Raw genomic sequence first — 57005 nt, 5'->3', positions numbered from 1 at the left:
AATACCTGTAAACAAAAGCATTGATGTTCATGCCTGCGCCAACAGAAGCAAATAAAAGAATGTCGCCTTTGTTGATTTTTTGATCTTTTATTTGGTTATTAACTAATAAATCAAAAAGAGTAGGAACTGTCGCTACACTGCTATTTCCTAAATCATGGATGCTCATAGGCATGATGTCTTTGGGAACAGCTTTGTCATAGAGTTTGTAAAAACGTTGTATAATGGCTTCATCCATTTTTTCATTGGCCTGATGAATAAGAATTTTTTTGACATCATCAATGGCTAAACCACTTTTTTCCAGACAGCTTTTCATGGCTGTGGGAACATTACTTAATGCAAATTCATAGATTTTGCGCCCGTGCATTTTTATATAACGAGTGTCAGGATCTAAATCCGGATTGTATGATTTTCCAAAAAACAAATAATTTGCTTCGTCCATAGCATAAGTTGCACTTTCATAAGAAAGTAAACCAGATTCATCATCAGAGGCTTCTATTATGGAAGCGCCAGCTCCGTCAGAATAGATCATCGAATCTCTATCATGATCATCAACAACCCTTGATAAGGTTTCAGAACCAATGACCAAACAGCGCTTAGCCATTCCTGATTTGATAAAAGCATTTGCTTGTAAAACGCCTTCAATCCATCCAGGACATCCAAAAAGAATATCATAAGCAACGCATTTTGGGTTTTTTATTTGCAATTTGTTTTTGACACGTGTCGCTAAACTAGGAAGCATATCAGATTGTATGGTTCCACATTTGACATCACCAAAATTGTGTGCAAAAATAATGTAGTCTATGGTTTCAGGATCAATAGCGGCGTTTTCTATTGCTTTTTGTGAAGCAAAAAAAGCCAAATCTGACGAATTGTATTGATCTTCGGCATAACGTCTGTGTTCAATTCCGGTAATTCCTTTGAATTTTTTGATAACTACTTCATTTGCGTAGCCAAAAGGTGTTCCGTCTTCATTTAAAAAAGTATGATTACTAAAGTCGGTATTACTTATTCTCTTCTCAGGAATATAACTTCCTATTCCAGTTATTTTTATTTTCATCGGTTTGTTTTCCAAAAAATTTAGGGCTAATTTAAAGATAAAAAACTTAGAATAGCCATCTTATTTACTATGCATGCATATAATTGTAGAATAATGCATTTTTAGCTAAATTACTGATAATTTTTCAATGAAGTTTTCAATTTGATTAAAATTATTTGAAAATTTAAAGAAGCAAGAAATTGATTTAAGAGCTGAAATAAAATCTATATTTGAAGTAGAATTGCCTGATTTTTTGTTTTAACCAACGCAATAGAACTGATTTTAATTGAGTTGAATAGAAAAAGCCTCGAATTATTTATAATAATGACGAGGCTTTTGATTTATTTTGAGAATGATTTAACTCTCCATGTAGGCTTCAATAGGAGCACAGCTACAGATTAAGTTTCTGTCACCATAAGCGTCATCTGCTCTACGAACGGTAGGCCAGAATTTATTTTCGGCAATATAATCTAATGGGAAAGCAGCTTGTTCTCTGGTGTATGGGAACTCCCAAGTTTCCGTAGTCAACATGGCTAAGGTATGAGGGGAATTTTTCAATACATTGTTGCTGTTTTCAATAGTTGAAGCTTCGATTTCTTTTCTGATGGAAATCATTGCATCACAAAAACGATCTAATTCTTCTAAGTTTTCACTTTCGGTAGGTTCAATCATCAAGGTTCCGGCAACTGGGAAAGAAACTGTTGGTGCGTGGAAACCGTAATCCATTAAACGTTTTGCGATATCAGTAACCTCGATTCCTTTTGCTTTGAAAGGACGGCATTCTAATATCATTTCGTGAGCAGCACGACCCATTTCACCTGTGTATAAAGTGTCATAATGACCGCTCAATTTTTCTTTGATGTAATTGGCATTCAAGATCGCGTGCTCAGTTGCGCTTTTTAAACCTTCGGCTCCTAACATCGAAATATAGCCATAAGAAATTAAGCAAACTAAAGCTGAACCCCAAGGTGCTGCAGAAATTGCGGTAATTGCATTTTCTCCACCTGTAGCAATTACAGGATTACTTGGTAAAAATGGAACTAATTGTGGTGCAACACATATTGGCCCAACGCCCGGTCCTCCGCCTCCGTGAGGAATTGCAAAAGTTTTGTGTAAGTTCAGGTGACATACGTCAGCTCCAATAGTTGCTGGATTTGTCAATCCTACTTGAGCATTCATGTTGGCACCATCCATGTAAACTTGACCGCCATTATCGTGGATCAATTGGGTGATTTCTTTAATGGCACTTTCGTAAACACCGTGAGTTGATGGGTAAGTTACCATTAAACAAGATAAATTATCTTTGTGTAAGATTGCTTTTTCACGTAAATCTTCGACATCAATGTTTCCGTTCTCCAAAGTTTTGGTAACAATAACTTTCATTCCGGCCATGGCTGCTGATGCTGGATTTGTTCCGTGAGCAGATGATGGAATTAGAGCAATGTTTCTGTGGTGATCTCCTCTTGATTGGTGATAGGCGCGGATAACCATCAGTCCTGCATATTCTCCTTGCGCTCCTGAATTAGGCTGCAAAGTAGTTCCAGCGAAACCTGTGATTACGTTTAATTGCTGTTCTAGTTTAGTAAGCATTTCTTGGTATCCTTGTGCTTGATCTAAAGGAGCAAAAGGGTGAATGTTATTCCATTGCGCATTACTTAATGGCAACATTTCGGCTGCAGCATTCAGTTTCATTGTACAAGAACCTAGCGAAATCATAGAATGATTTAAGGCTAAATCTTTACGTTCTAGCATTTTGATATAACGCATCAATGCTGTTTCTGAATGGTATTTGTTAAATACTTCATGTTGTAAAAACAAAGAAGTACGATTTAGATTTTCAGGGAAATGATTCGTCTCTGATAAACTTTCAATTGGCGTAGCCTGAGTTCCTTTTGCAGTAGCGAAAATACCGATGATTTTGTTCAAATCGGCAATGCTTGTCGTCTCGTTCAAAGAAATAGAAATAGTATTGGCGTCAACATAATAGAAGTTAACTTCGTTTTGTTCTGCTATTTCTTTAACCTTTTTGGCATCAGCCTTTATAACGATGGTATCAAAGAAAGCGGTATTGCTTTGTTCGAAACCTAATTTTTCTAATTCATTTGCTAAGGAAACAGCAGAGGCATGTACTTTGTCAGCGATGTATTGCAATCCTTTTGGACCATGATAAACCGCATACATTCCGGCCATTACTGATAATAAAACTTGTGCAGTACAAATGTTTGAGGTGGCTTTATCACGTTTGATGTGTTGTTCACGTGTTTGTAAAGCCATACGCAAAGCACGATTCCCATTAGTGTCAATGGTAACCCCAATGATTCTTCCTGGCATGCTACGTTTGTATTCTTCTTTAGTCGCAAAATAAGCAGCGTGTGGACCACCGTATCCTAACGGGATTCCAAAACGTTGCGTTGTACCTACTACAACAGCGGCTCCCATTTCTCCCGGAGGAGTCAGTTTGGCCAAACTTAAAATATCGGCAGCAACGGCTACTTTGATTTCGTTTGCGGCAGCTTTAGCGATAAAATCGGCGTAGTCGTATACTTGACCGTATTTCCCAGGATATTGAAGCATAGCTCCAAAAAACTCAGTAGAAAAATCGAAAGTTTCGTGATTTCCTATTACTAATTCTACTCCGATAGGTGTAGAACGGGTTTGCAAAACAGATAAAGTTTGAGGTAAAATTTCTTCAGAAACGAAGAATTTACAAACGTTGGCTTTCTTTTGATCGCGTGTTCTTACATCAAATAACAATGCCATTGCTTCAGCTGCTGCAGTTGCTTCGTCAAGTAGCGAGGCATTGGCGATTTCCATTCCGGTTAATTCAATAACCATAGTTTGGAAATTCAAAATTGCTTCAAGACGACCTTGGGCAATTTCGGCTTGATAAGGTGTGTAAGCCGTATACCAACCTGGGTTTTCAAAAACATTTCTTTGGATTACCGCAGGAACGATTGCTTGATTGTATCCCAGACCAATGTAGGATTGAAACATTTTATTTTTATTTCCCAGTTGCGTAATATGATTGATATATTCATATTCGGTCATTGCCGGGTCTAAATTTAGGGGTGCTTTTAAACGAATGTCATCCGGAAGTGTTTCGTAGATGAGTTGTTCAATAGATTCAACTCCAATAGTTTGTAACATATTTTGAAGGTCGTTTTCTCTTGGACCAATATGTCTTAAAGCAAAAGCATCTGTTTTCATGTAAGTGTAGTAATGTTGTGTTTTTTAGTGCTGCAAAATTAAGTATTATTAATAATTTAAAAGGCTTTTTAAGCTTGATTTTTCATCTATTTTTAAACTTAATGAGGAAAATCTTCACAATTGATTAATTTTGTTTGATGATTAGTTTTAAGCAAGTGTTTGATTTTTATATCAAGAGCAGCATTCATGTCGCTTTATCGGTTTACGCATTGGTTCGAATGACTCATTTTATGTTTCATATCAATGCCGATGTGCCTATGGCTAATTTTGCTTTTTGGGGAACTATCGTGGGTTACAATTTTGTGAAGTACGATGCTTTGGCCAGAACCCCAAAAAAGAAAATGCGCAATGAGTTGAAATTAATAGCATTGTTGAGTTTGCTTTCGTTGGCGGGAGTAGGTTATTATTTTTTTCAATTGCAGTTAATAACCCAATTAGTATCATTGGCAGTTTTAGCCTTAACCTTATTGTACACCTTACCTTTCTTTCCCAATAGGAAGAATGCTAGAAACTGGGCTGGTGTAAAAATCTATATAGTGTCCTTGTGTTGGGTAGGGGTGACTTTGGTTTTGCCTTTGCTGAATGCGTATGTCGACATGGGATTCGATTTTTATCTCAAATGTATACAACGTTTTATACTGGTTTTTGTCTTAATTCTTATTTTTGAAATTCTGGATCTGGCCAATGACGATCCTCATTTAAAAACTGTTCCGCAACAAATAGGAGTTAAAAGGACAAAAATAGTAGGATTGTTATTGCTGCTTCCTTTTTATTTTTTGGAGTTTTTGAAAACAAATTTTATAGAGAAACAGCTGATTGTTAATTTGGTTTTAGTGGTGTTGCTCTCTTTGTTTTTGGTTTTTGCCAATGAAAAAAGATCCAGATACTACACATCTTTTTGGGTTGAAAGTATCCCTGCTTTTTGGTGGCTGATGGTGGTTTTGTTTTAAAATATTGCTTTTGGTGAAGCGTATATAATTGTATCGCAAAAAAAAACGCAAATTTTGACCAGTCTTTTAAAAAACTCCTTCCATAAGTATAAAAAGAGGTTCTTTTAAAAAATCAAGTGGAAAGTAAATCAGCAACGAATTGCAATTTTGGTTCCGTTCATGTTTTTAGGGTAGATTTTTAACGGGGTTGCAGACATATTTTAAGATGAGATAACTATAGTTTTGAAATTACCCTAATTCGCTCTTAATTCGTTTTTCAACCGCATTTTTAATCATTGAAATAGCCGCATATTTCGTCGGTTTGAATTTCTTTAACACGTTTAAAACTTGACTATGTGACGTTTTTTGTTTTGCGGAATTGTACTTTTAATTTGCTTGTTTTCAACTTTTCTAGCTTTATTCTTTCCAGGGCCTTTCTCTTTATAAAGTCGGACCCCAAAGCTCATTTATCGTTTTAAAGTAAAATGGCCATTGCTTTTCCTCCCATTTGCTAATTTTACGGTAAACCAGTAGTCGTCAGAAGGTAAAGGAACTCCATTAAATATCCCGTTCCATCCTAGTGGGTCTGATGGTGATAATTGTTTAAGTAGTTTACCATATCGATCAAAGATATAAATTGTGGTGCTCAGATCGAGATTTGCATTTATCCCTTTAATATTCCAATAATCGTTATAACCATCGCCATTAGGGGTGAAGTAATTTGGAGCTTGTAAAACTATTATTTCTTTTATTATTTGACCACAGCCATTAGTGTTTTCTATTACCAATTCATGAATGCCGCCGGGAACATTTTCAAAAAAAGGTGAATTTTGGAAAGTTGTTGAAGTTCCATTTTGGAACTGAATCATGTATTTATAATCATCTGGATTTACCACATCAATTGTTACTTGATTTTCTGGTTTTAAATCGTGGATTATTATATCATTTATTCTTGCTAAACGGGATACATCCACGTTAAAATTTATTGTTGTAGAACAATCGGATTTGTTTTTTACGACAACAGTATAATCTCCTTCTTTATTAATTGATATTGAGGGAGTGTTTTCGCCTGTTGACCATGTATAGGTGAAATCATTTATTGAGAAAGGAGAAATGATTTCGGGTTGTAGTGTAACGATTGGATTGATATCTCCTTCACATATAATTCTGTTTTCTAAAACATTAATCTGTGGTGTGGTCTCTACAAGGAGCTCTAATTTTCCTGTTCCGTAACAGCCCTCGTCGTTTTCTGCACGGATATATATTGTTTTGGCAACTGATATAAATTCATCGCTTAATTCATTTTTACCAAGTGCGCTATCATTTTCAGTAGGATAAAAATACAGCCGCACGTCTGTAGGTAAATTTAAATCTGTTTTAATTAGTTGGGTTTTAGTTGCCAAATTAAAAGCGGCAGTTCCGTCTCCAAGATCACATGCATGCATTGGTTCTGGAATTATTGAAATGTTTTTATTGGCATGAAGGATGACACTTCCTAAACTATAACAAGAGGAATTAGGCTGAGTAATTTTTGCATGTAATAGTTCGTCAGGAGTATTGTTTTTATAGATGTTGGGAATTGATTGTGTATTGTAGATGTCATTCTCTGCATCACTGATACTGTGGTAATAATAAACCTCAAAGTTTTTTTCACCTAAACAAATTCCTTCGTTTGCGAGTGCCAAATTAAAAGTACTTATCCCGTCTGTTGGATTGGCGTCTTGAGTATCACATTGTGTTAATTTGTATGGCGTTGACAAAACTTTTGGAGCATCATAGATTGTAATTACTTTTTCCAGAGGATCTCTTGTTTCTCCATTAACAGTTTTTGTTAGAATAACTTTATAGTCACCTGCTCTTGCATAGGTGTGGTACGCTTCACGATCGGTAGAACTGGTGCCATCTCCAAATTCCCAGAGAACACTATCAATAGTTTCAACCGAATTAATATAAAAATGAGTTGTTTGGCCTAAACAATTGAATTCATAGTTAAAGGAGTAAAGAAACAATGATGTAATGAAGGGAGGCAAACCTAGTTTTGTAATTTTTGCTTTTAAATCAATAGAATTTTGCATGTAATTACAATTAGTGCCATCTGACTCAGGATTGTTTATAACAGATAATTTAGTTGTTCCTTCGGACAAAATAGGGTAGGTGGCACGGTATATTTTTTCATCTATTCCCAGTTGTAAACCACCTGCCACATATAAAGACGTATTGATTGTTTTATTTGAAGTAGCAATATTGGAACTTTTTAAATCATATTGAAGTAGTGAGCTTCCAGTTATTACAGACTCGCTGTTAAAATTATTCGTGGTTATATAGAGTTTTTTAGACTTAGCAGAAAACTCTAGGCCATATGGATTTGAATTTCCTAAAAGTTTCATTTCGTTCGCTAACGATCCAGTAGTCGAATTGAAATCGTAAAGCAAAACTGTTCCTGTATTCCTTATAATGTTATTTTTTGGGCCAAGTTCATTCGAAGATCTTGTCGAGGCATTAGCCATAGCTATTTTTTTGCCATTTGGGGATGCTTTCAAGTATCCAATTGCATTGCTATTATATCCTCCTGTGGAAATATTAGATGAAAAAGTTGTTTTAACTGGTTTTTGTTCAACTCCCGTACTACTTATTTTAAAGGCATAAAAATTATTTTTAAAATGAGTAATAACCCAAAAAGAAACACCATCACCATGTTGTATAGCTGTGATTTTTTCAGAACATTTAAATTTTACTTCCTCTTCATTATCCTTATTATAGGTTATAAGGTGGACGTTTTTTTCTTCACTGGAAATAGCGCCTAACCCATTATTTAATCTCAAATCTACTAGGGAGTAGTTTAACCCATTATTAGGGGGATCTATATTATTTAAGGGGTTATCATCTGCATTATTTGGATGGGGTTCGTCTACAGTAAATATATAATATAGATTGGGATTGTTGGGTTTTGGAACAATTATGGCAGATTGTGTACTTGAATTATGCCCTAATAATCCAAAACCATTTTGCATAAGCTGATGAGATTTATCATATACTACAGAACCATCTGTATAAAAAAGTAGATTTCCGTTTTTGTCGGAAATACTGGCACAACCTTCCGCAGTACTTAATTTACCATTTGTAAGTGCTACTGGACTGCCAGAATTAAAATCGAGACCTGCATTAATGCCAAAATACCAAATTGCAGCTTCTTTTTGTGCAAAAGAAGGAGCTGCAAAGAGGAGAGAAAGGCAGAATAAAAAGGCGCTAAATTTCATGGATTTTGGAAAGTGACAAATGTAGGTATAATTCGTTTAAAAATAAAATATTAACAGATTGAATGAGTATTACTCAATATTTTGCCTTTTGTTGTAGGTCTATTTAAAATTTCAGTCAATATTGAAAAAATATTCCATACCTCTTATCAGTATAATGTGATTATAAAATTAGGCTAAAAATAAGTCAGAATTAAATTTTAATTATAGTTCTGATCTTTTTTTTTTGGTTCTATCTTCAATAGGATTTGGTCATAATCTAAATTTAGATATGTGTCTTGAGATTTGCTATAGGTTTTTTTTATGATGCTCCAAAAAGTGGTAGTCCAAGGGCTCAAATACTTTCCAATCATGTTTTTTAATATCATCGCTAATTTTGAGTTTCAGCGGATTTTAATCAGAGAAATGTATCTAATTAATGTCTCACTAGTCCCCAATTTCAATTGAAATATCATTTAAGATGAGGGCTTAAGTAGCTGTCTCCATTAGTTTGTGTTGCAAATTGTTCATGCATTTTGGACTAAAAATAAAAAAACCGAAGCGCTCACTTCGGTTTCAATCTCAATTTATAATAATCCGGCTCTTTTTAATAAAGCATCTGGACTAGGTTCGTGACCTCTAAAACGTTTGTATAGAATTATCGGATGTTCGGTTCCTCCTTTTGAAAGGATATTATCTTTGAATTTATCAGCGACTTCCCTGTTGAAAATTCCTTTTTCTTTAAAGAATTCAAAAGCATCTGCGTCAAGAACTTCAGCCCATTTGTAACTGTAATAACCGGAAGAATAGCCGCCTTGAAAGATGTGGGAGAACGAAGTGCTCATCGCATTTTCGGCTACCTCAGGATACAATTGCGTTTGGGCAAATTGCTCTGTTTCAAAAGCTTTTATGTCTTTTATGTTCGAAGGATCTTGTGCGTGCCATCCCATGTCCAATAATCCAAAACTCAACTGGCGCATCGTGGCTATTCCTTCCTGGAAATTAGCGCTTTCCTTGATTTTTTGTACTAATTCAATCGGAATCATTTCATCCGTTTGATAATGGTAGGCAAATAATGCCAAAGCCTCGGGTTCATAACACCAGTTTTCCATAATTTGACTTGGTAATTCTACGAAATCCCAATATACAGAGGTACCGGATAAACTTGGATAAGTGGTATCGGCCAACATGCCGTGTAAAGCATGACCAAATTCATGAAACAAAGTAGTCACTTCATTAAATGTTAAAAGTGATGGTTTGGTTTCTGTAGGTTTGGTGAAATTGCAAACAATAGAAATATGAGGCCTTTCATTGCTACCATCTTTTACAAATTGAGATTTGTACGAAGTCATCCAAGCGCCGTTGCGTTTTCCTTTTCTTGGAAAAAAATCAGCGTAGAAAATGGCAACCAGATTATTGTCGATGTCTTTTACTTCGTAGGTGGTAACCTCGTCATGGTATTTGTCGATTTCGAAAGTTTCTTCAAAGCTAAGTCCGTACAGTTTTTGAGCAGTTGTAAAAGCTCCGTCCAACACTTTTTCCAGTTGGAAATAAGGTTTTAGTTTTTCATCGTCCAAATTGAATAATTCCTGTTTCAGCTTTTCAGAATAATAAGCGCCGTCCCACTTTTCCAATTGTTCGATTCCGTCCAATTTTTTGGCGAAAGCGGTTAGCTCGGCAAATTCTTTAAGAGCTGCGGGTTTTGCTTTGGCCAATAAATCATTTTCGAAAGTCAGAACTTTTTCAGGGCTTTCAGCCATGCGTTCTTCGAGAACAAAATGGGCGTGGGTAGCATAGCCTAAAAGTTGTGCGCGCTCAAAACGAAGTTTGGCAATTTTAAGTACATTTTCCTGGTTGTTAAACTCATTGTCTTGAAAGCCTTTGGCGCCAAAAGCGATGGACATTTTTTTTCTAAGTTCACGATTGTTAGCATAAGTGACAAAAGGAACATAACTTGGGTAGTCCAGGGTAAAAATCCAGCCGTCTTTTTCTTGGCTTTTTGCCAAAGAACGGGCAGCTTCTATGGTGCCTTCCGGCAAGCCGGATAAGTCTTTTTCATCGGTAAGATGCAACTGGAAAGCTTGGGTTTCTGCCAGAACATTTTCGCCAAATTTCAGGCTTGTCTTTGAGAGTTCCTTGTCTATTTCACGAAGTTTTATCTTTTTGTCTTCCGGAAGATTGGCTCCGTTTCTGGAAAAACTTTTGTATTTTTCATCCAGTAAAGTAGTCTGTTCCGGGTTGAGGTTTAAGCTTGATTTTTGCTCGTAAACGGTTTTTACTTTTGCAAATAAATCGGCGTTAAGTCGGATATCGTTTCCAAATTCTGACAGTAAAGGAGAAACTTCCTGCGCGATTTTTTGAATTTCGTCATTGGTTTCTGCCGAATTCAGATTGAAGAAAATGCTGGAAATCCGGTCTAAAGTATAGCCGCTGAAATCCAAAGCTTCGATGGTATTCTTGAAAGTTGGCGCCTCTTGATTTTGAACAATCGCATCAATTTCGGCTTTGGCTAATGCGATTCCTTCTTGAAAAGCGGGAAGATAATCTTCGTTTTTTATTTTCGAAAAAGGAGCGGTATCGAACTTGGTGTCGAATTTTGTAGTCAGTATGCTCATTGTTATGTTTTTTAGTTCTGATAACGGCGGTATCTTTTTCCGGCTTTTAGGTAAGAAAAAAATAAAGCGGATATCGGGAAATAGCTCCTGAGAAAACAGGAGCGATTATTTTTTTAGGAGACTTTCAGAGGCGATAATTACCGCATCTTTCAGGCCTGTTTTGTATAATATAACTTTGTCGAGTACCTTTTTATCGTGACTTCCGATGATTTGAGCGGCTAATATTCCGGCATTTTTGGCTCCGTTTAAGGCTACAGTGGCTACAGGAACGCCGCCCGGCATTTGCAAAATAGACAAAATGCTGTCCCAGCCATCGATTGAGTTGCTTGATTTTACAGGAACTCCAATTACAGGAAGTGGCGACATCGAGGCAACCATTCCCGGTAAATGTGCGGCTCCGCCGGCTCCGGCAATAATTACCGAAATCCCGCGGGCATGTGCGTTTTGGCTGAAATCGAACAGCTTTTCGGGCGTTCTATGTGCCGAAACAATGTCGACTTCTATTTCTATTTCAAATCCTTTTAGGATGTCTATGGCTTCTTGCATTACCGGCATATCAGATATGCTTCCCATGATTATGGCTACTTTGCTCATGTTTTTTTTATTTAAAGATTTAAAGATTTAAGTATTTAAAAATTGACTGTTTCAATCTTTCAATGTTTCAATCTTTTAATTAACGGCTGATTACTCGAATCGTATTTTTTACGTCCTGAGCAATTCGTCGGGCTTCATTGATGTTTTGATTTACAATGGTTACATGTCCCATTTTTCTGAAAGGGCGTGTTTGTTTTTTGCCGTAAATGTGTGGTGTGACACCGTTCCATCCTAGTATTTTTTCGATGTTTTCGTAAACAACATCACCAGAAAATCCTTCTTCTCCAACTAAGTTTACCATAATTCCGGCTACTTTGCTTTCGGTATTTCCTAATGGCAAATCAAGAATAGCACGCAAATGGTTTTCGAACTGTGATGTGTAACTGGCTTCGATGGAATAATGTCCTGAATTATGCGGTCGCGGTGCAACTTCATTTATCAGGATTTCATCGTCTTCTGTTTGGAACATTTCGACAGCCAATAAGCCTACATGGTTGAATTTTTCCGAAACTTCTAAGGCAATTGCTCTTGCTTTTTCGGCTACTTTGTCATCAATTCGGGCAGGACAAATCACATATTCCACCTGATTGGCTTCCGGGTGAAATTCCATTTCTACTACAGGATAGGTTTTCATGTCGCCTGATGGATTGCGGCAAACGATAACAGCCAATTCATTTTTGAACGGCACCATTTCTTCGGCAATGCATTCCACATTAGCTAAGTTGTCCAAATCAGAGACGTGTCTAATGACTTTTACGCCGTTTCCATCGTATCCAAATTCAGTGCATTTCCAAACAAAAGGCAGTTTTACTTTGGCTTCAAGAATGTCTATTACTAGACTTTTAATGTCTTTGAACTTTTTATAGCTTGCTGTGGGAATATTATGTTGGGTATAAAAATCCTTTTGGGTTCCTTTATTTTGGATTAATTTGAGCGTTTTAGGCGAAGGATAGACTTTTAATCCTTCGTTTTCTAATTTTTCTAAAGCCTCAAGGTTGACCAGTTCGATTTCGAAAGTCAAAACATCCACTTGTTTTCCAAAGTTGTAAACGGTATCAAAATCCATCAAATCTCCTTTGAAGAACTGATCGCAAGCAATCTTGCAAGGTGCTTCATCGCTGGGATCCAAAACATAGGTTTGTATATCAAATTTTCTGGTGTCAAACAAAAGCATTTTACCCAATTGTCCGCCACCTAGAATTCCTAATTTAAAATCAGAAGAAAAATAATTCATGCTGTTGAAAGTTTATGAAAAGCAAAGATACTTTATAATGCTTGAATAGGGAAATGCTATTTTATTTTCTGTTTAATTTATTTTGGCCAATAATTGTTTTTTTAGTCCTTTTTTGGGTTTTTTTATAATAAAACTGATATTAAAGCCACAAAATTAAAACTCAATTGTCAATTCTAAAAAGCGAATTCTGTATCTTTGGCAATTATTTTAAAATAAGATAATAATGATTCAACTTCACGATAAACAATTTGTTCCGTTTATTTCTGCCAAAGAGATAGACTTTGCAATAACAAAGATGGTAAAGCAGGTCGAAGATGATTTTGCCGATGAAATCCCTGTATTTGTGGGTGTTTTAAATGGCTCTTTTATGGTTGTTTCTGATTTTTTGAAGAGCTATAAAAAGCCTTGTGAAGTAAGTTTTATAAAAATGACTTCTTATGAGGGGACATCTTCAACAAATGAAGTGAAACAATTGATTGGTTTGAATCAGGATTTAACCGGTAGATCTGTGGTTGTCATTGAGGATATAGTTGACACAGGAAATACTTTGGTAGAACTAAAGGAATTGTTCAAGAAGCAAAATATAAAACATTTTAAAATAGCCACACTGTTTTTTAAACCGGAGGCTTATAAAAAAGATATAAAAATAGATTATGTCGGAATCAGGATTCCGAATAAATTTATTGTAGGTTTTGGTTTGGACTATGATGGTCTGGGCAGAAATTTACCGGAAGTGTATAAATTAAAAGAATAACTAGGCAACACAGATTATGATTAACATTGTTTTATTTGGAAAACCAGGCGCAGGAAAAGGAACTCAAGCAGAGTTTTTAAAAGAAAAATATAAATTGACACACCTTTCAACAGGAGATATTTTTAGATTTAATATCAAAAATGAAACTGAACTGGGGAAACTAGCTCAGACTTTTATTGATAAAGGTGATTTGGTTCCGGATGAAGTAACCATTAAAATGTTGCAAAGTGAAGTGGAAAAAAATCCAAATTCGGCAGGTTTTTTATTTGATGGATTTCCTAGAACTATTGCACAAGCGCAAGCATTAGATGCTTTTTTGGGGACAAAAAAAGAAGTAATTACAGCTACCATCGCTTTAGAGGCTGATGATGAGATTCTGGTGGCGAGATTGCTGGAGAGAGGGAAAACTTCTGGTAGAGCCGATGATCAGGATGAAGACAAAATTCGCAACAGATACCAGGAATACAACGAAAAAACAGCTCCGTTAATGGGGTATTACAAAGAACAAGGGAAGTTTTATGCTGTAGATGGTATAGGGTCTATTCAGGAAATTACAGAACGATTGAGTTCGGTTATCGATAATTTATAAGTTGAAAAATTGTTTGATGTTTAAAGTTTAAAGCTGCCCTCGGCAGCATTAAGCTTTAAACTTTAGACCTTAAACAAGAAAATGGAAATACTAATAATACTTTTTCTAATCCTATTGAATGGGGTTTTCTCCATGTCAGAAATCGCCTTGATTTCGGCAAGAAAAAACCGATTAGAAAATGCTGCCAAAAAAGGGAATAAGAACGCCGAAATAGCTTTAGATCTAGCAAACTCTCCTAATAAATTTTTGTCCACAGTTCAAATTGGGATAACTTTAATTGGGATCCTGACAGGGATTTACAGCGGAGATAAAATAACAACCAATGTAGAGACTTTTGTAGCGACATTTGAAATTTTAAAACCTTTCGCGAATACTATTGCCGTAGGAATAGTTGTGGTTGTACTGACATTTTTTTCATTGGTTTTAGGGGAATTGTTGCCCAAAAGAATTGGACTAAATTATCCCGAAGCTATTGCCAAAGCAGTAGCCATGCCGATGAAAGTAGTTTCAATTGTAACAGCTCCTTTTATATGGATGCTGACTCATTCGACAGAGTTTTTATTGAGTATTATGCAAATCAGACCAACTGCCGATGGAAAAGTAACCGAAGAGGAAATAAAAGCCATTATCAAGGAAGGGACTGAAGTTGGTGAAGTTCAGGAAATTGAGCAAGATATTGTGGAGCGCGTTTTTCATATTGGCGACAGGAAAATAAATTCATTGATGACTCATAGAAAATCAGTGGTTTTTTTACCTTTGCATTCTGATAAGGAGGAGGTTAGGAAAGCCATGCTCAAAGAGTTGCATTCAATTTATCCTGTATACGGGGATAATTATGATGATATCGTTGGGGTGGTCAATCTGAAACATATTTTCGCCAATTTTGAAAACAGTAAATTCAATTTGGCCGATATCATGACTGAAGCGCCTTTTATGATGGAGTATACTACTGCATATAAGGCTTTGGAAAGATTTAAAGCAACAGGAATTCATTATGCTTTTGTGTCTGACGAATACGGGGTTTTTCAGGGAGTAATTACTTTGAATGATATTCTTGAAGCTTTAGTGGGCGATGCGTCTGATTTTTACAAGGAAGATTTTAAATTAGTCGAAAGAGAAGATGGAACCTGGCTGGTTGACGGGCATTATTCTCTGCACGATTTCTTGACTTATTTTGAATTGGACGAATTAATAAATGATTACGAAGTCACTACAGTAAGCGGTTTGATAATGACAGAGCTTTCTCATATTCCAAAACAAGGAGAAAAATTGGTTTGGCATAAATTTGAGTTAGAAGTCATTGATATGGATGGCGCGAAAATTGATAAGGTAATGGTGAAATCATTGCGAAAATAGAATTTGGTTTATGATTTAAAGTTTAAAGTTGGTTTTGTCAAAGCTTTAAAACATTAAATTTTTAGACTTTTAAACAAAAGAAAATGACTGAAGGGAATTTTGTAGATTATGTAAAAATATTTGTTTCATCTGGAAAAGGTGGAAAAGGATCTACGCATTTGCATAGAGAAAAATTTATTGAAAAAGGGGGGCCTGATGGTGGAGATGGAGGACGTGGAGGACACGTATATCTTGTAGGAAACAAAGGACTTTGGACATTATTTCATCTTAAATTTGCGCGTCATATAAAGGCGGGTAATGGAGGTGATGGTAGTGGTGATCGAAGTACAGGAGCTGATGGAGATGATAAATACATCGAAGTGCCTTTAGGAACTGTGGTAAAAGATAAGGAAACAGGAGAAATCTTGTTTGAAGTTACTGAAGATGGCGAAAAAAGGATTCTTTCCCGAGGAGGAAAAGGAGGACTAGGGAACTGGCACTTTAGAAGTTCTACGAATCAAACACCAAGGTATTCACAACCGGGATTGCCTGGAACTGAAATGGATGTGATTTTAGAATTGAAAGTACTTGCTGACGTAGGTTTGGTAGGATTTCCAAATGCGGGTAAATCAACGCTTTTATCTGTGTTGACCTCTGCAAAACCAAAGATTGCCGATTATCCGTTTACAACTTTAAAACCAAACCTTGGTATCGTTGCCTATAGAGATTTTCAATCTTTTGTAATTGCAGATATTCCCGGAATTATTGAAGGTGCTGCAGAAGGAAAAGGTCTAGGGCATTATTTCTTGCGCCATATTGAACGTAACTCGACCTTGTTATTCTTAGTTCCTGTTGATACACCGGATATAAAAGCAGAATACGATATTTTGGTAAACGAACTTACTAAGTACAATCCGGAAATGCTGGACAAAGAACGTTTATTGGTAATTTCGAAATGTGATATGTTGGATGATGAGCTAAAAGCGGAATTAAAAGCAGAGCTAGATGTTGCTTTCAAAGATGTTCCTTATATGTTTATTTCATCTGTTTCTCAACAAGGTTTGACAGAATTGAAAGATAAATTATGGAAAATGTTGAATGATTAGAAAATAAAATTTTTCACACAAAAGGTGTTCTAGAAATAGAGCACCTTTTTTTTAGGGCTAAATTTGTTAAATCCCTAAAATTAAGTTAAAAACTACTAGCTTGCTGATGCTTTTTAAAGAGAACGGATTATAAAATTGAGAAAATGATTTATATTCGCACCACAAAAAAATATTTGAATTATGAAAAAAATAATTTTATTCTTAACAATGTGCCTGATGACTTTCCCCGTGAAAGCAGACGAAGGGATGTGGTTTTTGATGTTTATCGAAAGATTGAACCATAGAGATATGGAAAAAATGGGCTTGCAACTGACAGCCGAAGAAATTTACAGTATCAATAACCATAGTTTGAAAGATGCCGTGGTTCAATTTAACGGTGGTTGTACAGCCGAAATCGTTTCCAAAGAAGGATTAGTGTTAACGAATCATCACTGTGGTTACGACGCGATAGCTGAGCTTTCGTCTGAAGAGCAAAATTATTTGAAAAATGGTTTTTGGGCTAAGGATAAAAGTGCCGAAATGAAACCAAAATCATTATACGTTCGTTTTTTCGTTCGTATGGATGATGTTTCCAAAAGAATTTTATCTAAAGTAAATGATAAAATGACTGAGGCAGAAAGAAACAAAGCAATTCAACAAGAAATGGCTTTGATTGAAAAAGAAAATAACGAAGGCGGAAAATATACGGTTTCTGTTCGTCCTTTCTTTCAAGGAAATGAATACTACTATTTTGTTTATCAGGATTACAAGGATGTTCGTTTAGTGGGAACTCCGCCTGAGAGTTTAGGAAAATTTGGAGGAGATACAGATAACTGGGAATGGCCAAGACATACCGCCGATTTTTCTATGTTTAGAGTTTATGCTGATGCAAATGGAAATCCAGCCGAATATTCTAAAGACAATGTGCCTTTGCAACCAAAGCATTATTTGCCAGTAAGTTTAAAAGGAGTTAAAGAAAATGATTTTGCAATGATTTTGGGTTATCCGGGAAGAACCAACCGTTGGATGCCAGCAGGAGGAATAGAGCAAAACGTGAAATTTGCTTATCCAGCTTGGGTTGAAGGAGCAAAAACTGGGATGGACAGAATGAAAGTATATATGGATAAAGACGAAACCGTTAATCTGGAATATGCTTCTAAATATGCTTCAACGGCTAATTATTGGAAAAACCGTCAAGGAATGATTGATGCTTTAACCAAAGCCGGAACAGCAAAAACCAAAGCAAAACAAGAAGCTAAATTCAATACTTGGGCTAATAAAAAAGCCAACAAAGAGAAATTTGGGAATGTTATTGCAACAATTAATAATTATTATGCGGCAACTAATTTAAAATCGAGCCATGACAGCTATTTAACTCAATTGATGAGAACGGCAACTTATGGTGCTACTCCTGCTAATTTAGGGAATGCGATGTTAGCATATTTTAAAGAAAATGAAGCCAAAAGAGCAGAAATGTTGCCTAGATTAAATCAATTTATTGATGCGGCCTATGGGAAATTCTACGCTCCTTTAGAGAAAGATGTTTTTACAGCTCAATTAAATTTGTATGCTTCAAAAGCGGCAGCTTACGGACTTCCTGAAAGTGTTGCAAAATTAAAAGAAGCGAATAAAGGTGATTTTACTGCTTTTGTAAATGAGGCTGTTGCCAAAAGTATTTTTGCAAATAAAGAAAGCGTTTTGGCTTTTATGAAAGATCCAAAACCTGAAAATATTGCCAATGATCCTTTATATGTAGTGTCAAATGATTTATCGACAAAAATTAGAGCTAAATCAGCAGAGCAATTACAGGCAGATGACGATTTTGCCAAAGCATTCCGCAATTTAGTAGATGGTTTACGTGAATCTAAAATGAATTTGATAAAGTATCCGGATGCAAACTCAACATTGAGATTGACTTACGGAAAAGTACGTGCTTTGCCTGCTGACAAGCGCAATGATGCGGAGGTGAATAATTATACAACAATGACCGGAATGGTTAAAAAGTATAAAGCAGGAGATCAGGAATTTGATTTGCCAGCACGATTATTAGAATTGAACAAAGCAAAAGATTTTGGTCAATATGCTGATGAAGCTGGTTTTATGCCTGTAAATTTCTTGACTGACAATGATATCACAGGAGGGAATTCAGGTTCGCCAGTATTGAATGGAAAAGGAGAATTAATCGGTATTGCATTTGACGGAAACATCGAGGCAATGGCTGGTGATGTTATTTTTGATGCTAAATTGCAAAGAACAATTAGCGTAGATATTCGATATGTACTTTGGATCATTGATAAATATGCTGGAGCCAAGCATATCATCGATGAGATGACCATTGTGAGATAAACGATGATTTTATTTTAAGAAAGCCTCTTAACTTGTGTACATAACAAGTTAAGAGGCTTTTTTTTATTGTTAAACCTTTTGGAATGAAAGTGGGTTGCAATTATAAATTTCCTTATTTTTGGACAATGAAGCATTTTGTATATTTAATGGTATTTCTTCCAATAATCGCTTGGTCTCAATCTAACTTTGATAAAGGGGTAAAGCTTTTTAAAGAAGAAAAATGGGCTCAGGCAGAAGCTTTTTTTGAGCTTTTTTTAAATGAAAATCCAAATCATTTAAAAGCAATTGAATATTTGGGAGATATTGCCGGAAAAAATAAATCCTGGGACAAGGCAATTGGGTATTATAAAAGACTCAAACAGTTGAAAACCAATGAGGCTGATTATTATTACAAATATGGAGGCGCCTTAGGAATGAAAGCCAAAGAATCGAGTAAGTTTAAGGCTCTTGGAATGATTAGTGAGGTCAAGGACTCTTTTGAAAAAGCTATTATTCTCGATCCAAAACATATTGAATCGCGTTGGGCTTTGATAGAACTTTATATTCAGTTGCCAGGAATTGTAGGGGGTAGTGAAGCCAAAGCCATACAATATTCTAACGAATTATTGCGATTGTCTCCCGTTGATGGTTATTTGTCAAGAGGACATATTGAGGAATATTTTAAAAGATATACTCTTGCAGAACAGCAATACAATAAAGCAATAATTGAAGGAGGTTCGAAGAAAAGTTATCAAAAACTAGCTAACTTGTATAAAAACAAAATGAAAGAGCCGGAAAAAGCCAAAAAAGTATTAGAATCTTATAATAATAGATAAGTTCAAGATAGAGTAGTAATCTTGAATTCAACAACCATAAACCAATAATTAGAATGCGTACACATTTTATCGCTATCGGAGGAAGCGCCATGCACAATCTAGCGCTGGCATTACACAATAAAGGATATCAGGTCACAGGAAGTGACGACGCTATTTTTGAGCCGTCTAAATCAAGATTAGAAAAAAAAGGAATTTTGCCTGTAGAGTTGGGATGGTTTCCTGAAAAAATAAACTCAGATATTGAAGCAGTAATCTTAGGAATGCATGCTAAGGCAGATAATCCGGAACTATTGAAAGCGCAAGAATTAGGGTTGAAAATATATTCTTATCCAGAATTTCTATACGAACAATCCAAAAATAAAACCAGAGTAGTCATTGGCGGCTCCCATGGGAAAACAACAATCACTTCGATGATTCTTCATGTGATGCACTATCATGATATTGCGGTCGATTATATGGTTGGTGCGCAATTAGAAGGTTTTGACACGATGGTCCATCTTACGGAGGAAAATGATTTCATGGTTTTGGAAGGAGATGAATATTTGTCTTCGCCAATAGACAGAAGGCCCAAATTCCATTTATATCAGCCTAATATTGCTTTAATTTCGGGGATTGCTTGGGATCATATTAATGTTTTTCCAACGTATGAGAATTATGTAGAACAGTTTGAGATTTTTATTGATAAGATTACTAATGGCGGAATTTTAGTCTATAATGAAGAAGATCCTGAAGTAAAACGAGTTGCTGAAGCAGCAGTAAATCCGATTCGTAAATTGGCTTATCAAACGCCAAATTATAAAGTAGAAGACGGAATAACCTTATTAGAAACTCCTGAAGGTGATATGCCTATTGAAGTTTTTGGAGCGCATAATTTAAATAACTTAGCTGGAGCCAAATGGATTTGCCAAAATATGGGTGTCGATGAGGCTGAATTTTATGAGGCGATTGCCAGTTTTAAAGGAGCATCTAAACGTTTGGAGAAAATTGCAGAAAGTAAAAATAAAGTAGCCTATAAGGATTTTGCACATTCGCCAAGCAAAGTTGCGGCCACTACCAAAGCAGTAAAAGAGCAATATCCAAACCGGACTCTAGTGGCTTGCCTGGAATTGCATACGTATAGCAGTCTAAATGCGGAGTTTTTAAAAGAATACGAAGGCGCTTTGGAATACGCTGATGTAGCGGTCGTATTTTATTCGCCTGACGCGGTAAAAATAAAACAATTGGATGAGGTGACTTATGAACAAATTGCTACTGCTTTCAATAGAAAAGATTTGATTATTTATACTAACCCGAAGGAATTCAAGGATTATTTATTTAATCAAAATCTTGAAAATTCAGCCTTATTGTTAATGAGTTCTGGGAATTATGGAGGATTAAATTTTGACGATGTAAAAGGGTTAATTTCGAATTAAATGTGCTGAGATGAACTAATTTAAAATTAAGATTATGGCTGAGAATTCCTTTTTTTCAATTGCAAATTGGTCCGAAGATGACAAGCCACGAGAAAAACTAATGCTAAAAGGCAAAAGCGCTTTGAGTGATGCTGAATTAATCGCTATTTTGATTGGTTCAGGAAGTCGTAATGAATCGGCAGTTGATTTGAGTAAAAGGATTTTGGCCAGTGTAGATCATAATTTAAATTCGTTAGGGAAGTTGTCGGTTTCTCAACTCATGCAATTCAAAGGAATAGGAGAGGCAAAGGCAATTTCGATTATTGCGGCAATGGAATTAGGGAGGAGAAGAAGAGCCGAAGAAGCGGTGGAATTGATTAAAATTACTTCCAGTAAAATGATTTTCGAAATTATGCAACCGCTTATTGGGGAATTGCCGCATGAAGAATTTTGGATTGTATATTTGAATAATTCGAATAAAATACTTTCGAAATCACAACTAAGTAAAGGCGGAATAACCGGGACTTTGGTTGATGTAAGATTGGTATTTAAGAATGCTTTTGAAATGGGAGCAACCGCTTTGATTTTGTGTCATAATCATCCATCAGGGACTTTGGTTCCTAGTGATGCCGACAAGCAAATTACCAAAAAGCTAAAATCAGCCGGGGAGAGTTTAGAAATAAAAGTCTTGGATCATTTGATTGTTACTGAAAATAATTACTTTAGTTTTGTTGATGAAGGAATATTCTAAAAAGATAAAATGAAAATTACGAATATAAAAGATGTGTTCTTTGATTTAGATCATACGCTTTGGGATTTTGATAAAAATTCCGAATTGACATTTGAGAAAATATTCAGTCGTAAACATCCGGCAATTGAAATTGGGGAATTTATTGAGAAATATGTGCCAATTAATCAAGCCTGTTGGACACTGTATCAATACGATAAAATCACCCATCAGGAGTTGCGCTACAAGCGGTTGAAAGAATCTTTTGATGCTTTAAATTATATTGTTTCTGATGAGGAAATTGAAACAATATCTCAGGAATATATTCAGTTATTGCCAGATAATAATCATCTTTTTGATGGTGCTTTTGAAATTTTGGATTATCTCAATGGGAAGTATAAACTTCATATTATTACTAATGGTTTTGCGGACGTTCAATTTAGAAAAATGAAGAATGCCAAGCTGGAGCCTTATTTTGAATCAATCACTAATTCAGAAATTGCGGGAGTAAAAAAACCAAATCCTATTATTTTTGAGCACGCTCTAAGTCTTGCCAATGCTAAGAAAGAGAGTAGTATTATGATTGGTGATTCTTTAGATGCTGACGTTCAAGGCGCTTTAAATATGGGGCTGGACGCTATTTTTTTTAATGAAAGCAATAGGCCAGTTGAGGAGAATATTAAACAAATCAATCATTTGTTAGAATTGAAAAAATATTTATAATGAACGGGATTCTGTAGTCTAATTAGCAGGTCCCAAACAATAATCAATACATTATTACTTATGAAAACAAGATTTTTATTTTTACTATTATTTGTTGCCAGTTATGGTTTTTCACAATCGGTAAATGATTACAAGGCAGTTGTGCTGCCATTGAAGTTTGACTTTATGAAAAGCGACAATCAATACCGTCTGGCGACTTTGTCAAAATTTAATTTGAGTAAAGCAGGTTTTGAGGCTTTTTATGCGAATGAAACAATGCCAAGTGGATACAATGAAAGATGCAGTTTGCTGTATTTTGATGTCGTAAAAGAGAATGGTTTCTTAGTCACAAAGCTTTTTATTACACTGAAAGATTGCTACGGAAAGATCGTTTTTCAATCAGAAATAGGGAAAAGCAAAGACAAGGATTATCAGGTGGCTTATACAGAATCTTTGAATGAGGCTTTCAAGTCGGTTTATGCTTTGCAATATAAGTATAGTGGGCAGACAATAAATAAAGTCAGTCAAGAGGTAGCTCCGTCTATTATGGTCCCTGCTGCGGCATCGAATGCTGTTGTGGATTCACAACTTGACAGTAGTGCAAATCTTCTTTATGCTCAACCGATGAATAATGGTTTTCAATTAGTCGACAGTACACCTAAAGTGGTTATGAAAGTTTTAAAAACTTCTTATTCGGGCTGTTTTATCGCTATAAAAGAGAGTAATCAAGGCGTTTTGATTTTAAAAGATGGTCGTTGGTATTTTGAGTATTATCAAAATGAAAAACTAATCTCTGAAAAAGTAGATGTTAAGTTTTAGTATTAAAAAACGGTATTCAGAAATCAAAAGCTGAATACCGTTTTTTTTAATAACCGTATTTGTTTTTCCATCTGTTTCTAAGGAATTCGCGGGTTGTGTTTTCTCTCGAATTATTTCCAGGAACATAGATGGCTTGGTTGCTCAATTCTTCGGGTAGGAATTCCTGATCTGCGAAATTATTGGCAAAATCATGAGAGTATTTGTATTCTTCGCCATAGCCCAGTTCTTTCATCAACTTTGTTGGCGCATTGCGCAAATGAATGGGTACGGATAAATCTCCGGTTTGTTTTACTAATTGTTGCGCGGTTCCTATTGCAAGATAGGAAGCATTACTCTTTGGCGAGGTCGCTAGATAAATAGCGCATTGACTCAGTATAATTCGGCTTTCAGGATAACCAATGGTAGCAACTGCCTGAAAAGTATTATTGGCCATAATAAAAGCGGTAGGATTTGCATTTCCAATGTCTTCACTAGAAAGGATCAGCATACGGCGCGCAATAAATTTCACGTCTTCACCACCTTCAATCATTCTGGCTAACCAATAGACAGCTCCATTTGGATCGCTTCCTCGAATCGATTTTATAAAAGCCGATACAGTATCATAATGTTGTTCGCCGCTTTTGTCATACAAAACGGTATTTTGTTGAACCAGTTCAAAAACGCGGTCATTAGTGATAATAATTTCGTTTTCAGCGGATGCATTTACGACAAGTTCAAAAATATTTAATAGTTTGCGTCCATCGCCACCCGAAAGGCGCAACAGAGCCTCTGATTCTCTTAATTCAATATTTTTAGTTGCCAAAATCACATCCGTTTTCATGGCCCGCTGTAATAAAGATTCTAAATTTTCTTTCGTGAACGCATTTAGAATATAGACTTGACAACGAGACAAAAGAGCGGGTATTACTTCAAAACTTGGGTTTTCTGTTGTGGCTCCTATCAAGGTAATCCATCCTTTCTCTACAGCGGCCAAAAGCGAATCTTGTTGTGATTTACTAAAACGATGAATCTCATCTATAAAAAGAATAGGATTTTTGGATGTAAATAATCCGCCACTTTGCTTTGCCTTTTCAATTACATCACGAATGTCTTTCACACCTGAATTTATAGCACTCAAAATATAAAAAGGACGCTTTGATTCTTGAGCAATGATTTGTGCCAAGGTTGTTTTTCCAGTTCCAGGAGGGCCCCATAAAATTAAGGAAGGAATGATGCCTTTTGTAATTTGTTGGGTTAAGGAACCGCTTGGTCCTACCAAATGGGATTGGCTGATGTAATCTTCCAGTTTTTGTGGACGTATGCGTTCTGCTAAAGGTGCTTCCATTTTTTATTTAATCGCAAATTTGATTATTCGTGAATTCGAAGAATTTCCGATTACAAATTTAGGTATAATCTAGCGGTTGAATGGACTAATCAACAAATTATCTTGTATGACAAAATAGCACTAAATTATTTTTGGTTGAATTTTTGAGTTAAATTAGTACAAGTAAATGAAAACCTAAATATGAGCGATAAACATTTTAAATTCACGACGGCAGTTGTGGGAATGCCTCTTTTTTTTGTGCTGTTCTTATGGTTTGTCTATTGGCTCGAAATTCGATTTGATTTTGATTTTGTAGAAAACGGAATTTTTCCAAGAACTGTATCGGGTTTACAAGGAATTGTTTTTGCTCCATTTATTCATTCAGATTTGAAACATCTTTATAGTAATTCAGTGCCTTTGTTAGTCTTGTTAGCGGCTTTGCAGTTTTTTTATCGAAAACAGTCTTTGATGGTGATCGGATATGGAATTTTATTTACAGGAATCTTTACTTGGGTAATTGGTCGGCCAAGTTATCACATCGGGGCAAGTGGTTTGGTATATGTTCTAGTCAGTTTTATTTTTTTTAAAGGAATTTTGACAAAGTATTATCGATTGGTTGCATTGTCTTTGGCGATAATTGTTGTGTATGGCGGGATGGTGTGGTATGCGTTCCCTAAAGTAGATGAAGCTATTTCTTGGGAAGGACACTTAGCGGGTTTGATGACAGGCTTTATATTGTCTGTTGCTTATCAGACACCGGAGTTTAAAAAAATACCAAAATACGATTGGGAGAAACCAGATTATAATCCGAAAGAGGATAAGTTCATGCAACGCTTTGATGAAAACGGGAATTTTGTAAATCTTCCAAAAGAGGAGGAAACAGAACAGCAAGATTCTTATTTTTCGGCAAGTCTGCCGGTGCATTATCAAATTATTGAAAATAAAAAAAATGAATCAAAACCGGAGCCTTGATTCATTTTTTAATGTTTTGTATGATTGGGATTTAACTTCTTTGTCTTACGGCTTCGTATAGAAATGCGCCACAAGCTACTGAAACGTTCAAGGAGCCAATTGTTCCGAACATAGGGAGTTTTGCTTTTTCATCTACAATTTTTAGAACAGAAGGATTTACACCACGATCTTCTGACCCCATGATAATGGCTACAGGTTCGTTTAGTGAGATATCATATATATTTTGATCTGTTTTCTCGGTTGCGGCGACTGTTTTAATTCCGCTTGCCTGCAAAAGAAAAATAGCATCTTTGATGTGTTCTACTTTACAAATAGGAATATTAAATACGGCTCCGGCAGAAGTTTTCACGGTATCACCGTTTACCGGTGCCGATCCTGCTTTTTGAACGATGATTCCATTCACACCAGTGCATTCAGCAGTTCGGATGATAGCACCAAAATTACGCGCATCGGAAATTTGATCCAATATCAAAAACAAAGGTTTTTTCCCGTTTTCGACAACTGTATTTATTAAAGTTTCTAAGTCGAAAAAAGAAATAGGAGAGATAGTTGCTACAGCTCCTTGGTGGTTGTTAGGGGTAAGTCGATTCAGTTTTTCAACAGGAACATAGGAGAAGTTGATATTACCACGCTTCATCACTTTCATTAAGTCCTTCATCAGTTCGCTGCTCGCTTCCTTCTGAATATAGACTTTGTCTACTGTTGCGCCCGCTTGAATGGCTTCAATTATTGCTCTAATCCCAAATATTTGATGTTCTTTTTCCATGGTGCAAATATATAAAAAAAACCACCCCAAAAAATGGGATGGTTTTAATATAATTGTTATCCGGATAATTAAAATTTATCCCAGAAAACTTTAGTTGTCTGCTTATCGCCACCTATAGCAGTAGAAGCTGCAGTATAGTTAGTTTTATTCAGGTTTTGTTCGCTAATAGGATACGTGTATCTTGTGGGAACAGGAAGTCCAGATACGGACGGTAAGTTAAAACCTGGCATGTCGTAAGTTCTCCAAGCAGTCCAAGCTTCGTATCCTCTGTTATACATGGCTAACCAAAGTTGATTACCAATTTTCACTTTCCATGTCCCTGGAGCTGTAAGATAGTTTACTTTAGGATTAGCTAAGTAGCTTGCAATACCAGTAGCTCCCCATTGATCGAATGAAGCTGTAATACCTTTATTGTAAAATCCAGCTGCTAATGCAGGAGTTCCTGATATAGAACGCTCTGCAGCATCTGCTAAATAAAAGTTTACTTCTGCATAATCCATTAAAGATGCTGGATTTGTTGGGTTTGTAACAATACTGCTTACATGAGTATTAGTATTAAAGTTACTCACTGAGCCATAAGTTCCTCCTTTGTATATGCCTGCGCCTAAATTTTCATCAAAGTAAACTTGTCTTCTCGGATCACTAAGATCGTTCATGAAATCTACTAATGTGTTAGCTATAACGAAATCAGATCTTCCTGATTGTACTAAATCTACCCATACTGGATTAGTATTAGGAGATGCGTTTGAATATGCCATTGATGCATTATCTGCATTTGAAGTGAATACACCACCACTAACAGCAGTTGTAATAGCAGATTGTGCTGTTGTAGACATTGAAGGGACATCAGCGATACGGATACCCATTCTTAATTTTAATGAATTACCAAATTTTTTCCAAGCACTTGCACTTCCGCCATAAATTGGATCTGCAGAACCGAAACCGTCGTCAGTTAAATTTGGAATGGCAGCATTTAAACGTGTAAAGAGATCAGCATAAACCGTAGCCGCATCATCATATACAGGTAAAACGTATTTTCCTGGGTCTAAAGCTTGAGAATATGGTATATTTCCAAAGGTCTCAACTAAGTTAGCCCAAGCATAAACGCTTAAAATTTCGATTTGAGCTTTTCTTGAGTCTTTAGTTGCTTGTGTAAAACTAGCGCTTATAGGCGTTGCCTCCGTGTTCTCTTTCGCAGTGGCTAAATCTAGAATTACGTCTCTGTACATTTCCGACCAATGTGCATTGGTGATGTTACGTGTATTAAAGTCGTAATTGGCTTCATCTACATACGTTGTTTCGGTCCAGTGTTGTCCTAACATTCTAAAGATGTTAGTGTTTACATTGGTACTTGTCATTTGATCAACTAAACTTTTGGTTGCACTAGTGAATAAAAACGATGCATCAACCTGAGTTGGATTCTTAGGGTCTCTATTTTTATTTTCGTATTGCTCGTCAGTTTGACACGAAACTAATAAAACAATAGAAAAAGCTGTTATTATTATTTTTTTCATAATTTTTATTTTTTAAAACTGTAATTTAAGACTCGCTCCAATTTCTCTAATAGAAGGGTAAGCACCAGATTGGTAACCTTGAATATTTCCAGAACTTAAACCAGCTTCAGGATCTGCATATGGAGTGTTTTTGTCAATAATCCATAAGTTTCTTCCAATTATCGAAAAGGAAGCGCTAGTGAAAGGTAATTTGGATAATGTTTTAGCACTAAAATTGTAAGTTAAGCTTGCTTCACGTAGTTTAATATAACCAGCATCATAAACGTGTAGTTTATTAGGGGCTCTTGCGTAACCTTCAGCAGTAGTATAAATACTTGCATTGGCTCTAGCCTGATTTGGTGTTCCGTCAGGGGCAACACCTGGCATAATAACACCACCACTATTAGCTCCATAGTTTCCAAGTGTTCCTACTATTGGGTCTCTTCTTGGATTTCCTAAATCATTGTCGGCTGCAGAGAAGTCATACATACCTGTTGCATAACCATACCAAGTATCAAGAGAGAAAACATCTCCACCTTTTTGCATGTCAATTAAGAAACTTAAATTCAGGTTTTTATAAGTGAAACTATTATTAAGACCTGCTTTCCAATCTGGATTAATATCTCCAATCACTATATTACTTGCAGAAGTTCTTTGATATGTACCAATTCTAGATCCAGTTTGATTAACAATTGGTTGACCATTTGCAGCGTAAATAAAATCACTACCTCTGATAGTCCCGTAAGGTTGTCCTGGTGTTGCATTAATAGATACACCACCTTGTAATGCTGCTAATTGTAAGTTTTCAATTCCATTTAACAGTTCAACAACCATACTTTTGTTTTGTGACCAGTTTAGATTTAGATCCCATTTGAAGTCATTCGTTTTAAATGGAGTGGTGTTAAATTGTACTTCCAACCCTTTGTTTTCAATTGTTCCAGCATTTAGAACAGCTGAGCTGTATCCAGTTGAAGTAGATAATGGAATAGCTGTAATTTGGTTAATGTTTTGATTGTTGTAGTATGATACGTCAAAACCAAGGCGTCGGTTTAAAAAGGACATTTCAAGACCAAATTCATAACTGTTTTGTCTCTCAGGTAAAAGGTTTAAGTTTGACTGAGTCCCAGGGTTTGAAGCTATACCATTTCCATTAAACGGAGTGCCGATACCAAAAGTATTAAAAACTCGGTAAGGATTAGTATCATTACCTACTTCAGCGTAGTTAGCTCTTGCTTTACCAAATGATAACCAAGGGGCATCGATAAACTGAGAGAATATTAAACTTCCAGAAACTGAAAAATACCCAAATCTATTATTATCTTTTGGTAATGTGGAGGAACGGTCAGTTCTAAATGAACCTTCTAAGTATGCAAAGTTGTCATATCCTAAACTAGCTCTTATGTATTCACCATCAACCATACTATTTGCATCATATTCTGTAGGCGCATTGATAGGGTTTACACTATTAGATAATGCATAAAGGCCTCTTAGATTTAAACCTCCGTTAGTTCCAGCAAAGATGCTGTTGGTTACATTGTTTCTTAAGTTGAAACCAATATTTCCTTCTAAATTTAATTTTTCAGTTAAATCTTTGTTGAAGTTTAGTATTAAATCATAATTATATTCAGAAACATTGTTATTGAATCTTGTGTAGCTTGATACATCGGCGCTTCCAACATTTATTCTTTCTTCTTGTAAAGAAGCATATGTGTCAAATGAGAATCTTGCCATTACACTAAGCCAGTCATTGATTTTGTTGTCTAAAGCAACATTTCCAAAGTATCTTGATCTTGTATCGGTTTCATAATTTTCATAGAATGTCCAATATGGGTTGTCGGAATAGATAGGTTTTGTGTTGTCTGGACCATTAGGATTCCAAGTAATGTTGTCTCCTGTAAGAAAGTAGGCGTCTTTCTGTGCACCGTAATCAACGTTCATTTGATTCCATTGTCTAAATTGTTGCATTACGTTTCCAGAAGAGTATCCTGTTCCATTTCTACCTTTACCATCTGTTTTTACAAAATTTAAACTAGCAGAAGCGGTTAGCTTATCAGTTAAATTTTGTGATCCTGAAAAAGTAATTGTATTTCTTTTGATGTTACTGTTAGGTAAGTTCCCTTCTGATAGTAAGTTAGTAAAACCTAATCTGAATGAATTCGTGTCACTACCTCCGTCTAGAGCTACAGAGTTAACTGCAGTACTGCTTGTTCCCCATACTGAATTTGGATTGTTTTTACCAGCTACCCATGGAGTTGCTTTTTGATAAGTTGCAGTTAATTTTGGATATAGGGAGTTCCATTGGTAAATCATTAAATTTGGATCGAATGCAGCACCGTAGGAAGCATCTTCTGTAAATGGAGTCGTCAAGTCGTCAATACCATCTCCGTTGATATCAGCTTCGTTAAAGTAAGAATCTTCATCAGGGCCATAAAAAGGGCCGTAACCTGCTCCGTATTTGTTTTGATATTTTGGTAAAGTTGTACTGTCAGCATTTCCTACCGTTAAACTTGAGTTAAAGGTGATCCCAAGGCCTTTTTTGCTTTTTCCTTTTTTCGTAGTAATCATTACGACACCGTTAGAGGCACGAGATCCATAAAGAGCGGTTGCGGCCGCTCCTTTTAGAACGTTAATGGATGCAATGTCGTCAGGATTGATATCAGAAGCGGCATTACCATAATCATAACCACCTCCACCAGATTTTTGACTTGCAGAGTTTGAATTCCCATTGTCAATTGGAACACCATCAACAACAAATAGAGCTTGGTTGTTGCCTGCAATTGAGCTGTTTCCTCTAATAACAACGTTAGTGGATCCGCCGAAATTCCCTGAGGTTTTAATTTCTAAACCAGCAACTTTACCAGAAAGTGAATTTACAAAGTTTGAGCTTTTCACATCAGAAACGGCATCACCTTTAACCTCTTGCGTTGCATAGCCTAGGGATTTTTTCTCTCTTTTGATTCCTAATGCTGTTACTACAACACCCTCGAGTTCTACTGAGGCGTCTTTTAGTTTTACATTTAAGTTTGTTGAAGCGGCCGCTACTTCTTGGGTTTTCATTCCAATGTAGCTGAAAATTAATACTTGATTTGGTGCCGCTTTGATGGTGTACTTCCCGTCAAAATCAGTTTGTGTTCCGGATTTCGTTCCTTTAACTAATACACTTACGCCTGGTAAAGGCATTCCTGCATTGTCGGAAACAACACCTGTCACGGTTCTCTCTTGCGCAAAGGTTAGTTGCGCCATTAGTACTAAAAGTAGTACTAAGATTCCATTGAACTTTAGTTTCATTTTTAATTATTTTGAATTAGTCTAGCAAACCTCTTAATAATTTGTTAATATTCCTAACGTTTGAAAAGTTTTTTTATGCGTGCATTTAAAATTTAACATTATAACAATAGCAATGGGTAATGTTATAATTTGATATTATTTTCTGTTTAAATGTTTTTTTAATGTTAAAATTATGTGCTTTGTCTATTGTGATTTTCTTTGAATTATTTGTTTTTTGTGTCTTGCTGTTGTTTTGTTTTAACTTTTTTTTAAGATTAGGTATTGGTTTGGGGGTTCTTTATGAGTTAAGTACTGCCGTTTAGTGGTTGTTTTGTGTTTTTGATTTTAGCTAGTCGGTTTTCGGAATTGTTGTTTAGCTTGTGTTCTTGTGGGGGTTAAAAATGAAAAAATGAATAAGCTTGTTGAAAATTAATAGATTAACGTTTGTGGAGTAAAAAATAATTTATACATTTGCAACCCCGTAAAAAGCGGGAATTAAATATACATAATAAATTTTTAGTATTAATTATGCCAACAATTCAACAATTAGTAAGAACAGGAAGAACTCAGATGACTAAGAAGAGTAAATCGGTTGCTTTAGATTCTTGTCCTCAAAGAAGAGGGGTTTGTACGCGTGTTTACACTACAACACCAAAAAAACCAAACTCTGCAATGCGTAAAGTAGCGCGTGTACGTTTGACAAATGGTAATGAGGTGAATGCTTACATCCCTGGAGAAGGACACAATTTACAAGAGCACTCGATAGTATTAGTTAGGGGTGGAAGGGTAAAAGATTTACCAGGAGTTAGATATCACATCGTTCGTGGTGCGCTTGATACGTCAGGAGTAGCAGGAAGAACGCAAAGGAGATCTAAGTATGGTGCTAAACGCCCAAAAGAAGCAAAAAAGTAATTTAAAAACGTTAACAGTTAGAGGTTAGGAGTTAGTAGTTGGATTCGAAAGTTGAAAGCGTATAACATTTAACGGATGACCTGTAACTTTTTATTAAAAAAAAGACATGAGAAAAAGAGCGGCAAAGAAAAGACCACTTTTACCAGATCCAAGGTTTAATGACCAGTTGGTAACGCGTTTTGTGAATAACTTAATGTGGGACGGTAAGAAATCAACAGCTTTTAAAGTTTTTTATGATGCGATTGACATTATAGAGGCTAAGAAGCAAGATGCAGAAAAACCATCATTAGAAATATGGAAAGATGCTTTAACTAATGTTATGCCTCACGTAGAAGTACGTAGTCGTAGAGTAGGTGGAGCTACATTTCAAATTCCGATGCAAATTAGACCAGACCGTAAGATTTCTATGGCAATGAAGTGGTTGATACTTTATTCTAGAAGAAGAAATGAAAAATCTATGGCTCAAAGGTTGGCTTCAGAATGTTTGGCTGCGGCTAAAGAAGAAGGAGCAGCTGTTAAGAAAAGAATGGATACTCACAAAATGGCAGAGGCTAATAAAGCTTTCTCTCACTTTAGATTTTAATTCATAAAGAAATGGCTAGAGATTTAAAATATACAAGAAATATTGGAATTGCTGCTCATATTGATGCTGGTAAAACAACAACAACTGAGCGTATTCTTTTTTATACTGGTAAAACACATAAGCTTGGAGAAGTGCATAATGGTGCTTCAACAATGGACTGGATGGAACAAGAAGCGGAAAGAGGTATTACAATTACTTCTGCAGCTACTACTTGTGAGTGGAATTTTCCAACTGAGCAAGGTAAGGTGTTGCCAGAATCAAAACCGTATCACTTTAATATTATTGATACCCCAGGTCACGTTGATTTTACTGTAGAGGTAAATCGTTCATTGCGTGTGCTTGATGGGTTGGTTTTCTTGTTTAGTGCTGTTGATGGTGTTGAGCCTCAATCTGAAACTAACTGGAGACTTGCAGATCAGTATAGAGTGCCTCGTATGGGGTTTGTGAATAAAATGGACCGTCAAGGTTCTAACTTTTTGAATGTATGTCAACAAGTTAGAGATATGTTGAAGTCTAATGCTGTTGCAATCACTTTGCCAATTGGTGAGGAGAATGATTTCAAAGGTGTGGTTGATTTGGTAAAAAATCAAGCTATTATTTGGCATGATGAAACTCAAGGAGCTACTTTTGATATCGTGCCTATCCCTGAGGATATGGTTGCGGATGTGAAAGAATATCGTTCAGCGCTTATTGAGGCGGTTGCTGATTACGATGAAAATCTTTTAGATAAGTACATGGAGGATGAAAGCTCTATTACTGAAGAGGAGATTAATAAAGCGTTGAGAGCTGCTACTATTGATATGGCTATTATTCCTATGCTTTGTGGTTCTTCTTTTAAAAATAAAGGAGTTCAATTCATGTTAGATGCAGTATGTAAGTATTTGCCATCTCCAATGGATAAAGAAGGTATTGAAGGGATTCACCCTGATGATGCTGAGTTGTTAGAGGAAGATCAAAGAAAGATTTTGCGTAAGCCAGATGTTAAAGAGCCGTTTGCTGCTTTGGCATTTAAGATTGCTACAGATCCTTTCGTAGGTCGTCTAGCTTTCTTCCGTGCGTATTCAGGTCGTTTAGATGCGGGTTCTTATATCTTGAATACACGTTCAGGTAATAAGGAAAGAATTTCTCGTATTTATCAGATGCATGCTAATAAGCAAAACCCAATTGAGTATATCGAGGCTGGGGATATTGCTGCGGCTGTAGGATTTAAAGATATTAAGACTGGAGATACAATGTGTGATGAAAAACATCCAATTATTCTTGAGTCTATGAAATTCCCTGCACCAGTAATTGGTATTGCAATTGAGCCTAAAACTAAGGCTGACGTAGATAAAATGGGTATGGCTTTGGCTAAATTAGCTGAAGAAGATCCTACGTTTACTGTTAGAACTGATGAGGCTTCGGGTCAAACGATTATCTCAGGTATGGGTGAGCTTCACTTGGATATCTTGGTGGATCGTATGAAACGTGAATTTAGAGTTGAAGTGAATCAAGGTGAGCCTCAAGTTGAATACAAAGAAGCTTTTACAAGATCTGCTACACATAGAGAAACATACAAAAAACAATCAGGAGGTCGTGGTAAATTCGGTGATATCGTGTTTACACTTGAGCCAGCTGATGAAGTTGATGGAAAAGTTCCTGTAGGATTGCAATTTGTTAATGCTGTAAAAGGTGGTAACGTTCCTAAAGAATATATTCCATCTGTTGAGAAAGGTTTCCGTGAGGCTATGAAAACTGGTCCTTTAGCAGGATACCAAGTAGATAGTTTGAAGGTGACTTTAACTGATGGATCTTTCCACCCGGTAGATTCTGATGCGCTATCTTTTGAGTTAGCTGCCAGAATGGGGTATAGAGAAGTGGCAAAAGCTGCTGGAGCTGTTATTCTTGAGCCAATCATGAAAATGGAAGTTATTACGCCAGAAGAAAACATGGGAGATATCGTAGGTGATATTAACCGTCGTAGAGGTCAGGTGAATGATATGGGGGATAGAAATGGAGCCAAAACTATTAAAGCTGATGTGCCATTGTCTGAAATGTTTGGTTATGTTACTACATTGAGAACATTGTCATCAGGTAGAGCGACTTCAACTATGGAGTTCTCGCACTATGCAGAAACGCCTTCTAATATTTCAGAAGCAGTTATCAAAAAAGCAAAAGGAAACGCTTAATCTTAAGAAAATGAGTCAAAAAATCAGAATAAAATTAAAATCTTACGATCATATGTTGGTTGATAAATCAGCTGAAAAGATTGTAAAAACGGTTAAAACTACCGGTGCAGTTGTGACAGGTCCAATTCCATTGCCAACTCACAAAAAACTTTTTACAGTGTTGCGTTCTCCTCACGTAAATAAAAAAGCAAGAGAGCAGTTTGAAGTAATGTCATACAAGAGATTGATTGATATTTATTCATCTTCATCTAAAACTATTGACGCTTTAATGAAATTAGAATTGCCTAGTGGAGTTGAAGTAGAGATCAAAGTTTAAGGATTTACTTAAGAGTAAAAAGGGCACTTTGTTTAAGTGAAAACTTTTTTTGGATTGTGTGTAAATAAGTTATACTTTTGCACCACTTTAAAAATAGGGTTCACTTAAATGATGTGTTCTATTTTTATATTTAATAATTAATAATTAATATTTATGTCTGGGTTAATTGGTAGAAAAATCGGCATGACTAGCATTTTCGATGAAAACGGGAAGAATATTCCTTGTACAGTAATCGAAGCTGGACCATGCGTTGTTACCCAAGTCAGAACCAAAGGTGTTGACGGGTATGAAGCGTTGCAACTTGGTTTCGATGACAAAAACGAGAAACATTCCACAAAAGCGGCTTTAGGTCACTTTAAAAAAGCGGGAACTGTAGCTAAGAAAAAAGTCGTTGAATTCCAAGATTTCGCAACTGAACAAAAATTAGGAGATCTTATTGATGTTTCTATTTTTGCTGAAGGAGAATTTGTAGATGTACAAGGTGTGTCTAAAGGTAAAGGTTTTCAAGGGGTTGTAAAACGTCACGGTTTTGGTGGTGTTGGTCAAGCAACTCACGGTCAACACAACCGTTTAAGAGCGCCAGGTTCTGTAGGAGCTTCTTCTTATCCATCTAGAGTATTCAAAGGAATGCGTATGGCTGGACGTATGGGAGGAGATAATGTAAAAGTTCAAAACCTTAGAGTTTTAAAAGTAGTTGCTGAAAAGAACCTGCTTGTTATTAAAGGATGTGTTCCTGGTCATAACAACTCTTATGTAATCATTCAGAAGTAATGGAAGTAAAAGTATTAGATTTCAACGGAAAAGATACTGGAAGAAAAGTTCAACTTTCTGATTCAGTATTCGCAATTGAACCAAACAATCACGCAGTATACCTTGATGTTAAGCAATATCTTGCTAATCAAAGACAAGGGACGCACAAGGCTAAAGAAAGAGCTGAAGTAGCGGGAAGTACTCGTAAGATTAAAAAACAAAAAGGAACTGGTACTGCTCGTGCGGGTAGTGCAAAGAATCCATTGTTTAAAGGTGGAGGAACTGTTTTTGGACCAAGACCAAGAAGTTATTCATTCAAATTGAATAAAAACTTGAAGCGTTTGGCTAGAAAATCGGCTTTCTCTATTAAAGCAAAAGAATCAAATATTATCGTTCTTGAAGACTTTAATTTTGAAACACCAAACACTAAAAATTTCATTAACGTTTTGAAAGCTTTAGAGTTAGAAAATAAAAAATCACTATTTGTGTTGGGCGATGCTAATAAAAATGTATATTTGTCCTCACGTAATTTAAAGGCGTCTAGCGTGGTAAGTAGCTTAGAATTAAGTACTTATGCGATATTAAACGCTAATAATTTGGTGCTTTTGGAGAGTTCTTTGGAAGTAATTGAAGAAAATTTAAGTAAATAATAGGATATGAGCATCATAATTAAACCTATAGTAACGGAAAAAGTAACCAAAGAAAGTGAAGTTTTAAACCGCTTCGGATTTGTAGTTAACAAAAAAGCAAATAAAGTTGAAATTAAGAAAGCTGTTGAAGCTGCTTATGGAGTAACTGTTTTGAGTGTTAATACTATAAATGTAAGGCCGGATAGAACTACAAAATACACTAAAAGTGGTTTGATCAGTGGAAAGACCAATGCAATCAAAAAAGCAATTGTTCAAGTACAAGAAGGAGAAACAATTGATTTTTACAACAATATCTAAGATAGAAAAATGTCAGTAAGAAAATTAAAACCTATTACCCCAGGTCAGCGATTTAGAGTTGTGAATGGTTATGACGCCATTACAACTGATAAGCCGGAACGCTCTTTGATAGCGCCGATAAAAAACTCTGGAGGTAGAAATAGTCAAGGAAAGATGACCATGCGTTATACGGGTGGTGGTCACAAGCAGAGATATCGTATCATTGATTTCAAAAGAACTAAAGATGGAATTCCAGCTACAGTGAAATCAATCGAATACGATCCGAATCGTACTGCTTTTATTGCTTTATTAGCTTATGCTGATGGAGAAAAAACTTATGTTATTGCTCAAAATGGATTGAAAGTTGGTCAGAAATTAGTTTCTGGTCCAGAATCTCAACCAGAGATTGGTAATACATTGCCTTTAAGTAGAATTCCTTTAGGAACTGTAATTTCTTGTATTGAGTTACGTCCAGGTCAAGGAGCAGTAATTGCTCGTTCAGCTGGTACTTTTGCTCAATTAATGGCAAGAGATGGAAAATATGCTACAATTAAAATGCCATCTGGTGAAACAAGATTAATCTTGTTGACTTGTTCGGCTACAATTGGAGCGGTTTCTAATTCAGACCACCAATTAGTTGTATCTGGTAAAGCAGGTAGAACAAGATGGTTAGGAAGAAGACCTAGAACAAGACCTGTTGCAATGAACCCTGTTGATCACCCAATGGGTGGTGGAGAAGGACGTTCTTCTGGTGGACATCCACGTTCAAGAAATGGAATACCAGCAAAAGGTTATAGAACTCGTTCTAAGAAAAACCCGAGTAACAAGTATATCGTAGAACGTAGAAAGAAATAATAAGATATGGCACGTTCATTAAAAAAAGGACCTTTCGTTCATTATAAGTTAGACAAGAAAGTTCAAGAAAACATAGCAGGTGGAAATAAAGGAGTGGTTAAGACATGGTCTAGAGCTTCTATGATTACTCCAGACTTTGTTGGACAAACTATCGCAGTTCATAACGGTCGTCAATTTGTACCAGTTTACGTAACAGAAAACATGGTAGGTCACAAATTAGGAGAATTTTCACCAACTAGATCTTTTAGAGGTCATGCTGGAGCAAAAAATAAAGGTAAAAAATAAGAAGCAATGGGAGTTCGTAAAAGAGAAACAGCAGATGCGAGAAAAGAGGCTAATAAGTCTATTGCTTTCGCAAAATTGAATAACTGCCCTACTTCACCTAGAAAAATGCGCTTAGTAGCGGACTTGGTAAGAGGTCAGAAGGTAGAAAGAGCACTAAACATCTTGAGATTCAGTTCTAAAGAGGCTTCAAGAAAATTAGAAAAACTATTATTATCTGCAATCAATAACTGGGAGCAAAAAAATAGTGAAGCTAGTTTAGAAGAAGCTGGTTTATTTGTAAAAGAGATCAGAGTAGATGGTGGAATGATGTTGAAAAGACTTCGTCCAGCTCCACAAGGTCGTGCGCACAGAATTAGAAAACGTTCTAACCACGTAACAATCGTGCTTGGATCTATTAATAACACACAAGCAATTTAATACAAGATGGGACAAAAGACAAATCCAATTGGAAATAGACTTGGTATCATCAGAGGATGGGACTCAAACTGGTATGGTGGAAATGATTATGGCGATAAACTTGCCGAAGATCACAAAATCAGAAAGTATATCCATGCTCGTTTATCAAAAGCTAGTGTATCTAAGGTAATCATCGAGAGAACTTTGAAACTTGTAACCGTTACTATCACTACTGCTAGACCTGGTATCATTATCGGAAAAGGCGGACAAGAGGTAGACAAGTTGAAAGAAGAACTTAAGAAAATTACTGACAAAGAGGTTCAAATCAACATCTTTGAAATCAAAAGACCTGAACTTGACGCGTATCTAGTTGCTACAAGCATCTGTCGTCAAATTGAAAGCAGAATTTCTTACAGACGTGCAATTAAAATGGCTATTGCTGCTTCTATGCGTATGAACGCAGAGGGTATCAAAGTTTTAATTTCTGGTCGTTTGAATGGAGCTGAGATGGCACGTTCAGAAGGTTTCAAAGAGGGAAGAGTTCCTTTATCAACTTTCAGAGCCGATATTGATTACGCATTAGCTGAAGCACATACTACTTATGGTAGAATGGGTATCAAAGTGTGGATCATGAAAGGTGAAGTTTACGGAAAGAGAGATCTTTCTCCACTTGCTGGAATGGACAAAAAACAAGCTGGCGGAAAAGGTGGAGATGCTCCTCGTGGGAAATCTAACTTTAATAAAGGTGGAAAACCAGACGCTCGTAAAAGAAAGTAATTTTTAAATTAAAGAAAAATGTTACAGCCTAAAAGAACAAAATACCGTAAGGTACAAAAAGGTAAAATGAAAGGGAACTCTAATAGAGGGCATGAACTTTCTAATGGAATGTTTGGTATTAAATCTGTACATGAAGATGGAATGTTTCTAACTTCTCGTCAAATAGAAGCTGCGCGTATCGCTGCTACTCGTTTCATGAAAAGAGAGGGACAATTATGGATCAAAATATTTCCAGACAAACCAATTACTAAGAAGCCTCTTGAGGTACGTATGGGTAAAGGTAAAGGTGCAGTTGAGTATTGGGCTGCCGTTGTTAAACCCGGAAGAATTATGTTTGAAGTTGGAGGAGTTCCTTTGTCAGTTGCAAAAGAGGCGTTACGTCTTGCAGCGCAAAAACTTCCAGTAAAAACTAAATTCGTTGTTGCTAGAGATTTCGAAGCATAATCTATATTATATTATGAAACAATCAGAAATAAAAGATCTTTCTGCAGCGGAGTTGCAAGAAAAGCTTAGCCAGACTAAGAAAACATATGCTGACCTAAAAATGGCTCATGCAATATCTCCAATTGAGAATCCACTTCAAATTAGAAGTGTAAGAAGAACAGTTGCAAGATTAGCTACAGAGCTTACTAAAAGAGAGTTGCAATAATTGTAATCTGCCGAAAGATGGAAGAAAAAAGAAATTTAAGAAAAGAGAGAATTGGTGTTGTAACTTCAGACAAAATGGACAAATCTATTGTTGTTGCTGAAGTTCGTAAAGTAAAACACCCATTATACGGTAAGTTCGTGTTGAAAACAAAGAAATACGTTGCACACGACGAAACAAACGACTGTAACATTGGAGATACTGTAAGAATTAGCGAAACGCGTCCTTTAAGTAAATCAAAATGTTGGAGATTAGTTGAAATCCTAGAAAGAGCTAAATAATTATGGTACAACAAGAATCAAGACTAAAAGTAGCAGATAACACTGGAGCAAAGGAAGTTTTAACTATCCGTGTTTTAGGAGGTACCAAAAGAAGGTATGCCTCTGTTGGTGACAAGATTGTAGTTTCTATCAAAGATACAACTCCTAACGGAAGCGTTAAAAAAGGAGCTGTTTCAACTGCAGTTGTTGTACGTACCAAAAAAGAAGTGAGAAGAGCCGACGGATCATACATTAGATTTGATGACAACGCATGTGTGTTATTGAATGCTGCTGGTGAGATGAGAGGAACTCGTGTTTTTGGTCCGGTAGCAAGAGAACTTCGTGAAAAACAATTCATGAAAATTGTATCATTAGCACCAGAAGTGCTTTAATTCGTTATAAGATGATAAAGCTAAAAATAAAAACAGGAGATATCGTAAGAGTTATTGCTGGAGACCATAAAGGTGCTGAAGGTAAGGTATTACGTGTTGACCGTGAGAAAAACAAAGCGATTGTTGAAGGTGTAAACATGGTTTCTAAACATACGAAACCTAGTGCGAAAAGCCCTCAAGGTGGTATCGTGAAAAAAGAAGCTTCTATACAAATTTCTAACATATCTTTAATTGATCCTAAAACTAAGGAAGCAACTAGAGTTGGAATTAGAGTTGAAGGAGATAAGAAAGTAAGATTTTCAAAAAAATCTAATCAAGTACTATAGTAATGGCGTATATACCTAGACTAAAAGAGGAATATAAGAACAGAGTTATCTCTGCTCTTAAAGAGGAGTACGGATACATAAACGTAATGCAAGTTCCAAAATTGGAAAAAATCGTTTTGAGCCGTGGAGTTGGAGCAGCAGTTTCTGATAAAAAATTGATTGACTATGCGGTTGATGAATTGACAAAAATTACTGGTCAAAAAGCAGTTTCTACAATCTCTAAGAAAGACGTTGCGTCTTTCAAATTGAGAAAAGGAATGCCTATTGGAGCAAAAGTAACTTTGCGTGGAGAAAGAATGTATGAGTTTTTAGATAGACTTATTACTTCTGCCTTGCCACGTGTAAGAGATTTCAGCGGTATCAAAGCTACAGGTTTTGATGGAAGAGGAAATTATAATCTTGGTATTTTGGAGCAAATCATTTTCCCAGAAATTGATATTGATAAAGTAAACAAAATATCAGGTATGGATATAACTTTTGTTACTACTGCTAAGACAGATAAGGAAGCAAAGTCATTATTGGCTGAATTAGGATTACCTTTTAAAAAGAATTAAGATATGGCTAAAGAATCAATGAAAGCCCGCGAGGTTAAGAGAGAAAAAACGGTAGCTAAGTATGCTGAGAAAAGAAAAGCTTTGTTAGAGGCTGGAGATTTCGTAGGTTTGCAGAAATTACCTAAAAATGCTTCACCAGTTCGTTTGCACAACAGATGTAAATTAACAGGTAGACCAAGAGGGTATATGCGTCAATTCGGAATTTCACGTGTTACATTTCGTGAAATGGCTAACAATGGATTGATTCCAGGAGTTAAAAAAGCCAGTTGGTAAAAAAAGAATTTTAATTGGTTAAAGGTTCGACAGATAGTCTGAAGAAAACCATAACCGCAAATTAATACATATGTATACAGATCCTATTGCAGATTATTTAACAAGAGTTAGAAACGCTGTGGCTGCAAACCACAAAGTTGTCGAAATTCCTGCATCTAATCTAAAAAAAGAAATAACTAAGATCTTATTTGATCAAGGTTATATCTTAAGTTACAAATTTGAAGACAACGCTGTTCAGGGTTCAATCAAAATTGCTTTGAAGTATGATAAAGATACTAAAGAGTCAGTAATTAAAGATATCCAAAGAATTAGTAAACCAGGTTTGCGTAAATATTCAAGTTCTGCTTCTATTCCAAGAATCCTTAACGGATTAGGAATTGCTATTGTTTCTACATCAAAAGGTTTGATGACTGGAAAGAAAGCCAAACAACTTAACGTTGGTGGAGAAGTAATTTGTTACGTATACTAATAAAAAGACTATAAGATGTCAAGAATAGGTAAAAATCCAATTGTAATCCCTGCTGGTGTAACTGTAGAAGTTAAAGACGGTATTATTACAGTAAAAGGAAAAAATGGTCAACTAACACAGGAGTTTTCGGACGTTACTGTAACAGTTGAAGACGGTCAAGTTCAAGTAGACAGATCGTCTGATCACAAAGACCAAAGAGCAAAACACGGTTTGTACAGATCTTTAATCAATAATATGATTGTTGGTGTGACTGATGGCTTTACAAAATCTTTAGAATTGGTAGGAGTAGGTTACAGAGCTTCTAATCAAGGACAAAAACTAGATTTAGCTCTTGGATTTTCTCATAATATTGTTTTAGAAATTGCTCCAGAAGTAACTTTAGAGACAATATCTGAAAAAGGTAAAAACCCAATTGTTAAGTTAACATCGTTTGATAAACAACTTTTAGGTCAGGTTGCGGCAAAAATTAGAGGTTTCCGTAAACCAGAACCTTACAAAGGAAAAGGTGTTAAATTTGTAGGTGAAGTATTAAGAAGAAAAGCAGGTAAATCAGCTTAAAAAATAAGATTATGTCATTAACAAAACCTGAAAGAAGACAGAGAATTAGATTCAGAATCAGAAAAACAATTAGTGGTACTGCTGCTAATCCAAGGCTGTCTGTATTTAGAAGTAACAAAGAAATTTACGCTCAACTTATTGATGATGTAAACGGAGTTACTTTATTAGCTGCTTCTTCAAGAGAAAAAGAGATAGGTAAAGGTACGAACGTGGAAATCGCTGCAGCTGTTGGAAAACTTGTTGCAGAGAAAGCGTTAAAAGCTGGGATAGATGTAGTAACTTTCGATAGAGGAGGTTATTTGTATCACGGTCGTATTAAATCATTAGCGGAAGGCGCAAGAGCGGCTGGACTTAAATTCTAATATATTATGTCTAATAAATACAAGAATGTAGAGTTAGTAAAACCAAGTGGTCTTGAATTAAAAGATCGTTTGGTGAGTGTTAATCGTGTTACTAAGGTTACAAAAGGGGGTAGAGCTTTCGGTTTTTCTGCTATTGTAGTTGTAGGTGATGAAAATGGAGTTGTAGGACATGGATTAGGAAAATCTAAAGATGTTTCTGAAGCAATTGCGAAAGCAGTAGAAGACGCTAAGAAAAATTTAGTAAAAATTCCTTTGAATGGTCAATCAGTTCCTCACGAACAAAAAGGTAAATTTGGTGGTGCACGTGTATTCTTAATTCCTGCCTCTCATGGTACAGGAGTTATTGCTGGTGGAGCTGTTCGTTCAGTTCTTGAATCAGTAGGTATTCACGATGTATTGTCTAAATCTCAAGGATCATCAAATCCTCACAACGTAGTGAAAGCAACTTTTGATGCTTTATTACAAATGAGAAGTGCTCACACCGTTGCAAAACAAAGAGGAGTATCTTTAGAAAAAGTTTTTAAAGGTTAATTCAAGGAAATTATGGCTAAATTATTAGTAAAACAAGTTAGAAGTAAAATCAACTGTCCACTTGATCAAAAAAGAGGATTAGAGGCTTTAGGTCTACGTAAAATGGGTCAAGTTGTAGAACATGACTCAAACCCTGCAATCCTTGGGATGATAAACAAAGTTAAACACTTAGTTTCTGTTGAAGAAGCTAAATAACACATATTGTTATGAATTTAAGTAACTTACAACCAGCTGAAGGGTCAACGCACAATCAAAATAAAAGATTAGGTAGAGGAGAAGGTTCTGGAAAAGGTGGTACCGCTGCACGTGGACACAAAGGAGCAAAATCTCGTTCTGGTTATTCTAAAAAGATTGGTTTTGAAGGAGGGCAAATGCCACTTCAAAGACGTGTGCCTAAGTTTGGTTTTACAAACATCAATCGTAAAGAATACGAAGGTGTAAATCTTGATACACTTCAATTATTAGTAGATAATGGTGTGATTACAGATACTGTTGATATGACAGTTTTTGTTTCTAACCGTTTAGCTACAAAAAATGAGATCGTTAAGATTTTAGGAAGAGGAGAATTGACTGCGAAATTAAAAGTAACTGCTCACAAATTTACTGCTACTGCAAAGGCTGCCATTGAGGCTGCTGGTGGAGAGGCTGTAACAATATAATTTTTCAATTTATGAAGAAATTTATTGAATCAATAAGTAATGTTTGGAAAATCGAGGAACTAAAAAACAGAATCCTAATTACATTAGGTCTGCTTTTAGTTTATCGATTTGGAGCACATGTTACGCTTCCGGGTATCGATGCAACACAATTAGCTAATTTAGCTGGCCAAACCAAAAGTGGTATTGGATCCATCTTAGATATGTTTACTGGTGGTGCATTTTCTCAAGCGTCAGTTTTTGCCTTAGGGATTATGCCTTACATTTCGGCATCTATTGTTGTTCAGCTGATGGGAATTGCTATTCCTTATTTGCAAAAACTTCAAAATGATGGTGAAAGCGGTAGAAAAAAGATTAATCAGATTACTCGTTGGTTAACCATTGTAATTACTTTGGTTCAAGGACCAACTTATATCTATAATCTATATAGAACTTTACCTAGTAGTGCATTTTTGTTAGGGTTTAATTCTTTTGAATTCTTATTTTCTTCAGTAATTATCTTAGTTACAGGTACAATTTTTGCCATGTGGTTGGGAGAAAAAATAACTGATAAAGGAATTGGAAATGGTATATCGCTTTTGATTATGGTAGGTATACTTGCAAGATTTCCTCAAGCATTTATACAAGAATTTACAACAAGAGTTACAAATAACAACGGTGGACCAATGTTATTGGTTATCGAAATTATTATATGGCTTTTGGTTATTATTGCCTGTGTCTTATTGACCATGGCGATACGAAAAATACCAGTTCAGTACGCTCGTCGTACAACATCAGGCGATTTTGAACAAGATATGATGGGAGGAAATAGACAATGGATTCCATTGAAGCTGAATGCTTCAGGGGTTATGCCTATTATATTTGCTCAGGCAATTATGTTTATTCCTGCTGCATTAGCTGGGTTATCAAAGTCAGATGCTTCACAATCTATTGTTGGTGCTTTTAGTAATATGTTCGGATTTTGGTATAATTTTGTTTTTGCGACTTTAATAGTTGTATTTACATACTTTTATACTGCGATTACGGTTCCTACTAACAAGATGTCAGATGATTTGAAAAGAAGTGGTGGATTTATTCCGGGTGTTAGGCCTGGTGTAGAAACTTCTGATTTTCTAGACAAAGTGATGTCTTTAATTACTTTCCCAGGATCTTTATTTCTAGCTTTAATAGCTGTGTTCCCAGCAATTATCGTGAGTCTTATGGATGTTCAACAATCTTGGGCAATGTTTTTTGGAGGTACCTCATTAATAATTATGGTTGGTGTCGCTATAGATACAATTCAGCAAATTAATTCATATTTGTTAAACAAACATTATGATGGTTTAATGAAAAGTGGTAAAAATAGAAAAGCAGTAGCTTAATTTTATGGCAAAACAATCAGCAATAGAACAAGACGGATCCATAATTGAAGCATTATCAAATGCTATGTTCCGTGTGGAGTTAGAAAACGGACATATTGTAATTGCTCATATTTCTGGTAAAATGCGTATGCATTACATCAAATTATTACCTGGTGATAAGGTGAAACTAGAAATGAGTCCTTATGATTTGTCAAAAGCAAGAATTACTTATAGATATTAAAGGATATTCACAATGAAAGTTAGAGCATCAGTAAAAAAGAGAAGTCCCGAGTGCATTATTGTGCGTAGAAAAGGGAGATTGTACGTTATAAACAAAAAGAATCCTAGATTTAAACAAAGACAAGGATAATTATGGCAAGAATAGCAGGGGTTGATATCCCGAAAAATAAGAGAGGTGTTATAGCACTTACCTATATCTTCGGATTAGGAAAAAGTAGAGCTATTGAGATTTTAGAAAAAGCTCAAGTTAGCCAAGACAAGAAAGTTCAAGACTGGAATGATGACGAGATCGGAGCAATTCGTGAAGCTGTTGGAGTTTTTAAAATTGAAGGAGAATTGCGTTCTGAAGTTTCTTTGAACATCAAACGTTTAATGGATATTGGATGTTATAGAGGTATCCGTCATAGAACTGGTCTTCCTTTAAGAGGACAAAGAACTAAGAACAACTCTAGAACTAGAAAAGGTAAAAGAAAAACTGTTGCTAACAAGAAAAAAGCAACTAAATAATAAGTAATATGGCTAAAGCAACTGCAAAAAAACGTAAAGTTATCGTTGAATCAACGGGAGAAGCTCATATTTCTGCTACCTTCAATAACATCATCATTTCTTTGACAAACAAAAAAGGTGAAGTTATTTCTTGGTCTTCAGCTGGTAAGATGGGTTTTAGAGGTTCTAAAAAGAATACTCCATACGCAGCTCAAATGGCAGCAGAAGATTGTAGTAAAGTAGCTCTTGAAGCTGGATTGAAAAAAGTTAAGGTTTATGTAAAAGGACCAGGAAACGGACGTGAGTCTGCCATCCGTTCTTTACATAATGGTGGAATTGAAGTGACTGAAATTATCGACGTTACTCCAATGCCTCACAACGGATGTCGTCCTCCAAAAAGACGTAGAGTTTAATAATTTAATTTAAGTATAACTAGGTAGAATAACGATTATCGAAGGATTTGACCTGAATTCATAATCTCTACCTTAATTAATTCATAGAAATGGCAAGATATACTGGTCCAAAAACTAGAATTGCTCGTAAATTTGGCGAGGCAATTTTCGGAGATGACAAAGCTTTCGAAAAAAGAAATTATCCACCTGGACAACACGGGATGGCTAAAAAAAGAGGTAAAAAATCTGAATATGCAATCCAGTTAATGGAAAAGCAAAAAGCTAAATATTCTTATGGAATTTTAGAAAAACAATTCAGAGGTTTATTTAAAAAAGCATCAGCTACTAAAGGAGTTACCGGTGAGGTTCTTTTACAGTTATGTGAAGCAAGATTAGATAACGTTGTATTTAGAATGGGTATTGCTCCTTCTAGAAGAGGCGCGAGACAACTTGTTTCTCACAGACATATTACCGTGAATGGTGATGTTGTAAATATTGCTTCTTACCACCTTAAACCTGGTGATAAAGTTGCAGTTCGTGAAAAATCTAAGTCATTAGAAGCTATCGAACGTTCTTTATCTAATTCAAGTCATGTTTATGAATGGATTACTTGGAATAATGATGTCAAAGAAGGTACTTTTGTAACTGTACCAGCTAGACTTCAAATCCCAGAAAACATTAAAGAACAATTAATCGTAGAGTTGTACAACAAATAATAATTGACTTAGTCGAAATTTATGGCAATATTTAATTTTCAAAAGCCCGATAAAGTTATCATGATCGATTCAACCGATTTTGAAGGTAAGTTTGAATTCAGACCTTTAGAACCTGGTTACGGATTGACCGTTGGTAATGCACTTAGAAGAGTTTTGCTTTCAGCATTAGAAGGTTATGCAATTACATCTGTTCGCATAGAAGGTGTAGATCATGAGTTTTCTACTATTTCAGGAGTTGTTGAAGATGTTACCGAAATCATTCTTAATCTTAAACAAGTACGTTTCAAACGTCAAATTGAAGATATAGATAACGAAGCAGTTACTGTTTCAGTTTCTGGTAAAGATCAATTAACAGCTGGTGATTTTCAAAAATTCCTTTCAGGTTTTCAAGTTTTGAACCCAGAACTTGTGATCTGTAATTTAGACAGTAAAATCAAACTGAATATCGATTTAACAATCGAAAAAGGTAGAGGATATGTTCCTGCTGAGGAGAACAAAAAACAAAATGCTGCAATTGGAACTATTTTTACGGATTCTATTTTTACTCCGGTAAAAAACGTAAAATACGCCATTGAAAACTTTCGTGTAGAGCAAAAAACAGATTATGAAAAATTAGTTTTTGAAATAAAAACTGATGGTTCAATTAATCCTAAAGATGCTCTTACTGAAGCTGCTAAAGTTTTAATTCACCATTTCATGTTATTCTCTGACGAAAGGATTACACTCGAGGCTGATGAAATTGCACAAACAGAATCATATGATGAGGAATCATTACACATGAGACAATTGCTTAAAACTAAGCTTGTTGATATGGATTTGTCTGTAAGAGCATTAAATTGTTTGAAAGCGGCTGAAGTTGATACACTTGGTGATTTAGTATCGTTCAATAAAAATGACCTAATGAAATTCCGTAATTTCGGTAAAAAATCTTTAACTGAGCTAGATGAACTTGTAGCTATTAAGAATTTGAACTTTGGAATGGATTTGGCAAAATACAAACTAGATAAAGAATAATCTAAGCCGCAAGGTTTAAATTTACATAGCAATGAGACACGGAAAAAAATTCAATCACTTAAGCAGACAGACTGCACATAGAAAATCTATGTTGGCTAATATGGCTTGTTCTCTTATTGAGCACAAACGTATTAACACTACTGTCGCTAAAGCAAAAGCGCTTAAACAATTTGTTGAGCCGCTTATAACAAAATCTAAAAATGATACGACTCACAATCGTCGTATCGTTTTTGCTTACTTACGTAGCAAATATGCTGTAACTGACTTGTTCAGAGACGTAGCTGCTAAAGTAGGAGATCGTCCAGGTGGATACACTCGTATCATTAAAGTTGGAAATCGTTTAGGAGATAATGCTGATATGGCAATGATCGAATTGGTAGATTTCAATGAACTTTACAATGGCGGGAAAAAAGAAGTTAAAAAAGCAAAAAGCCGTCGTGGTGGAAAAGCTAAGAAAGCGGATGAAGCTACTGAAGCTCCAGTTGCTGAAACTGAAACTACTACAGACGCTGCTGAATAGTTATGAAAATAATCATTCAATAAGAATCAAGGATAAACTATTTTTAGTTTATCCTTTTTTTTTGATTTTTTTGAAGCAAAATATAAATGAGGAATGGAATGTACTTCCTGTAGATTAATACTTTTATTTTAGAATAAAATTTAAAAGTTTGCATCCATTATATTAATGAATTAAATTTGCACAATATTTAACTATACATGAAATATACAACACGACAAAGCGCCATACTTTTACTAAGTGATGGAACAATTTTTCACGGAAAATCGATAGGAATTAGCGGGACAACTTTTGGTGAAGTTTGTTTCAATACAGGTATGACCGGATATCAGGAGATCTTTACGGATCCTTCTTATTTTGGTCAAATCATGGTGGCAACAAATACTCACATCGGTAATTATGGAGTGAATGACAAAGAAGTGGAATCTGATGGGATCAAAATCTCAGGCTTGGTTTGTAAAAACTTTAGTTTCAATTATTCAAGAGAAGATGCTTCTGGAAGTTTAGAAGATTATTTTATAAAGCATAATCTAATTTGCATCTCAGATGTGGATACAAGAGCCTTAGTAAGTTATATTCGTGATAACGGAGCTATGAATGCAGTTATTTGTACGGATGGAACTTCAGTAGAAGAATTAAAAGTGGCATTAGCAAAAGTTCCGGATATGAAAGGATTGGAGTTAGCTTCAAAAGTTTCAACTAAAGAACCTTACTTCTTCGGGAATGAGGATGCAACTTATAAAATATCAGCTTTAGATTTAGGTATTAAAACGAATATACTTCGTAATCTGGCCAAAAGAGATTGTTATATTAAAGTTTTTCCTTTTGATTCAACTTATGAAGAGATGGCTTCTTTTAATCCAGATGGCTTTTTCTTGTCTAATGGACCTGGTGATCCAGAACCGCTTTCAAGTGCAATTGAAGTAGCTAAAGAAATTCTGGCAAATAATAAACCCTTATTTGGTATCTGTTTGGGACATCAGGTAATTGGTTTGGCTAATGGCGTTTCTACTTATAAAATGTTCAACGGACATAGAGGAATTAACCATCCGGTGAAAAATATAATTTCTGGTAAAGGAGAAATTACATCTCAGAATCACGGTTTTGCGGTGAACAAAGAGGAATTAGATAATCACCCGGATTTAGAGATTACACATCTACATCTTAATGATGGAACGGTTGCTGGAATGCGTATGAAGAATAAAAATTGTTTTTCTGTTCAGTACCATCCGGAAGCAAGTCCTGGGCCTCATGATTCTTCGTATTTATTCGATCAATTTATTGAAAATATAAAAGGATAAGGTTTCTGTTTTTACGGTAATTTTGTATTAAAAGAACTATTTAAAAAATATTAAGGGTCTGACTTTTTATAAAGTCAGACCCTTTTTTATGATTTAATAGGTTTTACATTCCAAAAGGATAAGTTTCTGGAATTTGGTTGCCTTGCGGTTGAATATGTATTGGATGCAATGCAGTTGTTTCATCTAAATATACGAAAGCATCATATCTTTTGGGTAAAATACTAGGGACATAATTCCCGAATCTTTCGTGTTCCGGATTATAGACCACACCTATGGCTCTGTGTCCGATAAAGTCTGAAAGACACTTTTCTTCTCTTAGCGTGTTCATCAATAAAAGTTTGTTTTGTCCGTTGCTGGCAAGATGGAAAAGATCTTCCCAGCTTTCTTGTTCGGCTTCGGGAACGTTTATTTTTCGCATAGAATCTCCCCATTCTCTGCCGGCTATGACACTTCCTTTGTAAGAACCAAATCCTACGGCCACCACTCCGTCGGTTGAATATTGCTCTCTTAATAGTTGTCCCACATTTACCATTCCTTCGGCTGCCATGTCAGTGGCGCGTGCGTCGCCAATATGGGTATTGTGTTCCCAGACGATCACTTTTGCGTCAGTTCCGTGGAATTTCAAGAGTCGTTCTACTGTAGAAACCATGTGTTCATCGCGAATGTTCCATGAGGCTGATCCTCTTCTTATCATGGCTCTAAAGTATTTTTCGGCATTTCGTGCCACAAAGGCATTTTGTTCCGTGCTCATTGCATTTTCATGATCCGAATTGTAATTCACGGCATTTTTTCTGATTGCCGTAAGCATATTGATAATCTCATTTTCGCATAGCTCAGGTACAAAAGCAGAAGCTCTAGCATAGGATTGTCCTTCGTCTTTGGAATAGGGTTCATAGCAACTCAAAGCTTCTTTTGCAATTTTCAAGGCTTTTGGATCGTTTTTTTCTAAGTATTGGATAATGGAATTCATTGATTCTCTGAAGCTGTATAGATCTAAGCCGTAAAAGCCGATTCTCTTATCGGCAGCGATATTTTCATTGTGGGTCTTCAGCCAATCGATGAATGCAGCCGTTTCCCAATTGGCCCACATCCATGTTGGCCATCTTTTGAATTCGTCCATAACGCTAAAAATGTCTTTTCCCGGATCTAAATACCCTTTTGCATAGCGATTTAATCGATAACAATCCGGCCAATCTCCTTCTACGCCAACAAATGAAAATCCTTTCTCTTTAATTAGGCGCTGTGTTATTTTTGCTCTCCAGGTATAATATTCATGGGTTCCGTGGGAGGCTTCGCCAAGCAAAACATATTTAGCTTCCCCTATATATTCAAGTAATGGATCCAGGTCGTTTGAGCTTTCTAATGGTGTAGCTGTACTGTTTAGTAATGCTATGATTTCATTGGAACGGATTGGGTCGTTGGAGTTTTGAATTGTTCTCATCTTAGTTCTCTTTTAAGTTTTTTGAAAACAGCTTGCTTTATTTGTTTTTTAAACATCTAAATTTACATTAAATAACTGTAAATCAATTATTTGTTGTGGGAATAAATTGTTAAAAATGACTTTTTCGCCTGTTTGTTTATTTAGGAGTAAATCAATTTTTTTTAGGCGATTTTGAAATGTAAAGAATAAAATTTGCAGAAAGTTTTTATAAAATAGTGTGAATGATGTATTTTAAAAATAATTATATCGTTTTCGTTAATAACATTCATTATTTTCATAAAATCATTTCAAAAGATAGAATATATTTGTATTTCAAAATTTAAAATCAAGTAGTATGAGTATTATTATCAAAATTCACGCAAGACAAATTTTCGATTCAAGAGGAAATCCTACAATAGAAGTAGACGTAGTTACGGATAACGGTGTTTTAGGAAGAGCGGCAGTACCTTCTGGAGCCTCAACCGGAGAACATGAAGCGGTTGAATTACGTGACGGTGGAAAAGCCTTTTTAGGAAAAGGAGTTTTGAATGCGGTGAATAATGTTAATACCATTATTGCCGAAGAACTTTTGGGGACATCTGTTTTCGAACAAAATTTAATTGATCAAATGATGATTGATTTAGATGGTACTCCAAACAAATCTAAATTAGGTGCTAACGCCATTCTAGGAGTTTCACTTGCTGTTGCCAAGGCAGCCGCTAATGAATTAGGATTGCCTTTATATAGATATATTGGTGGAGTTTCGGCAAATACATTGCCGGTTCCAATGATGAATATTATCAATGGAGGTTCGCATTCTGATGCGCCAATCGCTTTTCAGGAATTTATGATTTTCCCGGTAAAAGCCACTTCTTTTTCTCATTCGATGCAAATGGGTACAGAAATTTTCCACAGTCTTAAAAAAGTATTACACGATAGAGGACTTTCAACAGCCGTTGGTGACGAAGGTGGTTTTGCTCCAAATTTAGCTGGTGGAACCGAAGATGCATTGGATACAATTAAAAAAGCGGTTGAAAACGCTGGATACACATTTGGTGATGAGATTATGATTGCTTTAGACTGTGCTGCTGCAGAATTTTATGTAAACGGAAAATACGATTACACTAAATTTGAAGGTGAAACAGGAAAAGTAAGATCTTCAGCGGAGCAAGTGGAGTATTTAGCTGAACTAGTTGCTAAATATCCAATTATTTCTATCGAAGACGGTATGGATGAAAATGACTGGGATGGATGGAAATTGCTTACGGAGAAAATCGGTGATAAAGTTCAATTGGTTGGAGACGATTTATTTGTGACTAATGTAGAGCGTTTGTCGACTGGTATCGAAAAAGGAATTGCTAATTCAATTCTTATCAAAGTAAACCAAATTGGAACTTTGACCGAAACAATTGCAGCAGTGAACATGGCTAAAAACGCGGGTTATACTTCAGTAATGTCGCACCGTTCAGGAGAGACAGAAGATAATACCATTGCTGATTTGGCAGTTGCTTTGAATTGTGGTCAAATCAAAACAGGTTCGGCTTCTCGTTCAGATCGTATGGCAAAATACAATCAATTATTAAGAATAGAAGAAGAGTTGGGAGATACAGCTTATTTTCCTGGAAAAAATGCTTTCAAAATAAAATAATTTTTTTAAATATTTTTTTCAAAAGCCATTCGTTTTACGCGAATGGCTTTTTTTGTTAAATTTAACAATATCAATAAAGTTTTCTCTTTTTAATTAATGTTATAATCCTTAGATTTGGTACGTTATTAAAAAATGAAGATTTATCAAAAATATTATGTCAAAAACAGCTATATTAGAAATTGATGGTAAAAAATATGAGTTTCCAATAATCAAAGGGAGCGAAAATGAAGAAGCTATCGATATAAACAAATTGAGGGATTTAACTGGAGTGATTACTCTTGATCCGGGGTACAAAAATTCAGGTTCTTGTACTAGTGAAATTACGTTCTTAGATGGTGAACTTGGTATTTTGCGTTACAGAGGGTATGCAATAGAAGATTTAGCTGAGAAAGCAGATTTCTTAGAAGTTTCTTATCTTTTGATTTTTGGAGAATTGCCAACGAAGGTTCAGCTAGAGCAATTTGAAACAGATATCAGAAAGTATACTTTAGTTAATGAGGAAATGAAAAACATCATTGATGGTTTTCCTAGAACAGCACACCCAATGGGAGTGTTGGCCGCTTTGACTAGCGCTTTAACGGCATTTAACCCTAAATCAGTAAATGTTGAAAACGAAAAGGAAATGTATGAGGCTGTATGTAAAACTATGGGTAAATTCCTGGTTATCGCCACTTGGACTTATAGAAAAAGCATGGGCTATCCTTTAAATTATTATGATAATACCAAAGGATATGTAGAGAATTTCATGAGATTGATGTTTGAATTGCCAACAGAGCCTTATAAAGCAAATCCGATAGTAATTGATGCATTGGATAAATTATTTATTCTTCACGGTGATCATGAGCAAAACTGTTCTACATCGACCGTTAGAATGGTTGGTTCTTCTCACGCCGGATTATTCGCGTCTATTTCTGCCGGTGTCTCTGCACTTTGGGGGCCGTTACACGGTGGAGCAAATCAGGCTGTTCTTGAAATGCTGGAAGAAATTCATAAGAATGGTGGGGATACAGACAAATATATGGCTAAGGCCAAAGATAAAAATGATCCTTTTCGATTGATGGGATTCGGTCACAGAGTTTACAAAAACTTTGACCCAAGAGCTAAAATCATTAAGAAAGCGGCAAATGAAGTTTTGGAAACTTTGGGAGTTAATGATCCGATTCTTGACATTGCAAAGAAACTGGAAGCAGCAGCTTTAGAAGATGAATACTTTAAATCAAGAAATTTATATCCAAATGTAGATTTCTATTCTGGAATTATTTACAGAGCTTTGGGGATTCCTACAGATATGTTTACCGTAATGTTTGCCATAGGACGTTTACCGGGTTGGATTGCACAATGGAAAGAAATGCGTGAAAATAAAGAACCTATCGGAAGACCTAGACAAGTGTATACAGGTGCTCCTTTAAGGGATTTTAAACCAACAGACAAAAGATAATCTATTTGAAAAGCTTCACTTCTGGTGAGGCTTTTTTTATCTTTGTCCTGTTTTAATTAATCATAAGTTGTAATTAGTGCTTAAATTCTAAAAGTATACAACTTTGAAATGGGTGGTAATAATGCTAATTTTTAATAAATTTTCCTTTGTAGGATTGTAAATTATGAAACAAACAACAAATTCCATATTGATGATTCGCCCGACAGCGTTTCGAATGAATGAGCAAACGGCTGTAAATAATTATTACCAAAAAGTAGTAGAAGGGCTTTTGCCGGCAACTGTAAATGCTAAAGCACAGCAGGAATTTGATGCTTTGGTAGAGAAGTTAAGAAATGTAGGGGTTGATGTAGTTGTTGTAGAGGATGCTTTAGGCACAGATACTCCGGATAGTATTTTTCCTAATAATTGGGTATCATTTCACGAAAATGGCGATGTGGCCTTGTATCCAATGTTTGCCGAAAATCGCCGTGAAGAACGTCGCGAAGAAATTTTTGACCTTCTTGAAGATAAAGGATTTCAAATAGATAATATTATAGATTATACCTCTGCTGAAGAGGATGGTTTTTATCTGGAAGGAACCGGAAGTTTGCTCCTTGACAGAACCAATGAAAAAGCGTATTGCGCATTGTCTCCCAGAGCCGATGAAGAGCTGTTTATTGAGTTTTGTGAAGATTTTGATTATGCACCAGTACTTTTTGAAGCTTTTCAAACTGTAAATGGAGAGCGAAAACTAATTTATCATACTAATGTGATGATGTGTCTGGGGGAAACTTTTGCTGTTATTTGTGCTGATTGTATTGATGATAAAAAAGAGCGCAAAATGGTTTTGGATAATCTGAAAAAAGACAATAAAGAAATTATTTTAATCACCGAAGCTCAGGTCGACAGTTTTGCAGGAAACATGCTCGAAGTTAGTGGCGCAAATGACAAAAGGTATTTAGTTATGAGTACTGCTGCCTACCAGAGTTTAACACCGAAGCAAATAGAACAGCTGGAGAAACACGCTGAGATTCTCAGTTCCAGTTTAGATACTATTGAAGCCTGTGGTGGTGGAAGTGCCAGATGTATGATGGCAGAAATTTTCTTGCCAAAAGCATAACAAAAAGACCTTCAGAAATGAGGGTCTTTTTTTTGACTGTTTTTTTAAGACAGATTATCTTTTACAATGGTGATTAAGGAACTGATAATATACTGTACCCCAATTGCGATTACAATGAATCCTACAATTCTTGAGATGGCTACAATTCCCGATGCACCGAGAATTTTAGCTAAATAATGCGCACTTCTCAAGGTGATGAAAATAGAGACTGCTACTGCAAATATGGCCAAAACAGAAATGATGATTTCAGGTGTGTTTTGGTGTTCGTGGTAAAAAGCAATCAATAACGAAATGGATCCCGGCCCGGCAAGCATCGGAATGGCTAGTGGAGTTAAGGCAATGTCATTTCGGGTTTGTGCGTCATTTTCTACTTTTTTATTTACCCCTCTTTTTTTATTGAATTTGCCTGTAAGCAGTGAGAATCCGGATGTGGCAATAACAATTCCTCCAGCAATGCGCAAAGCTTCAATGCTGATTCCGAAAAAAGACAGCACATATTCGCCTAAGAAAAAAGAAACAACCAAAATGATAAAAACGTTGATGGCAGTCCATAAGGAAATTCGGGAGCGTTCTTTTTTGTCGTCATGTTGTGTGAGTCCAACAAATATTGGAATTGTTCCAATTGGGTTTAAAACTGAAAAAAGAGCAGCAAATAAATAAATAAAAAGATCCATTTTTTTTCGCGAAATTAGTTGGTTTTACGGAAGAATAAAGTATTTCTATAATTAAGAAAAAGTTACAATAAGATGAATTTAACCTCAAATTATAAGTAATACAAAAAACGAAAGATATTAATTTTAATTGAAAACGGACTATAGTATTTTAGTACTTTTACAAAAAAAAACAGCAATTCAATGAAAAATAAAAAAACTTTAGTTCTTGGAGCCTCATCAAAACCGGACAGATATGCCTATAAAGCCATTAAAATGCTTGTCGAAAAAGGGCATTCGGTACTTGCGATAGGTCAAAATGCAGGAGAAGTAGAAGGAATTAAAATTCAAACTAAAGCCATTCCGTTAAAAAATGTAGATACAATTACTTTATATTTAAACCCGGCTCGTCAACGCGATTATTATAATTATATCGTGGAAGCCAAACCAAAACGTGTGGTTTTTAATCCAGGGACAGAAAATCCAGAGTTGTATCAGCTTTTAGAACTAAATAATATTAAGGTTGAAGTGGCTTGT

At 35.7% G+C, this 57005-nt stretch carries 61 protein-coding genes (2 of these 61 cut by a window edge); 49 read left to right on the top strand and 12 right to left on the bottom strand.

All coding sequences use genetic code 11. From position 1 onward, the window contains the following. Positions 1–1057 carry the 5' portion of a 3-oxoacyl-ACP synthase III family protein gene (locus BUB25_RS14155; RefSeq protein WP_072945450.1) on the bottom strand. The gene continues 2 nt to the left of window position 1, outside the view, so only the first 1057 of its 1059 coding nucleotides appear in the window; its start codon is at positions 1055–1057; only part of the stop codon is in view: it crosses the left edge, with 1 base visible at position 1. A gap of 336 nt (positions 1058–1393) precedes the next feature. Then, on the bottom strand, positions 1394–4243 hold the full coding sequence (gcvP, locus tag BUB25_RS14150) for an aminomethyl-transferring glycine dehydrogenase (protein ID WP_072945449.1): 2850 nt from the start codon (positions 4241–4243) through the stop codon (positions 1394–1396). Between the two features lie 137 nt (positions 4244–4380). Between gcvP and BUB25_RS14145 the strand changes: the two genes are divergently transcribed. Next, on the top strand, positions 4381–5193 hold the full coding sequence (locus tag BUB25_RS14145; protein ID WP_072945447.1) for a UbiA prenyltransferase family protein: 813 nt from the start codon (positions 4381–4383) through the stop codon (positions 5191–5193). A gap of 446 nt (positions 5194–5639) precedes the next feature. On the opposite strand, the gene BUB25_RS14140 is transcribed toward BUB25_RS14145, so the two are convergent. The 4 genes from BUB25_RS14140 to BUB25_RS14125 form a co-directional block, all read right to left on the bottom strand. Continuing rightward, complete coding sequence (locus BUB25_RS14140; RefSeq protein ID WP_072945445.1) at positions 5640–8429, bottom strand: T9SS type B sorting domain-containing protein; 2790 nt, start codon at positions 8427–8429, stop codon at positions 5640–5642. A 563-nt stretch (positions 8430–8992) separates the two neighbouring features. Then, on the bottom strand, positions 8993–11020 hold the full coding sequence (locus BUB25_RS14135; protein ID WP_072945443.1) for a M3 family metallopeptidase: 2028 nt from the start codon (positions 11018–11020) through the stop codon (positions 8993–8995). Between the two features lie 105 nt (positions 11021–11125). Further along, entirely contained in the window at positions 11126–11614 is a 489-nt protein-coding gene (gene purE / locus BUB25_RS14130; protein WP_072945441.1) for a 5-(carboxyamino)imidazole ribonucleotide mutase, read from the bottom strand. Between the two features lie 79 nt (positions 11615–11693). Further along, the gene (locus BUB25_RS14125) at positions 11694–12848 is read right to left on the bottom strand and encodes a 5-(carboxyamino)imidazole ribonucleotide synthase (protein WP_072945439.1); all 1155 of its coding nucleotides are present in this window, start codon (positions 12846–12848) and stop codon (positions 11694–11696) included. Between the two features lie 223 nt (positions 12849–13071). Here BUB25_RS14125 and hpt point away from each other — a divergent pair, with 223 nt between their 5' ends. From hpt to BUB25_RS14075, 10 genes are all read left to right on the top strand, one after another. Next, positions 13072–13602, top strand: coding sequence for a hypoxanthine phosphoribosyltransferase (hpt, locus tag BUB25_RS14120; RefSeq protein ID WP_072945437.1), 531 nt, complete (start codon positions 13072–13074; stop codon positions 13600–13602). A gap of 16 nt (positions 13603–13618) precedes the next feature. Next, positions 13619–14191 (top strand): adenylate kinase, encoded by a 573-nt coding sequence (locus tag BUB25_RS14115; RefSeq protein ID WP_072945435.1) that lies wholly within the window; start codon positions 13619–13621, stop codon positions 14189–14191. An 81-nt stretch (positions 14192–14272) separates the two neighbouring features. Then, a complete protein-coding gene (locus tag BUB25_RS14110) occupies positions 14273–15547 on the top strand; it encodes a hemolysin family protein (protein ID WP_072945433.1) in 1275 nt (424 codons plus the stop codon). A gap of 83 nt (positions 15548–15630) precedes the next feature. Then, positions 15631–16632 carry a GTPase ObgE gene (obgE, locus tag BUB25_RS14105; protein ID WP_072945431.1) on the top strand — a complete coding sequence of 334 codons (1002 nt, stop codon included), beginning with the start codon at positions 15631–15633 and terminating at the stop codon, positions 16630–16632. Between the two features lie 180 nt (positions 16633–16812). Next, entirely contained in the window at positions 16813–18957 is a 2145-nt protein-coding gene (locus BUB25_RS14100) for a S46 family peptidase (RefSeq protein WP_072945430.1), read from the top strand. A gap of 125 nt (positions 18958–19082) precedes the next feature. Beyond that, entirely contained in the window at positions 19083–19772 is a 690-nt protein-coding gene (locus BUB25_RS14095) for a tetratricopeptide repeat protein (protein ID WP_072945502.1), read from the top strand. A gap of 53 nt (positions 19773–19825) precedes the next feature. Next, complete coding sequence (locus BUB25_RS14090; RefSeq protein ID WP_072945428.1) at positions 19826–21184, top strand: UDP-N-acetylmuramate--L-alanine ligase; 1359 nt, start codon at positions 19826–19828, stop codon at positions 21182–21184. 34 nt (positions 21185–21218) lie between these two features. Further along, complete coding sequence (gene radC, locus BUB25_RS14085) at positions 21219–21914, top strand: RadC family protein (protein WP_072945426.1); 696 nt, start codon at positions 21219–21221, stop codon at positions 21912–21914. 9 nt (positions 21915–21923) lie between these two features. Then, a complete protein-coding gene (locus tag BUB25_RS14080; RefSeq protein WP_072945424.1) occupies positions 21924–22613 on the top strand; it encodes a YjjG family noncanonical pyrimidine nucleotidase in 690 nt (229 codons plus the stop codon). Positions 22614–22673: 60 nt separating this feature from the next. Continuing rightward, positions 22674–23411: a hypothetical protein gene (locus BUB25_RS14075; RefSeq protein WP_072945422.1), complete on the top strand. Its 738-nt coding sequence runs from the start codon at positions 22674–22676 to the stop codon at positions 23409–23411. A gap of 46 nt (positions 23412–23457) precedes the next feature. Here BUB25_RS14075 and BUB25_RS14070 read toward each other — a convergent pair whose 3' ends face one another. Further along, positions 23458–24735, bottom strand: a complete 1278-nt coding sequence (locus BUB25_RS14070) for a replication-associated recombination protein A (protein WP_072945421.1) — start codon at positions 24733–24735, stop codon at positions 23458–23460. A gap of 180 nt (positions 24736–24915) precedes the next feature. Between BUB25_RS14070 and BUB25_RS14065 the strand changes: the two genes are divergently transcribed. Next, positions 24916–25686, top strand: coding sequence for a rhomboid family intramembrane serine protease (locus BUB25_RS14065; RefSeq protein WP_072945419.1), 771 nt, complete (start codon positions 24916–24918; stop codon positions 25684–25686). Between the two features lie 31 nt (positions 25687–25717). Here the strand turns inward: BUB25_RS14065 and rlmB are convergent, their stop codons facing one another. The 3 genes from rlmB to BUB25_RS14050 form a co-directional block, all read right to left on the bottom strand. Further along, a complete protein-coding gene (rlmB, locus tag BUB25_RS14060) occupies positions 25718–26452 on the bottom strand; it encodes a 23S rRNA (guanosine(2251)-2'-O)-methyltransferase RlmB (RefSeq protein WP_072945410.1) in 735 nt (244 codons plus the stop codon). A gap of 68 nt (positions 26453–26520) precedes the next feature. Beyond that, positions 26521–27966, bottom strand: a complete 1446-nt coding sequence (locus tag BUB25_RS14055) for a SusD/RagB family nutrient-binding outer membrane lipoprotein (RefSeq protein WP_072945409.1) — start codon at positions 27964–27966, stop codon at positions 26521–26523. Positions 27967–27978: 12 nt separating this feature from the next. Next, positions 27979–31233, bottom strand: coding sequence for a SusC/RagA family TonB-linked outer membrane protein (locus BUB25_RS14050; protein WP_072945407.1), 3255 nt, complete (start codon positions 31231–31233; stop codon positions 27979–27981). A gap of 507 nt (positions 31234–31740) precedes the next feature. Here BUB25_RS14050 and rpsL point away from each other — a divergent pair. From rpsL to carA, 33 genes are all read left to right on the top strand, one after another. Further along, positions 31741–32124, top strand: a complete 384-nt coding sequence (gene rpsL / locus BUB25_RS14045) for a 30S ribosomal protein S12 (protein ID WP_022828353.1) — start codon at positions 31741–31743, stop codon at positions 32122–32124. A gap of 106 nt (positions 32125–32230) precedes the next feature. Continuing rightward, positions 32231–32707, top strand: coding sequence for a 30S ribosomal protein S7 (rpsG, locus tag BUB25_RS14040; RefSeq protein WP_026707019.1), 477 nt, complete (start codon positions 32231–32233; stop codon positions 32705–32707). Between the two features lie 11 nt (positions 32708–32718). Then, positions 32719–34875, top strand: coding sequence for an elongation factor G (gene fusA / locus BUB25_RS14035; protein ID WP_072945405.1), 2157 nt, complete (start codon positions 32719–32721; stop codon positions 34873–34875). A 10-nt stretch (positions 34876–34885) separates the two neighbouring features. After that, the gene (gene rpsJ / locus BUB25_RS14030; protein ID WP_007803605.1) at positions 34886–35191 is read left to right on the top strand and encodes a 30S ribosomal protein S10; all 306 of its coding nucleotides are present in this window, start codon (positions 34886–34888) and stop codon (positions 35189–35191) included. A 153-nt stretch (positions 35192–35344) separates the two neighbouring features. Further along, entirely contained in the window at positions 35345–35962 is a 618-nt protein-coding gene (gene rplC, locus BUB25_RS14025) for a 50S ribosomal protein L3 (RefSeq protein ID WP_072945403.1), read from the top strand. After that, positions 35962–36591, top strand: coding sequence for a 50S ribosomal protein L4 (gene rplD, locus BUB25_RS14020; protein ID WP_072945401.1), 630 nt, complete (start codon positions 35962–35964; stop codon positions 36589–36591). The genes rplC and rplD overlap by 1 nt, the downstream gene beginning before the upstream one ends. Positions 36592–36597: 6 nt before the next feature. Continuing rightward, complete coding sequence (gene rplW / locus BUB25_RS14015; protein WP_035659234.1) at positions 36598–36888, top strand: 50S ribosomal protein L23; 291 nt, start codon at positions 36598–36600, stop codon at positions 36886–36888. Positions 36889–36897: 9 nt separating this feature from the next. Continuing rightward, complete coding sequence (gene rplB / locus BUB25_RS14010; RefSeq protein ID WP_007803623.1) at positions 36898–37722, top strand: 50S ribosomal protein L2; 825 nt, start codon at positions 36898–36900, stop codon at positions 37720–37722. 6 nt (positions 37723–37728) lie between these two features. Continuing rightward, positions 37729–38007 carry a 30S ribosomal protein S19 gene (gene rpsS / locus BUB25_RS14005; protein ID WP_007136562.1) on the top strand — a complete coding sequence of 93 codons (279 nt, stop codon included), beginning with the start codon at positions 37729–37731 and terminating at the stop codon, positions 38005–38007. A 6-nt stretch (positions 38008–38013) separates the two neighbouring features. Continuing rightward, positions 38014–38424 (top strand): 50S ribosomal protein L22, encoded by a 411-nt coding sequence (gene rplV / locus BUB25_RS14000; RefSeq protein WP_072945399.1) that lies wholly within the window; start codon positions 38014–38016, stop codon positions 38422–38424. 6 nt (positions 38425–38430) lie between these two features. Continuing rightward, a complete protein-coding gene (gene rpsC / locus BUB25_RS13995) occupies positions 38431–39180 on the top strand; it encodes a 30S ribosomal protein S3 (protein WP_072945397.1) in 750 nt (249 codons plus the stop codon). Positions 39181–39198: 18 nt separating this feature from the next. Beyond that, a complete protein-coding gene (rplP, locus tag BUB25_RS13990) occupies positions 39199–39624 on the top strand; it encodes a 50S ribosomal protein L16 (protein WP_066313233.1) in 426 nt (141 codons plus the stop codon). Between the two features lie 13 nt (positions 39625–39637). Further along, positions 39638–39829, top strand: a complete 192-nt coding sequence (gene rpmC, locus BUB25_RS13985; RefSeq protein WP_047774317.1) for a 50S ribosomal protein L29 — start codon at positions 39638–39640, stop codon at positions 39827–39829. A gap of 17 nt (positions 39830–39846) precedes the next feature. Then, on the top strand, positions 39847–40107 hold the full coding sequence (rpsQ, locus tag BUB25_RS13980; RefSeq protein ID WP_072945395.1) for a 30S ribosomal protein S17: 261 nt from the start codon (positions 39847–39849) through the stop codon (positions 40105–40107). A gap of 2 nt (positions 40108–40109) precedes the next feature. Next, the gene (gene rplN / locus BUB25_RS13975) at positions 40110–40478 is read left to right on the top strand and encodes a 50S ribosomal protein L14 (protein ID WP_072945394.1); all 369 of its coding nucleotides are present in this window, start codon (positions 40110–40112) and stop codon (positions 40476–40478) included. 11 nt (positions 40479–40489) lie between these two features. Next, positions 40490–40804 (top strand): 50S ribosomal protein L24, encoded by a 315-nt coding sequence (rplX, locus tag BUB25_RS13970; RefSeq protein ID WP_072945392.1) that lies wholly within the window; start codon positions 40490–40492, stop codon positions 40802–40804. Positions 40805–40806: 2 nt separating this feature from the next. After that, a complete protein-coding gene (rplE, locus tag BUB25_RS13965; protein ID WP_072945391.1) occupies positions 40807–41358 on the top strand; it encodes a 50S ribosomal protein L5 in 552 nt (183 codons plus the stop codon). 3 nt (positions 41359–41361) lie between these two features. Further along, positions 41362–41631 carry a 30S ribosomal protein S14 gene (gene rpsN, locus BUB25_RS13960; protein ID WP_026707007.1) on the top strand — a complete coding sequence of 90 codons (270 nt, stop codon included), beginning with the start codon at positions 41362–41364 and terminating at the stop codon, positions 41629–41631. A gap of 70 nt (positions 41632–41701) precedes the next feature. Next, a complete protein-coding gene (gene rpsH, locus BUB25_RS13955) occupies positions 41702–42100 on the top strand; it encodes a 30S ribosomal protein S8 (RefSeq protein ID WP_072945389.1) in 399 nt (132 codons plus the stop codon). A 15-nt stretch (positions 42101–42115) separates the two neighbouring features. Then, positions 42116–42658, top strand: coding sequence for a 50S ribosomal protein L6 (rplF, locus tag BUB25_RS13950; protein ID WP_072945387.1), 543 nt, complete (start codon positions 42116–42118; stop codon positions 42656–42658). Between the two features lie 11 nt (positions 42659–42669). Continuing rightward, positions 42670–43020 (top strand): 50S ribosomal protein L18, encoded by a 351-nt coding sequence (rplR, locus tag BUB25_RS13945; RefSeq protein ID WP_072945386.1) that lies wholly within the window; start codon positions 42670–42672, stop codon positions 43018–43020. 6 nt (positions 43021–43026) lie between these two features. Next, positions 43027–43551 carry a 30S ribosomal protein S5 gene (gene rpsE, locus BUB25_RS13940; protein WP_072945384.1) on the top strand — a complete coding sequence of 175 codons (525 nt, stop codon included), beginning with the start codon at positions 43027–43029 and terminating at the stop codon, positions 43549–43551. A gap of 12 nt (positions 43552–43563) precedes the next feature. Further along, a complete protein-coding gene (rpmD, locus tag BUB25_RS13935; RefSeq protein WP_026707002.1) occupies positions 43564–43746 on the top strand; it encodes a 50S ribosomal protein L30 in 183 nt (60 codons plus the stop codon). Between the two features lie 11 nt (positions 43747–43757). Continuing rightward, complete coding sequence (gene rplO, locus BUB25_RS13930; protein ID WP_072945382.1) at positions 43758–44210, top strand: 50S ribosomal protein L15; 453 nt, start codon at positions 43758–43760, stop codon at positions 44208–44210. An 11-nt stretch (positions 44211–44221) separates the two neighbouring features. Then, positions 44222–45568 carry a preprotein translocase subunit SecY gene (secY, locus tag BUB25_RS13925; protein WP_072945380.1) on the top strand — a complete coding sequence of 449 codons (1347 nt, stop codon included), beginning with the start codon at positions 44222–44224 and terminating at the stop codon, positions 45566–45568. A 4-nt stretch (positions 45569–45572) separates the two neighbouring features. Beyond that, on the top strand, positions 45573–45788 hold the full coding sequence (gene infA, locus BUB25_RS13920) for a translation initiation factor IF-1 (protein ID WP_007136545.1): 216 nt from the start codon (positions 45573–45575) through the stop codon (positions 45786–45788). 12 nt (positions 45789–45800) lie between these two features. Further along, the gene (gene ykgO / locus BUB25_RS13915; protein ID WP_072945378.1) at positions 45801–45917 is read left to right on the top strand and encodes a type B 50S ribosomal protein L36; all 117 of its coding nucleotides are present in this window, start codon (positions 45801–45803) and stop codon (positions 45915–45917) included. Between the two features lie 2 nt (positions 45918–45919). Continuing rightward, a complete protein-coding gene (gene rpsM / locus BUB25_RS13910) occupies positions 45920–46294 on the top strand; it encodes a 30S ribosomal protein S13 (protein WP_072945376.1) in 375 nt (124 codons plus the stop codon). An 8-nt stretch (positions 46295–46302) separates the two neighbouring features. Beyond that, positions 46303–46686 (top strand): 30S ribosomal protein S11, encoded by a 384-nt coding sequence (gene rpsK, locus BUB25_RS13905; protein WP_024981527.1) that lies wholly within the window; start codon positions 46303–46305, stop codon positions 46684–46686. Positions 46687–46775: 89 nt separating this feature from the next. Continuing rightward, positions 46776–47381, top strand: a complete 606-nt coding sequence (gene rpsD / locus BUB25_RS13900; RefSeq protein ID WP_072945374.1) for a 30S ribosomal protein S4 — start codon at positions 46776–46778, stop codon at positions 47379–47381. A 21-nt stretch (positions 47382–47402) separates the two neighbouring features. Further along, a complete protein-coding gene (locus tag BUB25_RS13895; RefSeq protein WP_072945372.1) occupies positions 47403–48395 on the top strand; it encodes a DNA-directed RNA polymerase subunit alpha in 993 nt (330 codons plus the stop codon). 31 nt (positions 48396–48426) lie between these two features. After that, entirely contained in the window at positions 48427–48915 is a 489-nt protein-coding gene (rplQ, locus tag BUB25_RS13890; protein ID WP_072945370.1) for a 50S ribosomal protein L17, read from the top strand. A gap of 197 nt (positions 48916–49112) precedes the next feature. Beyond that, positions 49113–50213 carry a glutamine-hydrolyzing carbamoyl-phosphate synthase small subunit gene (gene carA / locus BUB25_RS13885; RefSeq protein ID WP_072945368.1) on the top strand — a complete coding sequence of 367 codons (1101 nt, stop codon included), beginning with the start codon at positions 49113–49115 and terminating at the stop codon, positions 50211–50213. Between the two features lie 103 nt (positions 50214–50316). Here the strand turns inward: carA and BUB25_RS13880 are convergent, their stop codons facing one another. Further along, entirely contained in the window at positions 50317–51654 is a 1338-nt protein-coding gene (locus BUB25_RS13880) for an erythromycin esterase family protein (RefSeq protein ID WP_084089632.1), read from the bottom strand. Between the two features lie 334 nt (positions 51655–51988). Between BUB25_RS13880 and eno the strand changes: the two genes are divergently transcribed. The 3 genes from eno (at position 51989) to ctlX (ending at position 55818) form a co-directional block, all read left to right on the top strand. Beyond that, positions 51989–53281 (top strand): phosphopyruvate hydratase, encoded by a 1293-nt coding sequence (gene eno, locus BUB25_RS13875; RefSeq protein ID WP_072945366.1) that lies wholly within the window; start codon positions 51989–51991, stop codon positions 53279–53281. 154 nt (positions 53282–53435) lie between these two features. Beyond that, positions 53436–54719: a citrate synthase gene (locus BUB25_RS13870; RefSeq protein WP_072945364.1), complete on the top strand. Its 1284-nt coding sequence runs from the start codon at positions 53436–53438 to the stop codon at positions 54717–54719. Positions 54720–54882: 163 nt separating this feature from the next. Further along, the gene (gene ctlX / locus BUB25_RS13865; RefSeq protein WP_072945362.1) at positions 54883–55818 is read left to right on the top strand and encodes a citrulline utilization hydrolase CtlX; all 936 of its coding nucleotides are present in this window, start codon (positions 54883–54885) and stop codon (positions 55816–55818) included. Positions 55819–55862: 44 nt separating this feature from the next. Here the strand turns inward: ctlX and BUB25_RS13860 are convergent, their stop codons facing one another. Beyond that, the gene (locus BUB25_RS13860; protein ID WP_072945359.1) at positions 55863–56492 is read right to left on the bottom strand and encodes a MarC family NAAT transporter; all 630 of its coding nucleotides are present in this window, start codon (positions 56490–56492) and stop codon (positions 55863–55865) included. A 180-nt stretch (positions 56493–56672) separates the two neighbouring features. Between BUB25_RS13860 and BUB25_RS13855 the strand changes: the two genes are divergently transcribed. After that, positions 56673–57005: the 5' portion of a CoA-binding protein gene (locus BUB25_RS13855; RefSeq protein ID WP_072945357.1), read on the top strand. 33 nt of this gene lie beyond the right edge of the window; only the first 333 of its 366 coding nucleotides appear in the window; it begins with the start codon at positions 56673–56675; its stop codon lies beyond the right edge, outside the window.

Source organism: Flavobacterium granuli, assembly GCF_900129705.1.
Classification (GTDB): domain Bacteria; phylum Bacteroidota; class Bacteroidia; order Flavobacteriales; family Flavobacteriaceae; genus Flavobacterium; species Flavobacterium granuli.
This window is presented reverse-complemented; position numbering and strand designations above follow the sequence as displayed.

Coding starts and splice junctions, on each gene's coding strand:
- gcvP (WP_072945449.1), bottom strand. CDS start 4,243: ATGAAAACAGATGCTTTTGCTTTAAGACATATTGGTCCAAGAGAAAAC.
- BUB25_RS14145 (WP_072945447.1), top strand. CDS start 4,381: ATGATTAGTTTTAAGCAAGTGTTTGATTTTTATATCAAGAGCAGCATT.
- BUB25_RS14140 (WP_072945445.1), bottom strand. CDS start 8,429: ATGAAATTTAGCGCCTTTTTATTCTGCCTTTCTCTCCTCTTTGCAGCT.
- BUB25_RS14135 (WP_072945443.1), bottom strand. CDS start 11,020: ATGAGCATACTGACTACAAAATTCGACACCAAGTTCGATACCGCTCCT.
- purE (WP_072945441.1), bottom strand. CDS start 11,614: ATGAGCAAAGTAGCCATAATCATGGGAAGCATATCTGATATGCCGGTA.
- BUB25_RS14125 (WP_072945439.1), bottom strand. CDS start 12,848: ATGAATTATTTTTCTTCTGATTTTAAATTAGGAATTCTAGGTGGCGGA.
- hpt (WP_072945437.1), top strand. CDS start 13,072: ATGATTCAACTTCACGATAAACAATTTGTTCCGTTTATTTCTGCCAAA.
- BUB25_RS14115 (WP_072945435.1), top strand. CDS start 13,619: ATGATTAACATTGTTTTATTTGGAAAACCAGGCGCAGGAAAAGGAACT.
- BUB25_RS14110 (WP_072945433.1), top strand. CDS start 14,273: ATGGAAATACTAATAATACTTTTTCTAATCCTATTGAATGGGGTTTTC.
- obgE (WP_072945431.1), top strand. CDS start 15,631: ATGACTGAAGGGAATTTTGTAGATTATGTAAAAATATTTGTTTCATCT.
- BUB25_RS14100 (WP_072945430.1), top strand. CDS start 16,813: ATGAAAAAAATAATTTTATTCTTAACAATGTGCCTGATGACTTTCCCC.
- BUB25_RS14095 (WP_072945502.1), top strand. CDS start 19,083: ATGAAGCATTTTGTATATTTAATGGTATTTCTTCCAATAATCGCTTGG.
- BUB25_RS14090 (WP_072945428.1), top strand. CDS start 19,826: ATGCGTACACATTTTATCGCTATCGGAGGAAGCGCCATGCACAATCTA.
- radC (WP_072945426.1), top strand. CDS start 21,219: ATGGCTGAGAATTCCTTTTTTTCAATTGCAAATTGGTCCGAAGATGAC.
- BUB25_RS14080 (WP_072945424.1), top strand. CDS start 21,924: ATGAAAATTACGAATATAAAAGATGTGTTCTTTGATTTAGATCATACG.
- BUB25_RS14075 (WP_072945422.1), top strand. CDS start 22,674: ATGAAAACAAGATTTTTATTTTTACTATTATTTGTTGCCAGTTATGGT.
- BUB25_RS14070 (WP_072945421.1), bottom strand. CDS start 24,735: ATGGAAGCACCTTTAGCAGAACGCATACGTCCACAAAAACTGGAAGAT.
- BUB25_RS14065 (WP_072945419.1), top strand. CDS start 24,916: ATGAGCGATAAACATTTTAAATTCACGACGGCAGTTGTGGGAATGCCT.
- rlmB (WP_072945410.1), bottom strand. CDS start 26,452: ATGGAAAAAGAACATCAAATATTTGGGATTAGAGCAATAATTGAAGCC.
- BUB25_RS14055 (WP_072945409.1), bottom strand. CDS start 27,966: ATGAAAAAAATAATAATAACAGCTTTTTCTATTGTTTTATTAGTTTCG.
- BUB25_RS14050 (WP_072945407.1), bottom strand. CDS start 31,233: ATGAAACTAAAGTTCAATGGAATCTTAGTACTACTTTTAGTACTAATG.
- rpsL (WP_022828353.1), top strand. CDS start 31,741: ATGCCAACAATTCAACAATTAGTAAGAACAGGAAGAACTCAGATGACT.
- rpsG (WP_026707019.1), top strand. CDS start 32,231: ATGAGAAAAAGAGCGGCAAAGAAAAGACCACTTTTACCAGATCCAAGG.
- fusA (WP_072945405.1), top strand. CDS start 32,719: ATGGCTAGAGATTTAAAATATACAAGAAATATTGGAATTGCTGCTCAT.
- rpsJ (WP_007803605.1), top strand. CDS start 34,886: ATGAGTCAAAAAATCAGAATAAAATTAAAATCTTACGATCATATGTTG.
- rplC (WP_072945403.1), top strand. CDS start 35,345: ATGTCTGGGTTAATTGGTAGAAAAATCGGCATGACTAGCATTTTCGAT.
- rplD (WP_072945401.1), top strand. CDS start 35,962: ATGGAAGTAAAAGTATTAGATTTCAACGGAAAAGATACTGGAAGAAAA.
- rplW (WP_035659234.1), top strand. CDS start 36,598: ATGAGCATCATAATTAAACCTATAGTAACGGAAAAAGTAACCAAAGAA.
- rplB (WP_007803623.1), top strand. CDS start 36,898: ATGTCAGTAAGAAAATTAAAACCTATTACCCCAGGTCAGCGATTTAGA.
- rpsS (WP_007136562.1), top strand. CDS start 37,729: ATGGCACGTTCATTAAAAAAAGGACCTTTCGTTCATTATAAGTTAGAC.
- rplV (WP_072945399.1), top strand. CDS start 38,014: ATGGGAGTTCGTAAAAGAGAAACAGCAGATGCGAGAAAAGAGGCTAAT.
- rpsC (WP_072945397.1), top strand. CDS start 38,431: ATGGGACAAAAGACAAATCCAATTGGAAATAGACTTGGTATCATCAGA.
- rplP (WP_066313233.1), top strand. CDS start 39,199: ATGTTACAGCCTAAAAGAACAAAATACCGTAAGGTACAAAAAGGTAAA.
- rpmC (WP_047774317.1), top strand. CDS start 39,638: ATGAAACAATCAGAAATAAAAGATCTTTCTGCAGCGGAGTTGCAAGAA.
- rpsQ (WP_072945395.1), top strand. CDS start 39,847: ATGGAAGAAAAAAGAAATTTAAGAAAAGAGAGAATTGGTGTTGTAACT.
- rplN (WP_072945394.1), top strand. CDS start 40,110: ATGGTACAACAAGAATCAAGACTAAAAGTAGCAGATAACACTGGAGCA.
- rplX (WP_072945392.1), top strand. CDS start 40,490: ATGATAAAGCTAAAAATAAAAACAGGAGATATCGTAAGAGTTATTGCT.
- rplE (WP_072945391.1), top strand. CDS start 40,807: ATGGCGTATATACCTAGACTAAAAGAGGAATATAAGAACAGAGTTATC.
- rpsN (WP_026707007.1), top strand. CDS start 41,362: ATGGCTAAAGAATCAATGAAAGCCCGCGAGGTTAAGAGAGAAAAAACG.
- rpsH (WP_072945389.1), top strand. CDS start 41,702: ATGTATACAGATCCTATTGCAGATTATTTAACAAGAGTTAGAAACGCT.
- rplF (WP_072945387.1), top strand. CDS start 42,116: ATGTCAAGAATAGGTAAAAATCCAATTGTAATCCCTGCTGGTGTAACT.
- rplR (WP_072945386.1), top strand. CDS start 42,670: ATGTCATTAACAAAACCTGAAAGAAGACAGAGAATTAGATTCAGAATC.
- rpsE (WP_072945384.1), top strand. CDS start 43,027: ATGTCTAATAAATACAAGAATGTAGAGTTAGTAAAACCAAGTGGTCTT.
- rpmD (WP_026707002.1), top strand. CDS start 43,564: ATGGCTAAATTATTAGTAAAACAAGTTAGAAGTAAAATCAACTGTCCA.
- rplO (WP_072945382.1), top strand. CDS start 43,758: ATGAATTTAAGTAACTTACAACCAGCTGAAGGGTCAACGCACAATCAA.
- secY (WP_072945380.1), top strand. CDS start 44,222: ATGAAGAAATTTATTGAATCAATAAGTAATGTTTGGAAAATCGAGGAA.
- infA (WP_007136545.1), top strand. CDS start 45,573: ATGGCAAAACAATCAGCAATAGAACAAGACGGATCCATAATTGAAGCA.
- ykgO (WP_072945378.1), top strand. CDS start 45,801: ATGAAAGTTAGAGCATCAGTAAAAAAGAGAAGTCCCGAGTGCATTATT.
- rpsM (WP_072945376.1), top strand. CDS start 45,920: ATGGCAAGAATAGCAGGGGTTGATATCCCGAAAAATAAGAGAGGTGTT.
- rpsK (WP_024981527.1), top strand. CDS start 46,303: ATGGCTAAAGCAACTGCAAAAAAACGTAAAGTTATCGTTGAATCAACG.
- rpsD (WP_072945374.1), top strand. CDS start 46,776: ATGGCAAGATATACTGGTCCAAAAACTAGAATTGCTCGTAAATTTGGC.
- BUB25_RS13895 (WP_072945372.1), top strand. CDS start 47,403: ATGGCAATATTTAATTTTCAAAAGCCCGATAAAGTTATCATGATCGAT.
- rplQ (WP_072945370.1), top strand. CDS start 48,427: ATGAGACACGGAAAAAAATTCAATCACTTAAGCAGACAGACTGCACAT.
- carA (WP_072945368.1), top strand. CDS start 49,113: ATGAAATATACAACACGACAAAGCGCCATACTTTTACTAAGTGATGGA.
- BUB25_RS13880 (WP_084089632.1), bottom strand. CDS start 51,654: ATGAGAACAATTCAAAACTCCAACGACCCAATCCGTTCCAATGAAATC.
- eno (WP_072945366.1), top strand. CDS start 51,989: ATGAGTATTATTATCAAAATTCACGCAAGACAAATTTTCGATTCAAGA.
- BUB25_RS13870 (WP_072945364.1), top strand. CDS start 53,436: ATGTCAAAAACAGCTATATTAGAAATTGATGGTAAAAAATATGAGTTT.
- ctlX (WP_072945362.1), top strand. CDS start 54,883: ATGAAACAAACAACAAATTCCATATTGATGATTCGCCCGACAGCGTTT.
- BUB25_RS13860 (WP_072945359.1), bottom strand. CDS start 56,492: ATGGATCTTTTTATTTATTTATTTGCTGCTCTTTTTTCAGTTTTAAAC.